The organism is Variovorax sp. LG9.2 (assembly GCF_035018885.1).
Taxonomy (GTDB): domain Bacteria; phylum Pseudomonadota; class Gammaproteobacteria; order Burkholderiales; family Burkholderiaceae_C; genus Variovorax.
On sequence record NZ_JASJXB010000029.1, the window covers coordinates 1 to 56,629 of the forward strand.

Here is a 56,629-nt window from a genome sequence, read left to right on the forward strand (position 1 = left end):
TCCATCGTGTCCGCATCATTCATGTGGACACGATGCCATCTGCACCTCCTGGCTTCAAGATGACTTGGCCGGCTGCTGCCGGACAGGCAGGCGATCTAGGCAAGCCAGGCGTGTCCCATGCCGTTGAAAGGCCGTTCGCGGTGGGCCCCTGGATACGGCCACTGGTCTCAATGGCGGCGTTAAGCGCCCGATTCCCGGGCGTCGGACAGTGCCTGTCGTGCCGGATGGACCAGCCCACTGGCCGCCCCCGGCAGCCGCTCGTGATGCAGCAGCCGGCCCATTTCTGTTTTCACAACTGCGTAGCACTCGCAGGTGCGTGCCGCCAAACCTGCCCGGTCCAGCACAGAGATATGACCACGACGGTAACGGATGTGGCCGTCCTGCTGTAGCCGGCCCGCCGCCTCTGTGATGCCTTCGCGGCGAACACCGAGCATCGAGCCGATGAGTTCCTGTGTCATCACCAGCTGGCCCGATGGGATACGGTCAAGGGTCATAAGGAGCCATCGGCACAGCTGCTGCTCCACCGAGTGGAACCGGTTGCAGGCAGCAGTTTGGGTGGTTTGCGTGATCAAGGCCTGCACGTAGCGCAGCAGGAGCCGGCGCAGTTTCGCGCTCTTCCCAAAAACTTGTTGCAGGCGGGCGCGCTCCAGCCTGAAGGCCCGGCCGGCCGTCTGGACTACGGCGCTGCCAGGCAGCATTCCTCCGCCCATGAACAGGCTGATCCCGACCACGCCTTCGCGTCCCACGCCAGATGTTTCCGATGACGCGCCCGATGCGGTGGCGTACTGGAGGGAAATGATGGACGTGCCAGGAAAATAGGCGTGCTGTAGAGATGTGCCGGGCCCATACAGATGGTCGCCAAGTCGCAAGGTGACCGGTTCCAGAAAGGCGGCAATGGCCGAAAAATCTTCCAGGGGTAGCGCGTCGAGCAGGAGGTTTTCTCGAGGGTCTTGGAACATGGCCATGTATTTACGCGCCGATGCCTGCGGCGTATCCCTGTTCGGCAAATTCAATGCCGATGCCGCGGTAGCCGATGAACAGGCTTGCCTGGTTGAAAATGGGTTCTCCGCTCACGCGAAAGTACTGTTGGACCCCGTCGGGGCCGGTCCGGGTGAACACGAAGTCCAGAAAAGGCTGTCTGGCCGCGATGAGTTGCTGCAGTGCCTGCCGTTGTGTTTCGTCCCATCCCGTGGAGCGACCTGGATTTGCGCATGGGTCACGCACGAGCGCATGGTCGAAGTTCAGGCCCAGCATCTCCATCGCGGAGCCCTGCACATTCAGCAGGTTTCCTTCGGCATCCTGTTCCCAGTGCCAGTCCGATGCCAGTTCGGTCAGGCGGCGGTAACGGGCCTCGCTGTCGCGAAGCTCTGCGGTGCGCTCCTTCACCGTCTGTTCGAGCAATTCGTTGTAACGTGCAAGTTCCCGATAGAGAAGGCGAACTTCGAGCATGTTGTGAATGCGCGTGCGCACCTCGATGAGATCGAACGGTTTACTGATGAAGTCCTTGGCACCTGCCTGGAGTGCGCGAAGCTTGTGGCCAGGCTGCGCTGTGAGCACGATCACGGGCAGGTAGGCATCCGACTCCACGGTCTTGAGCCTTTCCATGACCTCGAAACCGTCCATGACGGGCATCTGCAAGTCGAGCAGAATCAAGTCGAAGGCGTTCTTGCGATGCAGCGGTTCGACTTCCTGCGGCAACGTCGTGACCACTACCTGTGTGTAGCCTGCCTCGGCAAGAAATCTCACCAGCAGTTGCACGTTGGCGGGCTCGTCGTCGACGATGAGGATGCGGGCTTCGAGAATGTCAGGAATGTTGAGCATCATTGGATCTCCTTGGCCACTTAGGAGAGGGAGTGTCTCTCGCTTGCGTTTATCGCTGAGTCCAGCGTGACCATAAACGCCTGGACCCTGATCGGCTTGGTGAGGTAGGCGAAAAAGCCGGCTTGGAGCCCCTTCTCGATATCTCTCGCCATCGCGTTGGCGCTGAGGGCGACGACCGGCGTGTGCGCGGTCAGTGGATCCTCCGACAGCCGCTCCAGCGCTGTAAGTCCGCTCATGCCTGGAAGATTGATGTCCATGAGGATCACATCGGGCCGCGCGAGGCGCGCGAGCTCGACTCCGTGTTCCGCGCTGCGGGCGCTCAGGAGTCGAATGTCGGGGCGACGTTCGACCAGCTTTTCGATTAGCAGGAGGTTTGCCGGATTGTCCTCCACGCAAAGAAGCGTGCGGAGCGGAATGCACGAGGCCAGTGCAGTGGGTGACGCGTCAGCAAAATCGCCGTCGTCCGGCGCAAGGGCTGTAGCACTTGCTTCCCCCAGCTCTATCCAGAAAGTGCTTCCCACGCCGACGGTGCTGTCCGCACCAATGGCGCCGTCCATCAATTCCACCAGGCGCTTGCTCACCACCAGGCCAATGCCGGTTCCCTCCTCGCTGCCGATCTCCTGTCCCAGCCGGTTGAACGGCTGAAAGAGCTGGGACAGTTTCTCGGGCGGCAACCCCCTGCCCGTGTCCTGGAAGCTGATGCGGATGCGGCCTGCCTCTGCAGCGTGGTAGGCGATGTCCACGCGGCCATTAGGCCGGTTGTACTTGATGGCGTTGGACAGCAGGTTGACGATGACCTGTTTGAGGCGTGTCCTGTCCGCCTTGACAAATTGTGGGAACTCGGTCTCAGGAAACTGCAGCACGATGCTGCGCTTGGCAGCTTGCGGCTCGATCATGGCATGACAGTCGCTGAGCACATCGGAGAGCGCCATCGATTCGGGCGAAAGTGACAGCTTGCCGGATTCGATCAGTGAAAGGTCGAGGATCTCGTTGATCAACTGCAGCAGGTACCAGCCCGCCTGAAGAATCTGGTCAATGCTTTCCTTCTGCGAGACCGTGGGTGGCGGTGAGCCCGAATCCATCAGCTGCGCAAAGCCAAGGATCGCATTGAGCGGTGAGCGCAGTTCGTGGCTCATGCTGGACAAGAAATCCGATTTGGCAAGGTTGGCCTTCTCGGCCGCAGATTTGGCGCTTTCTAGTTTGATGTTGATTTCAAGCAGCGCCTCTTCGGCACGCTTGCGGGTGGTGATGTCCTGCACGATGCCGGACATACGAAGGCACTGTCCGTCCTCGTTACGCTGATGCATCCCGGTGCCCAAGATCCAGCGTATTTCGCCATCGACCCGACGAATGCGGCAGTCGAAACGCCACTCGGTCCGATGCTCGATAGCGTCGCGAAAACGCCTGTTTACATCAGCCCGGTCTTCTGGCAGCACATGGTCGAGGAACACTTCATAGCTCCAGCGCGGCACTAACGTGTCATACCCGAAGATGCGATCGTGCTCCAGCGTCTGGCGTGCTGAGAGGTCGACAAGATCGAGGTCCCAGCCGCCGGTATGGCTCATCTCCAGCGCAAAGTTAAGGCGCGATTCGCTGTCGTGCAGGGCTTTCTTGGCCTGCTGGCGCGCCGTGTTGTCGCTGCCGATCAGGAGATATCCGATGATGACATCGCGCGCATCGCGCAGGGCTGTGACGGAAACCACGGCGGGAAAGCGGCTTCCATCCTTGCGCACGTAGGTCAGCTCGTAGATGTCCTCGATGCCACGCGAAGCCTTGTAGACGAGCGCCTCGAAGCCTGGAGCGATTGGTGCGGACAGTTCCAGGCTGAGCGCCTTTGCCCGGGCAATCACCTCCCTCGGGTCCGAAATGTCGGCGGGGGTGATTTTGTTCACCACATCGCAGGCAAGGTAGCCCAACATTCGCTCGGCACCCACGTTGAAGATCTGGATGACACCCTTAGCGTCGGTGGCGATCTTCGAGAACATCACGCTGTTGAAAATGGCGGCTTGCAACGCATTGGCCTGGAGCAGAGCGTCGGCGCGCTGCGTTTCAGGGGCGACCCCGTGTCCGACGGATGCAAGTGAAGCGTACGGGTTGTGGTTGGAATCGCCGTGCATAAGGTTTTCTTTGGGGTGCGCCCCCGATCAGAGCGCCATAGCGCGCTAAGGATACTGATTGCTGCGGCGTTGTCGGTGCGTTGAGCAACATAGCGTGGCGCTAGGATGTGCAAGCGCTCCGGTGCGGGAGCACTGCGTGCGGTGGCAGACGGTCAGTGTCGCCGCTTTCGCTGAAACTCCATGCTGACTTCATCACGGCGTGGCAGCTACCGCCCGCAAGCCTCAATGACCCCTCGAAGCGCCGCCAATGCGATTCTGCTGCTTTGCACCACTATGTTTTTTGCGCTTTCTGCAGCCGGTGGGCAGGAAGCGGCAGACAGCCCGTCCGGATTGCAGGCGGCATACCAGCAGCGAGTGGTGCAGCGTCTTGAGCTGCCGCCGGACGAATTGGCCCGCTATGCGGCACTTACCCGCTCGGCCCTCACCCAGCAGGGGATTGACCTGGTGACTTCACAGTATGTGGCCGTGATCGACCGCAGCCCGTTGGTGCAGGCCATCATGATTTACTGGCTCCCGGTCGGTGCGCCTGCCTTGCTGATCGGGGCTTCGCCGGTGTCGACGGGGCGCGTCGGCCAGTTCGACCATTTCGAAACGCCGTTGGGCGCATTCGCCCACACGCCTTCCAACCCGGATTTCCGGGCCGAGGGAACAAAAAACGAGAAGGGTTTCCGGGGTTATGGGTCCAAGGGCCTGCGCATTTATGACCTGGGCTGGCAGCAGGCCTTACGTGGCTGGGGCAAGGGCGGGAGCAGCACCATGCGTCTGCAGATGCATGCTACCGATGTCGAGCTGGCACAGCCGCAACTGGGGAGCGTTCAGTCCAAGGGCTGCATCCGGATACCGGAATCGCTGAATCGGCTTCTCGACCACTTTGGTCTGCTCGACGCAGACTATGAGACGACGCAAACACAACAGCGCCCGCTCTGGATCCTGTCGACCGACCGGACGCCCGTGCAGGGTGCAGGGCGCTACGTGGTGGTCGTGGACAGCCTGCGCGCTGAACGACCGGTTTGGTCACCCGATCCGCTCAAGCCGGTCTAAGCCGCTGCGCTTGCGACGTGACCGGAACCGTCGGATCGGCCTGATTTAGTAGCTGTGTGCGCTGCCAGACAGTCGGCGCCCCGGGCAATGCCTCAATGTCAAAGGTTCTTCAAGGAGGCCAAACTTGCTTCGTGCCCAGAACTACCTGATTCAGAAAATGTCGCGTGCCGGGCGCACGTTGTTTCTTGCGGGTTGCGAACCCGTGGAACTCAAGCTCGGGCAGATCCTGTGTCAGCGCGGCGATGTCATGCGCCATGACTACTTTCCGGTGGACAGCTTCGTTTCCCTGCTTACCAACACCGACGGTCATTCGGGGCTGGAGGTCAGCATGGTGGGGCGTGAAGGCATGGTGGGAGCACATCTCGCACTCGGCGTGTCCCGCACCCCGCTGCAGGCTCTGGTGCAGGTTGCGGGCGCGGCGTGGCGTGTGGATGCAACTGCGTTCCGGCGCACCCTGCTGACGAACGATTTGCTAAGGCGCGCGATCGACCGTTACATCTATGTGTTGATGGCGCAGCTGGCTTCGTCGGCAGCATGCCTTCGGTTCCATCTGATCAAACCCCGGCTGGCGCGCTGGCTCCTGATGAGCCAGGACCGAGCCCATTCGGAGAAGTTTCGCGTAACGCAGGAATTCCTCGCCTACATGCTGGGCGTGCGCCGCGCCGGCGTCACCGGAGCGGCTAAGGCGCTGCAGGATGCCGGACTGATCGTGTACAGCCGTGGGGACATGACGGTGCTGGACCGGCCGGGCCTTGAAGCCGCCGCATGCAGCTGCTATGCCGCTGACCGGCGGGACTATGCACAGCAACTGTGACGCCTCATGTGTGCCTGATCCGTTGCTGACATTCGGCACGTCCGAGATGCGGTGCCGTGCACCGCGCTCGGGACAAATGGCCAAGCGCGCGACACGGCCCTGTCTGCGGTTCAGATGCCAAGTGCGACGCGTCCATCGATGATGGTCTACCTCGACACCGAATTTTCGGATCTGGCCGCAGAACCGAAGTTGCTGTCGCTGGCGATGGTCCGGGCAAGTCGCAACGACAAGGAGTTCTATGCCGAGGTCACTGACAGCCAGCGCCTTCGGGCTGCCTCGGACTTTGCCCTCGAGGCCGTGCTGTCCCAGTTCGGTCGGGTCGCCGGTGCGGCCTGCAGCTACGCCGAGCTCGGGGCACGTCTGTGGGTCTACCTGTACGACCTCACGACCACGCTCGGCCCGGGAGAGCGGATCGAGGTGGCGTTCGAGTCCGACCGGGATTGGCTGCTGGCGACGCGCGCCGTGCAGGACGCTGACCTCGCGGGCTGGATTTCGCTGCGCGGGCGTCTTACCCCCGTCAATGTCTACAACATCGACGGCTTCGCGGCGGGCGAGCGTGCGGCCCGGGCCTACTTCGTGACCCAGCGCGGGGCGCCGCTCTCGCGCCACCACGCGCTGTGCGATGCGCGCGCGCTTCGGATTGCTTACGCCGCGGCGGGAGACGCCGTGCGCTCAGGCTAGGCGCTGGGCGTGTGGTGCTGAGAGTCCGAGCACCGGCTTGAGCAGGATGCCGACCCAGTTGCCGGGCAGCGCGAAGAGTATCCACAACCAGCCATGCAGACTGCCCGAGGCGATGCCGCTGAAAAAGGCACCGATGTTGCAGCCGTAGGCAAGCCGTGCACCATATCCCAGCAACAGGCCGCCAAGGATCGACGCGCAGAGGTGACGGCCTGTGATACGCCAATGGGGTTTGAATTTGCCGGCAAGGCCTGCGCAAACCATGGCACCCAGCATGATGCCGAAGTCCATGACGGAGGTGATGTCGGCAAGCAGGTGCCCGCCGAGCGCGCCCCGCATGGCTGGATCGGCGTAGCCAGACCAGCCTTGCACCGGCACGCCAGCGGCTTGCAGCACCATGCCACCCCAGAGGCCGAACGCCGACGTGATGCCCCAGGGCCGGCCTGCAAGGCACAGCGTCGCGAAGTTCAGGGCGGCCAGGCAGAGGGCGCCGGCCAACAGTGGCCAGGGACCTTCTCGCCATGACCCGTTGCGGATGGTCACGATGGGTTCGACATCGCCATGGCGCCTGCTTTCCATGCGCGCCACGATGAGGTAGGCCGCCACAAAAAGGGCGATGTTGACGGTCAGTGCGCCCGGCCAGCCCAGGACGGTGATCAGCGACACCGGTGCAAGGGCCGGCCACGTTTGCCACCAAGCCAGGTGGGTAATGCCGATCACGGAGCCGATGACGAAAAAGAGCAATGTCACCAGCATGCGCGTGCTGCCGCCGCCCACCGAAAACAGGGTGCCGGAAGCGCAACCGCCGCCCATCTGCATGCCGATGCCGAAGAGGAAAGCGCCAACGGCCACCGAGACACCGGCCGGCGATACGAACCCGGCCACCGGCTGCCCGAACAACGAGCCAACCGACAGCGCCGGGAAAAACAGCATGCACGCCAGGCCGAGCATGGCCAGCTGGGCCCGAAAGCCCGCGCTGCGTCGTGCCGTCAAGAGCACGCGGAAAGCCGATGTAAATCCGAACAGGGACTGGTACAGCACGGCGCCGAGCGCCAGACCCGTGGCAAAGAGCAGCGTCAGCCGCGTGGAGGCGACGTGTTCGATGGCAACGCCCATCAGTGCGATGACGGCAAGCGCGGCCATCACGACGCCTGCCTGCGTCGCCGTGCGGGCGGGTCGCACAGTAGGCACTGCGAAGGAGGCGGTCACGACCGCTCCAAGGCAAGGCGAACCGTTGCTTCAAGGTGTTCGAGGCCGAACGACACATCCACGATCACGCCGCTAAGAAAGAAGGCCGGTGACGCCCGCACGCCAAGGCGTTCACCACTGGCGCGCTGGTCCATGACGCGCTGCCGGTAGCGGCGCTCGGCCATCTCCGCGTTGAAGCGGGGCATGTCGAGCCCCAACGTTTGTGCGCAATGCGCCGACATGGCCGCACTCAGATGCTGCCAATGCGTAAACAGAAGTTGGTGCATTTCCCAGAACTTGCCCTGTGCGGATGCTGCCTCCGCCGCTTCTGCTGCCTGCTCCGCGTGAGGATGGATCTGGCTCAGCGGAAAGTGCCGGTATGCGAAGGTCAGCCGGTCACCGTACGTGGCCAGCAACAGCCGGGTGACGGGCTCGGCCTCGCTGCAGGCCGGGCATTCGTAGTCGCCGTATTCCACAAGGAGCACACCGGAACCGCCAGCGCCCAGAAGATGGTCTGGCAGAAAAGCCTTTGGGTTCGAATCAGGAGGGCTGTAGGGCATCTGCTTTTTGTGGGCCATAAAGGAAGAAGAGACTTGCTTTGGAGTCGTCAGCTCCGAAGCCTGCGCCGGCCCCGCGATGGGGTCTGTGCGATGTCGCACGCAAGCGCGCAGGTCGGCGGTTGGCCACGGTCAATGAAAGCGTGCCACCGCACAGACCGGCAGGGCCACAAGGCGGAAGCTGGTGTATTAGCCTCCGCGATTGAAAGACACACTCCATGAAAACCGACAGCGACCTGCAGCAAGATGTCATCGCTGAACTGAAATGGGAGCCTTCCGTCCACGCCGCCGAGATTGGCGTGTCGGTCAAGGACGGCGTGGTGACACTGACCGGCGAGGTCAACAGCTTTCCCGAGAAGTGGATCGCCCAGAGCGCGGCGCAACGGGTCGTCGGCGTGCAGGCCCTGGTCATCGCGTTGAACGTCAAGCTGACCGAACTCGGCAAGCGAACCGACGCAGACATTGCGCGTTCGGCCGAGACGGCGCTCAGCTGGCGCGCGTCGCTTCCGAACGACGCGCTCAAGGTGATGGTGGAGCACGGCTGGATCACGCTGTCCGGAGAGATCGAGTGGCAGTTTCAGCGGCAGGCCGCCATTGATGCCGTCAGTCACTTGGTGGGCGTCCTTGGCGTGAACAATCAGATGACCCTCAAGGCCAAGGACATTCCGAGCACGATCGAGCAGGACATCGAGGCCGCCCTGCGGCGTGTGGTCGGGGCCGACGCGCGCGACATCTCGGTGGCGGTACACGGTGCCGATGTCACGCTGACCGGAACTGTCAACGGCTGGGCGGCACGCGATCTCGCAACGCGCTGCGCTTGGGGAGCCACTGGGGTGCGTGATGTCGTCGACAAGATGACGCTTACCTACGAGTAGAGCGCCCGCTGCGTAGTAGCCAGCCTTGCCCATCTCCAGTTCGCCGACCGGCAAAATTCATCGATCCATCTATCTACCAACGAAAGAATCTTCATGACCGCAGACACATCCCCCGCCTACATCTTCGACACGCGCGCTTTGGCCGAAGCCGCCATCAACTCGCTGAGCCAGTCGGGCTTCGACGTCAGGAAACTGTCGCTGATCGGCAAGGGGTACCACAGCGAGGAGCACCCCGTCGGCTTCTACACCGTCGCTGACAAGGTCAAGGCGTGGGGCAGTACCGGCGCGTTCTGGGGCGGCATCTGGGGATTGCTGCTCGCACCCGCGGTGTTCGTACTGCCGGGCGTCGGCCTGGTGGCGATGGCCGGTCCGGTGGTGGCCGCGCTCGTCGGCGCGCTCGAAGGCGCCGTCGTGGTCGGCGGTCTCTCCGCGCTCGGCGCTGCGCTCACGCAGGTCGGTGTGCCCAAGGACCAGGTGATCCGCTATGAAACCGCCCTCAAGGTGGACAAGTATGTGCTGCTGGTGCACGGCGACGCTCGGGACCAGGACAAGGTGCGGGCGGTGATCGGTAGTGCGACGACCGCGGCGCTGGCCTGAACCTCGGGCGCGCTGCCCCCCACAGGGCGCCAGTGACCGTGCGCAGTCTTTGTTTCACTTCAACCTTCAAGGTAGCGCTCGCCTGAAGGGTGCGCGCACGAAATCGATCCATGCGTCTTTTCGGTATCGAGCACAGCCGCCCGGGCTACGTTCTGGACTATGTTTTTTATGGAACGGGCATAGCTGTGCCGTCGTGTCTGCTCGTGCCGCACCTGCGAACCAGTGCCACAGTCATCGCCGCTTCGGCGGCGCTGGGAGGCCTGGGATGGACTTTGGTGGAGTACCTGCTGCACCGCTTGCAACCGTTCCGACGGTGGCACGAAGCACACCACATGCGTCCGCGCGCGCTGGTGGCCACGGCATTCACACTGGGTTTCTTGGTCGGCTACCTGTCGTATGCGGTACTGCACCATGGCACACCCCATTGGCGTGCCGACGCCGGCTGGATGCGATCGCGCAAGCGCTGGCACGCGTCACACCATCACCATCACCGCGCCGTGCTGGGCTGCTTCGGTGTCACAACCGGATTCTGGGACCGTGTTTTTGGAACCGGCGAGCGTCACGCGTTGCGATGACCGGAATCGGGTCCGGGAAACCAGGCACGCCTTGCGTGCCCACCTTAGTCGAGCCGCATGAGCTGGCCACGCGATTCCGCCAACGCCGCTTCGTCCAGCGACAGGGCCGTGCTGTTCTGCCCCTGCGCACCCCATACGATCTCGACGCGCGGACCCTCCATCTTTTCGACCAGACAGGGTCCTTTGGGGATGGCGCGGCGCGCACCATCGGGCGCCAGATAGCTGAATGGGGCGGTGATTCGGGCCCGGTGCACCGTCCAGTCGCGTGCCTGTGCGAGGGGCGGCTCGTCTGCGTCATCGTTCTGTGACAGTGCGGGTTCTTGCGGGGTAGGCATCTGCAGATGGTGGCCGCGTCCGGGCGCTCTTTCCGTACGCCAGCGCACAGACCCTGCCTGCGGCTGCCCACTAGCCTCGGGCCATGAAGAGCCCACCCCAAACCTTTGCTGCCGAGCCGGGCGTCGCCGCTCACAGTGCCACGGCCCGCCGTCTTCCTGCCGCGGACGCCCCAGCGCAGGCGACGGCCTAGGGGCATCCATGAAGACGGCAATCGGTGATGGGCCAGGCGCGTTGGCGAGTGGCGCGCCCGAGGGCGCCGCTTCCGGTGTCGACCGCCTGCCCTCCACTGACCACCGGCGCGCAGCGCACGATGCAGCGGGTCTGCTGGCGCGCCTGTTTCATCGCTTTGCTGGCGCGGGTGCCATCCGTCTGTGGGACGGAACGCCAGTGCCGCTGGGCGGCGCTGGCGGCGCCACTTCCGCGCCACAGTTCACGCTGGTGTTCCGTAATCCGCGCGTGATCGGCTCGATGGTGCTGGGCCGCGACAGCTTGCGCCTTGCAGAGGCTTACTTTCGCGGAGACATTGACATTGAAGGAGACTTCTTCGAGGCCTTGCGTCTGAAAGACCATCTGCAGCAGATTCGGCTTTCGTGGGGAGACCTGCTGCGTGTTCTGCCGCAGGCCATACGCCTTCTTTTCGCGGCCGACCCGGCGAGCCAGGCAGTGCATATCGCGCCTTTCAGGCCTGATCAGGTAAAGGCCCATTCGAGGTCCGAGAACCGTGCAGCCGTTCAGTTTCATTACGACCTTTCTAATGCGTTCTATGCCTTGTGGCTCGACCCCGCGATGGTGTACTCCTGCGCTTACTTTGGATCGCCAAGCGACAGTCTCGAAGCGGCCCAGGCAGCCAAGCTCGATCTTATCTGCCGCAAACTCAGGCTGCGGCCGGGGGAGCGGCTGCTGGACATCGGTTGCGGCTGGGGTGCGCTGGTGATACACGCGGCGAAGCACTATGGCGTCCACGCGCATGGAGTGACCCTGAGCCGCGAACAGCTGGTTCTGGCGCAAGAGCGCATCGACCGTGCCGGACTGCAGGACCGGGTCACCGTCGAGCTGCGTGACTACCGCGATCTGGACGGTGTGTCGAGCTACGACAAGGTGTCAAGCGTTGGCATGTTCGAACATGTGGGGCTGGATAACCTGCCCACTTATTTTGCTGCCGTGCACCGGTTGCTCAAACCTGCCGGGCTGTTTCTCAACCACGGCATCACCCACGACGTGGAGGGGTGGAAAGAAACGCTGTCGACCCAGTTCATCAACCGCTACATTTTTCCGGACGGCCAGCTTGACACGGTCAGCAATGTCCAGCGCGTGATGGAAGCGACCCGATTCGAGATCGAAGATGTCCAGTCGCTGCGCAGTCACTATGCAATGACGCTGCGGCACTGGGTGGGTCGCCTCCAGTCACACCACGTGCAGGCCTTGCAGCACGTCAACGAGCCGACCTACCGGGTTTGGCGCCTCTACATGGCGGCGTGTGCGCTGGAGTTCGAATCCGGTGAGATAGGCGTGTACCAGGTACTGGCGACCAAGCGCGACGGCCGCCTGAGTCCGTTGCCGCTCACGCGCCAAGACCTGTGCGCGCCACAGGCCGATCGTCTCTGTATGAATCACACCGAAAGAACCCCGTGACCTACTCGACATTGCTCGTGCATCTGCAACTCGGACAAACCAACAATGCGGTGCTGGAAATGACGCGGCCACCGGCACTGCTTGCGATCGGCGGCTCGAGACGGAGTTGACGCATTTGCAGCAGAAGTTCGTGATGGGGCCGAGCACGGTCCGGCTCACGCTGCGCGGTTACCTGCGCGACAACCCCACGAACCAGGTGCCGGCCACGCGCTTTTTCGACAAGATCGAACAGCCTGCGAGCGCCGATAACTGCGGCGGCGTGGTCGCTGCCGATCGGGTCGTGCAGCGGGTCACGGAGCAGATGTCCGCGTTCTGTGCCGGGGCCGCCGGCACGACCCAGGACCGCTGAGCGTCCCGGCATGGATGCCACGCGTCTCGTTCTGGTCCTGTTGCTGTCGGTCGTGGTCAGCCGAATGCTCGCGCGCGTCACGCGCTTGCCGGTGCCGCTGGTTCAGATCGCACTCGGCGGCGGGGTGTTTTACGCCGGACTTTCATCGGTTGCATTGGACCCCGATGTCTTTTTCCTGGTGCTCCTGCCGCCGCTGCTGTTTCTCGACGGTTGGCGCATTCCGAAGGACGACCTGCGGCGCGAGGCGCCCACCATCCTCACGCTGGCGCTGGGTCTGGTGGTCTTCACGGTACTCGGCCTGGGCCTGCTGATCCACTGGTTTGTGCCCGCTATGCCGCTGGCGGTGGGGTTCGCGTTGGCGGCGATCATTTCGCCCACCGACCCGATTGCCGTCGCCGCCATTGCCGGCCAGACGCCTCTTCCGCTGCGCATGCGGCGCATCCTCGAAGGCGAGGCTCTGTTCAACGATGCGTCCGGACTGGTGTGCATGCGCTTCGCGGTGGCGGCGGCACTGACCGGCTCGTTCCTGCTCTCGCAGGCGGTACTGGATTTTTTGTGGGTGGCCCTGGGCGGACTGTCGATCGGCTGTGCAGTGACATGGCTGTTGACCAAAGCGCGATCGGCGTCTTCGGTTCTGGTCGGCGACGACGGCGGCGCGCAGATTCTGGTGAGTGTGCTGATCCCGTTCGGGGTCTACCTACTCGCCGAGGCCATGCATTGTTCGGGCATCCTGGCCGCCGTGGCGGCGGGCATCACCATGGGCCACAGCCCGCACTCCCATTGGCAGGCCGTGACGCGGATTCGCCGGACGGCGGTATGGGACACGCTGCAGCTGGTGGCGAACGGCAGCGTCTTTGTTTTGCTGGGTGAACAGATTCCCGCCATATTGGCTGGCGCCGCACAGACCGTGCGCATCACTGGCCACCAGAACCCGTGGTGGCTCGCGGTCTACGTGTCGGGCATCGTGCTCGCGCTGGCGGCACTGCGGTTCGTCTGGGTCTGGACCTCGATGCAACTGGCTTTTCTTGGCATGCGATCGTTCAAGCAAGTCCCGCGGGCCGCGCAATGGCGGGTGGTCGCAGCCATGTCAGTCGCTGGCGTCCGGGGTGCCATCACCTTGGCCGGAGTTTTGACACTGCCGTTGGCAATGGCCGACGGATCACCATTCCCTGGTCGGGACCTTGCCATCTTGTTGGCAGCGGGCGTCATCGTTGTCTCGCTGACCGTGGCAACGGTGCTGCTGCCGCGCGTACTGCGAGGCCTGACGCTGCCCGAGCCTTCGCATGTCGCCGAGGAAGACCTTGCCCGGTCGGCAGCGGCCGGCGCGGCGATTCGCGCCATCGAGGCAGCGCAAAAGGCGAAGAGCTCCTCCGCGACATCGGCCCGACTGTCTCCGGACGCCGACCTGTACGCCGAAGCCGCAACCCGCATCGTGGCGCTGTATCGCCAGCGGATGGCGCTGCGTGACATCCAGGGTGGCGCGGCGCCCCGCCGCAAGGACGCCAGCGCGATCGACCAGCAGTTGCGACTGGCAGGCCTGCGCGCCGAGCGCGACGAGATCGTTCGACGGGGTCACAGCCACGCGATCGACGAAGCTACGCAGGGCAGGCTGGTACGGGAGATCGACCTCGAGGAGGCGCGATACAGCGCGCAACCGACGACCTAGGCCCCCGTCCTGAACGGCCAGTCTTGGGCGCCCGGCACGCTGTTTATTCGCGCGGCGCGGGTCCCGTGGCCGTCGATGTTGCTCGACGGTGGAGCCGCAATGCATTGAAGATGATCGAAATCGAACTCAGGCTCATGGCGGCCGCCGCCGACATCGGCGACAGCAACCATCCGGTGAACGGAGACAGCACACCCGCCGCGAGCGGCACGCCGAGTGCGCTGCAGACGAAGGCGGCAACGCGGCGGCGACCACGGCGCCGACGAAATGGCCGGCCACCCGGCCTGCAATGTGCTTCATCGGCGCGCGCGAGCGCTGCGCCTGGGCCCCTGTGCACGATGCCGGAGATCACCGTCTCGGCGCCCACGCGTTCGGCCCGAAAAACGAGTTCACTCGTCGTTGAAGGTGGCACCCATCAGCTTGTCGCCCACTCGCTTGAAGACCGAAACGGATTCGCCCGTGAGCATGAACTCGTCCACCGCACTGGCGGCTTCGATCACGACACCGTCGACCGAGACCTTTTCTCCGGGCCGTACCGGCAGGTTGTCGCCCACTCGTACCTGCGCCAGCAAGATTCCTTATTGAGAGCCATCCGCGTTAATGCGGCGTGCCGTCCGAGCGCCAGTCGAAGCAGCGACTGAATGGCCGCGGAGGTCCTAGAGCGCGCGCAGCCCGATGCATTGACCCAGCAACGCCGATCGGTTCGGGTCGAGCTTGAGGCCCGGGTCAATGCGTTCAAACAAAGCACGTCACCAGTGAACTGCGCTGCGCGCTTGTGACCATGCCGCGCAATCTGCCGCTCTGAAAGTCCTGCTGTGCGTCAACAAAGCCACGTACTGCGTTTTCATTCGTAGATGGCCGCCTGCGCGTTCGAGTTCGAGTCCGTGAGATCTGTATGACTGCTTGCGCCGTGCGATCTGTGTGTATCACCGCACAGACCGTGCGCAGCACGACACCTAGTCTCGATTCCCTGGCGTTTGCCGACTGTGTCGGTGAGCCGCGATACCTCCACCTGTGAAAGAACACCATGACCTATCAAAGCATCAATCCAAACACCGGCAAGCTGCTCAAGAGCTACGAGCACCTCACCTCTGTGCAGCTCGAAAAGTCGCTCTCTGCGGCACAGGGCTGCTTCGAGAAATGGAAGCACAAGAGCTACGCCGAGCGGGCCGCGATCATCAACAAGGCCGCCTCGCTGATGGCTGCTCACGTCGACGACTTCGCCAAACTGGCGACGCAGGACATGGGCAAGCGCATCGACGAAGCGCGCGGCGAAGTCAAGTTCAGCGCCGACATCCTGGCCTATTACGCCAAGCACGGCGAGGCCTTTCTTGCGCCCGTCAAGCTGCACCCCAAGCATGGGGACGCACACATGGAGAGCAGCCCCTTCGGCGTGCTGTTCTGCGTCGAACCGTGGAACTTCCCGTACTACCAATTGGCCCGCGTCGCCGGGCCGCATCTGATGGCGGGCAACACCGTGGTGGTCAAGCATGCCGGCTGCGTGCCGCAATGTGCCATCGCTTTCGAGAAGCTGCTGCTCGATGCCGGTGCGCCGGTTGGCGCCTACACCAACTTGCTGATCTCGCACGAGCAGTCCGACCAGGTCATCGACGACCCGCGGATCAAGGGCGTGGCTCTGACCGGCAGCGTGGCCGCGGGTCGGAGCATCGCCGCTCGGGCTGGCAAGAACCTCAAGAAGACCTCGATGGAACTCGGCGGCAGCGACGCCTTCATCGTGCTCGACGATGCCGATTTGGAGAAGGTTATTCCGTGGGCCGTATGGGGCCGTATGTACAACGCCGGGCAGACCTGCTGCGCGGCCAAGCGCTTCATCGCGGTCGAGTCGATTGCTGACAAGTTCCTGGCGAAGTTCAAGACTGCCCTGGAGGCCTTGAGGCCTGGCGACCCGATGGACGAGAAGACGACCCACGGTCCTCTGTCCACCGAAGACGCGCTTGTGCAGCTGCTCAAGCAGGTAGACGCCGCCGTGAAGGGCGGCGCCAAGCTGCTGATGGGTGGCAAGCGCATCGAACGTCCGGGCTCGTTCATGCAGACCACGATCCTGACCGACATCCGACCCGGCAACCCGGCTTTCCGCGACGAGTTCTTCGGCCCGGTGGTGTCGTTCTACCGTGTCAAGGACGAGGCAGCGGCCATCGCCCTGGCCAACGATTCCGACTTCGGCCTCGGAGGGTCGGTGTGGACCCAGGACGAGGCACGCGGCAAGCGTGTAGCCAGTGCAGTGGACACCGGAATGATGTTCGTCAACAACATCGACTGGTCGGATGCTGAGCTGCCCTTTGGCGGCATCAAGAACTCGGGCTATGGCCGTGAGTTGGGCAACATGGGAATCCAGGAATTCGTCAACAAGAAGCTCGTGCGCACGGGGCATTTTCCGGCACCGGTCTGAACAGCGACGGAGCCTGACCATGTACGTCAACGTCGCGGTTCTGACCGAGACCCAGCCCCACGAGCGCCGCGTGGCGCTGGTGCCGTCGGTGGTTCCCAAGCTGTTGAAACTCGGCGCCCGATTGCACATGCAGTCGGGCGCCGGCGCAGCCATCCATTTGGATGATGATGCCTTCAAGGACGTGGCCTTCACCACCGACCGCGCCGCGCTTGTCAAGGACGCCGATGTGGTGCTGTGCGTGCAACCGCCGGCACTCGAGGTGGTCGATGCAATGAAGGAAAGTTCGATCCTGGTCTGCTTCGTCTATGCCCACAACGAGCCGGCGTTGGTCAAGCGCCTGCTCGAACGCAAGATCACCTGCTTCGCCATGGAGCGCGTGCCGCGCATCTCGCGGGCGCAGGCAATGGACGCGCTGTCGAGCCAGTCGGCGCTGGCCGGTTACTACGCGGTGGCGCTCGGCATGTCGCACCTGGCGCGCGTGGTGCCGAAGATCACGTCGGCGGCCGGCTCGATCGGGCCCGCCCATGTGCTGGTCATGGGGCTCGGCGTGGCCGGCCTGGAGGCGGTCGCCACCGCGCACCGGCTGGGTGCCGTGGTCGAAGGCTACGACGTGCGCCCCGAGACGCAGGAGCAAGTCCTGTCGCTGGGTGCGACCTTCGTCGACACCGGCGTCGATGGGACCGGTGACGGCGGCTACGCCCGCGAACTGACGGCCGACGAGAAGACCAAGGTCGCGGACGTGCTGACCAAGCACATCCAGTCCGCCGATCTGGTCATCACGACGGCCGCCATCCCCGGCAAGGCCTCGCCCAAGCTAGTCAGCCGTGCGCAGGTCCGCGGGATGAAGGCCGGTGCGGTGATCGTCGACCTCTCCGCCGAGGGGGGCGGCAATTGCGAGGACACGCAGCCCGGCGTGACGGCCCAGGTCGGGCGCGTGTGCATCGTGGCGCCGCTCAACGTGCCGTCGCTTCTCGGCGAAGACGCGAGCGAGCTCTACGCGAAGAACCAATTCAACCTGCTGGCGCTGTTCGTGAAGGACAACGTCGTCACCATCGACTGGTCGGACGAGATCCTGGCCAAGACGGTGATGACGCACGCGGGCGAGAACAAGGGCGCGGCGACGGACGCTGCGGCAAAGGCGGCGAAGTCGGCAGCGGCCAAGCCCGACTCCAAGCCCGCCACACCCACCACTCCTCAGCACGCGCCGGCGTAACTCCTCAACCAGGACCCGTCCCATGGACTTCCATATCGCCATCGGCGGTTTCATCGCGCTCTACATCTTCATGCTCGCCGGCTTCGCGGGCTGGGTGATCATCGGCCGCGTGCCGGCGATCCTGCACACGCCCCTGATGTCGGGTTCCAACTTCGTGCACGGCATCGTCGTGGTCGGCGGCATCTACACCTTGCTCAACGCCAGCACCGTGCAGCAGCAGGTGATCGGCTTCTTCGCCGTGCTGCTCGGGGCGGGCAACGCCGCCGGCGGTTATGCGGTGACCGACCGCATGCTGGCGATGTTCAAGCCGAGCGCGCACAAGGCCGGCCACGCCAAGGCGGGCAAGTCCGCGACCGTCAAGCGACTGCACGCGAAGAAGGGCTGACATGGACATCTCCCTGCTCGCCTCCCTGCCGTCGCTCGGCATCGGCGCGGCCGACCTCGCGACGGCTTTGCTCTTCATGTACGGGCTGCACCGCATGTCGTCGCCCGCGACTGCGTCCTCGGGCATCTCCGTGGCCGGCATCGGCATGGCGGTCGCGGTGCTCGCGAGCTTCCTCTATGCCTTCGACGTGGACAGCGCGGCCCGCCCCGATCTGTGGATGAACCTGGGTCTTGCCGTCGTGGCACTCGCGCTCGGCGGCGGCATGGCCTGGTGGGCGGGGCGCACCGTGGCGATGACCGCCATGCCGCAGATGGTCGCGATCTACAACGGCATGGGCGGCGGCGCGGCCGGAGCCATCGCAGCGGTGGAGCTGTTCGGCGGAAAGACGCAGGGCATGACCGCGCTGATCGTCACCCTGCTCGGCGCCCTCATCGGTGCGGTGTCGTTGTCCGGCTCGCTGATCGCCTGGGCCAAGCTCGACGGCGTGATCAAGAACCCGTTGCGGTTCAAGGCGCAGCAGGTGGTCAACGGGGTAGTCTTGCTGGCAACGCTCGCGGTCGGCGCCTACCTCGTCGTGGCGAGTGTCGACAAATCGGTGCGGGTGCTGGGCGGGCTTGGCGTGCCGGCATCGATCTACCTCTTCTTCGGCTTCGCGCTGGTGCTCGGCATCCTGATGACGCTGCCCATCGGCGGGGCCGACATGCCGGTGGTGATCTCGATCTTCAATGCCTTCACGGGTCTTGCGGTCGGTCTCGAAGGCTTCGTGCTGCAGAACCCGGCGCTGATGATCGCCGGCATGGTGGTCGGTGCGGCGGGCCTGCTGCTGACGCTGCTGATGGCCCGCGCGATGAACCGCTCGGTGAGCAACGTGGTGTTCAGCAACTTCGGCGGAGCCTCCAAGCACAAGCCGGGCAAGATCAAGGGCGAGTTGAAGCCGATGCAGCCCGGCGATGCGGGCATCGCGATGCGCTACGCCAGCTCGGTGATCATCGTGCCGGGCTACGGCCTCGCCGCGGCGCAAGGGCAGGGCAAGCTGTTCGACTTCGTCAAGCTGTTGCAGGCCGGTGGCGTGAGCGTGAAGTTCGCGATCCATCCGGTCGCGGGCCGCATGCCGGGTCAGATGGACGTGCTGCTGGCCGAGGCCGGCGTGCCCTACGACATGATCTTCCAGCTCGAAGACATCAACGACGAGTTCAAGACCACCGACGTGGCACTCGTCATCGGTGCCAACGACGTGGTTAACCCCGCCGCGCGCACGGACAAGGGCTCACCGATCTTCGGCATGCCGATCCTGAACGCCGACCAGGCGAAGAAGGTGTTCGTCATCAAGCGAGGTGAGGGCAAGGGCTATGCAGGCATCGTCAACGCGCTCTTTTATGGCGACAACTGCCACATGGTTTATGGCGACGCACAAGCCGTGCTGGTCGAGATGATCGAAGCGGTGCGCGGGCTCGGGTTGAAAGCCGCGGCCTGAAAGATTTTCAACATAAGGATTCTCCATGACACCCAAGATGAAAGCCGCCCAGGTCGAACGATTCGGGCAGCCCCTGGTGATGAAAGAGCTCGATGTGCCGACGCCCGGACCGGGCCAGATCCTCGTCAAGACCGAGGCCTGCGGCGTGTGCCACACCGATCTGCACGCGCGCGATGGCGACTGGCCGTTGAAGCCGCCGCTGCCGTTCACGCCAGGCCATGAAGGCATCGGCATCGTCACCGCGCTCGGCACAGGGGTGACGGCGGTGAAGGAGGGCGACCGCGTCGGCGTGCCCTGGCTCTATTCCGCCTGCGGGCACTGCGAGTTCTGCTTGGCGGCACAGGAGCCGGTCTGCGCTGAGGCCCAGTTCGGTGGCTACACCCGAAACGGCGGCTTCGCCGAATTCATCATCGCCGACCCGAACTACGTCGCGCACATTCCGGCCGGGCTGTCGGCGGTCGACGCCGCACCGTTGATCTGCGCCGGCATCACCTCGTACAAGGGCATCAAGGAAACCCAGGCCCGACCGGGCGAGTGGGTCGTGATCTCGGGCATCGGCGGGCTCGGTCACCTCGGGGTGCAGTACGCCAGGGCGATGGGTCTGCACGTCTGCGCGGTCGACATCGACGACGGCAAGCTCGCACATGCGACGCGCCTGGGTGCGGATGCGGTGGTCAATGCCAAGCAGGGCGACCCGGTCGCGGCTGTGGTCAAGGCCACGAGCGGTGGCGCGCATGGCGTGCTGATCACTGCGCCCTCCTTGCCCGCCTTCGAGCAGGGCGTGCGCATGACGCGCAAGCACGGCACCTGCGTGCTGGTCGGCATTCCGCCGGGCGAATTCCCCACGCCGCTGTTCGACGTGGTGGCCAACTGCATCACCATCCGCGGCTCCTTCGTCGGCAACCGGCGAGACATGGCCGAGGCGCTGGCCTTCGCTGCCGCAGGCCAGGTCAAGGCCGACATCGAGTTGCAGCCGCTGTCGGCCATCAACGATGTGTTCGAGCGACTGTCCAGGGGCGAGGTGCCCTCGCGCGTGGTGCTCGATTTCTCGGCCCGGTGAGACCTCTGCGTCGACCAGGCTTTTCGGGGTAGATCCCTTTCACTGAAGGAGTTTGAAAAATGGCAGGCACCTATTGGAACGACTGGTACTCGGGCTGGGGCTGGTTCCTCTGGTTCGGGATGATGATCCTCATCTTCTCGAGCGCCGGGAACTGGGGCTACACCTACCGCGTCCATCGCAACTACGGCAGGCCCCTCGGCAAGGAAGCGCAGGACATCCTGAGCGAGCGTTATGCGCGGGGCGAGATCACCCACGACGACTACAGCCGCATGAAGGCGGCCATCCTGGCGTGAGGGTAAACGAATGAATACCCAAGTTCACAACGCCATCGCGACCGAGCCACCCGTCTGGTTCATCACCGGTTGCTCCACAGGCTTCGGTCTCGAACTCGCAAGACAGGCCATCGACCATGGCTACCGGACGGTAGTGACCTCGCGCAATCCCGCCGCCCTGGAGGGCTTCGGCGCAATCGACAACGTTCTGGTGCTCACGCTCGACGTGACCCGGCAGGACCAGGTTGTCGCAGCGGTCAAGGCGGCGCAGGACCGCTTCGGCGGCATCGACGTACTGGTGAACAACGCCGGCATCGGCTACTTCGCGGCCATCGAGGAAGGTGAAGAGGCCCAGGTGCGCAAGATGTTCGATGTCAACGTCTTCGGCTTGACCCGCATGATTCAGGCCGTGCTGCCCGACATGCGCAAGCGTCGGCGCGGCTGCATCGTCAACCTCTCTTCCTTGGCCGGCATCCGCGGCATGTCGGCGCTGGGCCAGTATTGCGCCACCAAGTTCGCCGTTGAGGGCTTGTCTGAGGCCTTGCGGCAGGAGGTCGCTGAACTGGGTCTTCAGGTGATGGTGGTCGAACCCAGCGGGTTTCGCACCGACTGGGCCGGCCGCTCCGCCAACGAGAGCAAGCACCAGATCGATGACTACATCGCCACGGCCGGCAATGTGCGGCGCCAGATCCGCGCCTCCTCCGGCCAGCAGCCGGGCGATCCCGTGCGTGCCGTCAATGCGCTCATCGACGCGGTGGTCTCAGGCCATCCGCCGGACCATCTGCTGCTGGGCAACGACGCCTTCGACGGTGCGATGACCAAGGTCCACGAATTGCGCACCGAGTTCGCGGCGGGCGAGGCTGTAGCGCGCGCCGCCGACTTTCCCCAGCCGGCGCATGCGACGGCTCTAGGTGCTGGCGTTTGACACCCCCCGGCAACCGAGATGCGATGAACTGCGACACGGCCCTGCTCACCGCCAAGCAGATGGCGCTTACGGACTGTTTGACGGTGGCCTGTGGCATCAGTGAGATGGCGCTGATGGAAAACGCCGGTCGTCCCGTGGCCCAGGCCATTCAACAGCGCTGGACCTCGCGCCCGGTGTTAGTCCTGTGCGGCCCCGGCAGCAATGGCGGCGATGGCTTCGTGGCGGCTCGCCAGCTGGCCGAGGCTGGTTGGCCGGTGCGTGTGGCGCTGCTGGTGCCACGCGAGAGCCTGCGCGGCGCAGCGGCCCACCACGCCGGGCTGTGGTGCGGGCCGATCGAGGCGCTGACACCCGCAGCGCTGGACGGCGCCGCGCTCATCGTCGATGCCATCTTCGGCGCAGGTCTGAGCCGCCCGCTCGAAGGGATGGCAGCTCGAACGTTGGCTGAGGTAGCCGCAAGGCAGATGACGCTCGTTGCGGTGGACATCCCCAGCGGCGTGATGGGCGATACCGGCGCCAGCGCGGGCGCAGTGCCCTGTGCGCTCACGGTGACGTGCTTTCGCAAGAAGCCCGGACATCTGCTGCAACCGGGCCGCAGCCTGTGCGGCGAATTGATCGTGGCCGATATTGGCACACCCGCCTCGGTGTTCGCACACTTCACGCCCGACACTTTCGAGAACGATCCGACGCTGTGGGTCGACGCGCTGCCGGTGGTGCAAGCCGATGGCAACAAATACACCCGCGGGCACGCCCTGGGCTGGGGCGGCTGGCCCACCACCGGCGCGGCACGCATGGCCGCAAGGGCGGCCGCCAGAATGGGCGCGGGCCTCATGACCGTCGCGGTGCCCGCCGCCGCGCTGCCGGTCTACGCTGCCGCGCTGACCAGCGTGATGGTGAGCGCCATCACTCGGCCCGAAGACCTCGAACACCTGCTGGCCGACAGCAGGTACACCGGACTGATGATCGGCCCCGGCGCGGGTGTGGGGCCGGACACGCGGGCACGCGTGCTGGCGATGCTCGGGACGGGACGGGCGACCGTGCTCGATGCCGACGCCCTGTCGGCATTCAAGGACGACCCGGTAACCTTGTTCAACGCCCTCACCGGCGCTTGCGTGCTGACCCCACACGAAGGCGAATTCAAACGCCTGTTCGAGGGTGTGATCGACATGGGCGCCGACAAGCTCACGCGTGCCCGCGCTGCCGCGCAGGCCAGCGGCTCCATCGTGGTTCTCAAGGGCAGCGACACGGTGATTGCCGCACCCGACGGGCGCGCCATCATCAACGCCAATGCGCCGCCGACGCTGGCCACCGCGGGCGCGGGTGACGTGCTGGCTGGCATGGTGCTCGGGCTGCTGGCCCAGGACATGGCGCCGTTCCTCGCGGCGGCCGCTTCGGTGTGGCTGCATGGCGCGGCGGCATCCGGTTTCGGGCCGGGGCTGATGGCGGAAGACCTGCCCGACCTGCTGCCCACCGTGTTGCGCAACCTCCAGGACAGGAGGCCCCGCCGCTCCAGCGTTTCTATCGCACAGGACTCTACATCCCCAAACCACCCGCACAACTCTGAACAGGATCAAGCATCATGACCCCCTCGGTCGAAAACCCGAATGCGGCCGCGCCGCCTGCATCGCCGCGAGGGACGACACCTCTGCCAGCGTTGTCCAGCACCGCGCCGCCATACGACTTGAAACCTCTTTTTTTCGTCGCCTGGCTGCTGTGCGCCGTCTTCTACTTTTTCCAGTACGCCGTGCGATCTGCGCCCGGCGTCATGCAGACTGAGCTGACCGCCGCATGGGGTGCCAACCACATCGGCGCGATGATCTCGGCCTACTACGTGGCCTACGCCGTGATGGCGCTGGTAGCCGGTGTCCTGCTTGACCGGTATGGACCTCGCCGCACCATTCCTTTCGGGATCGCTGTCGTGGGCGTCGGCTGCTTGGTCTTCGCGCAGGGCAGTGAAGCCGCCGGCATGGTGGGGTTCGTGCTGCAGGCCATCGGCGCGATCTTCGCGTTCATCGGGTCGTCCTATGTGGCGGCGCGCTACCTGCCCGCGCGCATGCTGGCGATGTTCATCGGGTTCACGCAATGCCTGGGCATGGCGGGCGCTGCGTTCGGCTCCAAGCCGGTGCACATGGCCATCGATCCGAGCGGAAGCTTCCATGTGCCCTGGCAGTCAGTATGGATTGCGTTCGCCTGCGTCGGAAGTGTGCTGGCCGTGGCGACCTGGTTCATCATGCCGGCTGACAAGGGCGACAGCCCCAGCCATCACGGTGCACTGTCGCTGGCCAGCGTCGTCAAGCCATTCAAGGTCGTTTTCGGCGACCCGCAAAGCTGGCTGGCAGGCGTCGTGGGCGGCCTGCTCTTTCTGCCGACTACGATCGGCGCGCTGGTCTGGGCGACCTCCTTCCTGCACGGCGGAGAGAACATGACGATGGCGGCTGCCGCGACCGATGCCTCAATGGTTCCGATCGGTTGGGTCATCGGCTGCCCGTTGCTTGGCTACGTTTCCGACAAGATCGGCCGCCGGAAACCCGTCTTGATCTGCGGTGCCTTGCTCATGCTCGCTGCGGGGCTCTCGGCGATCTACGTTCCGGTCGGAACTCTCCCTCGCTACAGCGTTGCCCTAGTACTCGGGATCGCATCCGGGGCGGCCATGATCCCCTTTGCGATGATGAAGGAGGTCAACCCGTCCGAGGTCAAGGGCACGGCGGCCGGCGCGATGAACTTTCTCGTCTTCGTCACGACCGGGATCATGTCGCCCTTCATCTCGCGGCTGATGCTGCCCGCGCAAGGCGCCACCATGACGCTGGCCGAATTCCAGACCGCGTTTCTGCCCCTCGTCGGTGGCGTGGTGCTGGCCATCGTGCTGAGTTTCTTTCTGCGCGAAACCGGCTCGTCCGCAACCGCGCCCAAGATCGACAAGGCATCCGGCAAGGTGCCGAAGCCTGCCATCGCCTAGCAGCCGCGGACCGTCCGAAGTCAAGACCGAATACCCCTGCCGCGACCTCTCGATGGCACGATGCAAAGGAACCCCATGGAAATCACCGTCTTCAGCACCAAGCCCTACGATCGCCAATTCATCAACGCAGCGTGCTCGGGTCGGCACAAGCTCCACTATCTCGACGCGCAGTTGACGGCCGATACCGCGGTCCTGGCACGTGGCGCGGGTGCCGTCTGCGCTTTCGTCAACGACAAGGTCGACAGCGCGGTACTGCAAACGTTCAAGTCGCTGGATGTGGGCCTCGTGGCCCTGCGGTCGGCGGGCTTCAACAACGTCGATCGGGCCGCGGCGAAGAAACTCGGGATCGTCATCGCGCGTGTTCCGGCCTACTCGCCCGAGGCCGTTTCCGAGCACGCGGTGGCGCTGATGCTCTCGCTAGACCGCAACATCCATCGTGCCTACGCCCGGGTGCGCGAAGGCAACTTTGCGCTGGAGGGGTTGCTCGGCTTCAACCTCCACGGCCGCACCGTGGGCATCGTGGGTACCGGCCGCATCGGGACCAGCGTCGCGAAGATCATGACCGGGTTCGGTTGCAAGGTGCTGGCCAGCGATATCGAGCCCAGCCCCGCGTGCACGGAAATCGGCGTGGCGTATGTATCGCTCGACACATTGCTTGCGCAGGCCGACATCGTCACGCTTCATTGCCCCCTGACGCCGCAGACGCGGCACCTGATCGACGCCGCCGCGATCGGCAAGATGAAACGCGGTGCCATGCTCATCAACACGAGCCGCGGCGGCATCGTCGATACAAAAGCGGTGGTCGATGGCATCAAGAGCGGCGCCATCGGTCACCTCGGCCTGGACGTCTACGAGGAAGAAGCCGCACTCTTCTTCGACGACAAGTCGGACCAAGTGATCCGCGACGACGTATTCGAGCGCCTGCTCACGTTCCCCAACGTGCTGGTGACGGGGCACCAGGCCTTCTTCACCGCGGATGCGATGAAAGCCATCGCAGACACCACGATGGCCAACGTCGACGCTTTCGCCAGGACCGGCAAGCCGGTCCACGAAGTCACCGAAGCCACTTGACTGCAAAGGGTTCTCTCATGCACGCCATGGTCCTCAACGCATTGCACGCGCCCCTGGTCTGGACCGAGCTGCCCGACCCGCAGCCCGGTCCGGGCCAGATACGCGTGCAGGTTTCAGCTTGCGGCGTGTGCCGCACCGACCTGCATGTAGTGGATGGCGAGTTGCCGCACCCGCAAGTGCCGATCATCCCGGGCCACGAGATCGTAGGCCGCATCGATGTGCTCGGCGCGGGCGTCTCCGGCCTGGCGATCGGCCAGCGCGTGGGCATCCCGTGGCTGGGTCACACCTGCGGCATTTGTCCCTATTGCAGGATGCAGCGCGAGAACCTGTGCGACCACCCTGTGTTCACCGGCTTCACGCGCAATGGCGGATTCGCCACCGCCACGGTGGCCGATGCGCGCTTTGCCTTTCCGCTGGCCGAGGAGGGAAGCGATGCCTCGCTCGCTCCCTTGCTCTGCGCCGGCTTGATCGGCTGGCGCGCGCTCACCATCGCGGGCGAGGGCAGGAGCCTCGGCCTCTACGGCTTCGGCGCGGCGGCGCACATCCTGGCCCAGGTTGCCCGCTGGCAGGGGCGTTCGGTGCACGCGTTCACCCGCCCGGGCGACGAGAAGACCCAGGCCTTCGCGCGCAGCTTGGGTGCCACCTGGGCCGGCGGGTCCGACGAGATGCCACCGCAGGCACTCGATGCCGCGATCATCTTCGCCACGGTCGGTGAGCTGGTGCCGCTGGCGCTGAAGGCGGTGCGCAAGGGTGGCCGCGTCGTCTGCGCCGGCATCCACATGAGCGACATTCCGCGCTTCCCGTACAGCCTCCTGTGGGAAGAGCGGGAGTTGCTCTCGGTGGCCAACCTCACACGTCAGGACGGGCTCGATTTTCTGAGCCAAGTGCCCGACATGGGCATCGTGGCGAAGACCACCTGCTATCCGCTGCAAAAGGCCAACGAGGCACTGGCCGACCTGCGCGCGGGCCGCTTCGAGGGGGCGGCGGTGCTGGTGCCCTGACGGGCCCGTGTGCGCCGAGACTCAGGTCGGCACGCGAGTGCCGACCATGCGGTCGTGGTTCACGAAGAAGCTGCGTGCCAGCGCGACGAGCTGGTTGTCGGTCGGGTGGTCCACCACTTCGTAGCCGGCGATGCGGGGCATCGTCTGCGGCCGGTGCTTCCCCACATAACTCTGGAAGTCGGCGACGCTCGTGTGCCCGCCCACGACCAGCACTTCGGCGATGCCGTCGAACGCATCGCAGACGGCTCCGAAGAACTCGTGTTCGGTGCGCACGCCGCTGTGATGCTGGCGTGTGAACTTCAGCTGCTCGTGTACATGCTGCTCTACCCTCTCGTCGGGTGCGAACTGCAGCAGGTGGGCGGATTGATGGTCGACGAATGCGACCGCGTGAAAGAGGCTCATGGCTTTGGTTTCCGTTCGTGAAGGGTTTGACAGGTAATACAGCGCAAGGTCTGGGGTTCGATCTGCAGGCGGTCGAACGGAATCTCGACGTGGCAATCGACGCACAGACCGTAGGCGGCACCATGAATGCGTTCCAACGCAGCGCGGATCGCCGTGTACTCGCCGCTGTCGATGTCCGCAACGATGCCTTCGACCTCGTGGGTGCCCTCGCGCTGCCGTGCGTCGTCGGCGTCCTGCAGCAAGACGCGGCGGGCCGCTTCGACCTGCGACTGGCCCTCCAGCTGCAAGGTGCTCAGGCGCTCGAAAGCGACGCGCCGGGACTCGAGCAGCGCCGTGAGAACGAGGCGCTGCGCATGCGAAAGGTGGGACGGTGTGTTCGCGTTCATCGCTTGTCTTCCTGTGTCGGGGCACCCCATTTCCATTCGAGGATCTCCGGCATGTCCTGGCCATGCGCGTCGATGTAGAGCTTGTGCGCGACCAGCTTGTCGCGGCACATCTGCTTGAGGTAGTCGGCCCTGCTGCCCGGGTGGGGCAGGCAGTCCAGCACCTTTTGCACAAGGTGAAAGCGATCCAGCTCGTTCTGCACGCGCATGTCGAAGGCCGTGGTAATGGTTCCCTCTTCCTTGTAGCCGTGCACGTGCAGGTTTCGGTTGGTGCGGCGGTAGGTCAGGCGGTGTACCAGCGAGGGGTAGCCGTGGAAGCCGAAGATCACGGGTTTGTCACGGGTGAAGAGCGAATCGAAGTCGGCCTCATCGAGTCCGTGCGGATGCTCGCTGGCCGATTGCAGCTTCATCAGGTCGACAACGTTGACCACGCGGATCTTCAGGCCCGGCAGGTGCTCGCGCAGGATGGACGTAGCCGCCATGATCTCCAGCGTCGGCGTGTCGCCGCAGCAGGCCATCACCACGTCGGGTTCTGTGCCCCGGTCGTTGCTGGCCCATGTCCAGATGCCGATACCCTCGGTGCAGTGCACCACAGCGGCCTCCATCGTGAGCCACTGCGGCAGGGCGTGCTTGCCGGCCACCACCACGTTGACGTAGTTGCGGCTGCGCAGACAATGGTCGAAGACCGACAGCAGGCAATTCGCATCGGGTGGCAGGTAAACGCGCACGATGTCGGCCTTCTTGTTGATGACGTGGTCAAGAAAGCCCGGGTCCTGGTGCGTGAAGCCGTTGTGGTCCTGCTGCCAGACGTGCGAGGCGAGCAGGTAGTTCAGCGAAGCGATGGGCCGTCGCCACGGCAGCTCGCGCGTTACCTTGAGCCACTTGGCGTGCTGGCTGAACATCGAGTCGACGATGCGGATGAAGGCCTCGTAGCTGTTGAACAGGCCATGCCGGCCGGTCAGCAGGTAGCCTTCGAGCCAGCCTTCGCACTGGTGCTCGCTCAGCATCGAGTCGACGACCCGGCCGGCCGGCGCGAGAAACTCGTCGTTCGGCACGGTCGTCGCGTCCCATTGCCGGTTTGTCACATCGAAGACCGCGCCGAGCAGGTTCGACAAGGTCTCGTCAGGGCCGAAGACGCGGAAATTGCGCTGGCCCTCGTTCAGCCGCACCACATCGCCGAGGAACCGGCCAAGCACCATCGTGTCCTGCCTTTGCAGCGCACCGGGCGACGGCACTGTCACCGCGTGGTCGCGGAAGTCCGGCATGTGCAGGTCGTGCAGCAGCAAGCCGCCGTTGGCATGTGGATTCATGCCCATGCGCCTGTTGCCATCTGGTGCCAGTGCAGCCAGTTCAGGGAGCAGGCGCCCATTCGCGTCGAACAGCTCTTCGGCCCGATAGCTCTTCATCCACTGCTCGAGCTGGGCGACATGCTCGGGGTGTTGGGCATTGACCAGCAGCGGAACCTGGTGCGAACGAAAAGTCCCCTCGACGGGCAGTCCGTCGACGGTCTTCGGCCCGGTCCAACCCTTGGGGGACCGCAGCACGATCATCGGCCAGCGCGGTCGCGTCGCGCTTTTGCGCTCGCGCGCATCGCGCTGCGCCTGGTGGATCATCTCGAGGGCTTCGTCCATCGCGCGGGCCATTAGCTGGTGCATCGTCGCCGGATCGTCGCCTTCGACGAACAGGGGTGTCCAACCGCAGCCGCTAAAGAACTGCTCGAGTTCGTCGTGCTCGATGCGCGCCAGCAATGTCGGGTTGCTGATCTTGTAGCCGTTGAGGTGCAGGATCGGCAGGACCGCGCCATCGGTCACCGCGTCGAGCATCTTGGTCGACTGCCATGCAGTGGCGAGCGGACCTGTCTCCGCTTCGCCGTCGCCGACCACGCAGGCCACGATCAGTTCGGGGTTGTCGAAGACAGCACCGAAGGCATGGCTGAGCGAATAGCCAAGCTCGCCACCTTCGTGGATCGAGCCCGGGGTGGTCGGTGCCACATGGCTGGAGATCCCGCCAGGAAACGAGAACTGCTTGAATAGCTTCTTGAGACCCGCCTCGTCCTGTGTCACGTCGGGATAGACCTCGCTCCAGGAGCCTTCGAGGTACACGTTGCCGACGATCGCGGGTCCTCCGTGCCCGGGCCCGGCGATATAGAACATGTCGAGGTCGTGGGCCTTGATCAACCGGTTCAGGTGAACGTAGATGAAGTTCTGGCCCGGTGTCGTGCCCCAGTGTCCGACGACCAGCGGTTTCACATGCGACAGCTTCAACGGCTCCTTGAGGAGGGGGTTGTCGTAGAGGTAGATCTGACCGACGGACAGATAGTTGGCGGCCCGCCAGTAGGCGTTCATCTGGTGCAGCAGGTCCGGGCTGAGCGGATCGTTCTTCATGGGCAGGGGTTCCGGGAGTGCGGTGTCCGGTTTTAGAAGGCAGGCGCGAAGCCGTCTGTGCGTCAACGAACAGACTTGTCCGGCGGGCCGATTCAGACTCTTTTTCTTTGACGGGTAGCGCTCATATTCCGGACGCCGTCGCCTAATCAAGGAGTCGGCATGAACTCATTTCGCGAAGCGACGCCAGATCCGCATGCGTTGCGCTGCCGCGCCAAGGGCAATGCCGATGCGTGAGTCGACATCACCGCGCGTACAGCTGTTGTCGAATGGGCATTACCACGTCATGGTCACCGACGCTGGCGGTGGGTACAGCCGCTGGAACGACCTTGCGCTCACTCGGTGGCGAGAGGGCGCCACGTGCGAAGCCTACGGTGCGTTCTGCTACATCAAGGACATGGACGGTGGCGAGGTGTGGTCGACGACCCGAAACCCCGTCGCGGCCCGGGCTGGCGTGTACAAGGCGCAGTTCTCCCGGGGCCTCGCGGCATTCCGTGTGCGAGCGCACGACATTGAGATTCAGACCGCGGTCGCCGTGTCGGCTGACGATGATGTCGAACTGCGGCGCCTTTGCATCACCAACCATTCGCCGATCCGCCGGAGGCTGGCATTGACGAGCTATGCGGAGCTCGTGCTGGGACCTGCCGCTGCCGATGCGGCGCATCCGGCGTTCGAAAAGCTCTTTGTCGAGACCGACGTGCTGCACGAGTTGCAGGCGGTCGTGTGCAGGCGGCGTGCACGCTCCCCAGATGAGCAAACGCCGACCTGGTTCCATCAGGTCGTCACCGAACAGCCGCCTTCGGAGCCCCTGTCTTTCGAGACGGATCGCGCGCGATTCGTAGGCCGCGGTCGCGATCCGACCGATCCGCAGGCCATGGAGGACTGGGCACCGTTGTCAGGCAGCGCCGGTCCGGTGCTGGACCCAATGGCCGGCATCCGTTGCGCAGTGTCGCTGGCCCCCGGCGAATCGACGACGGTCGATTGGATCAGCGGCGTCGGCGCCACCCTTAAGGCCTGCGTGGACTTGATGCGCAAGTACCGGGACCGCACGACGGCCGACGGTGTGGACGGCGGCGCGAGGGCTGCCGCGCAGGCCGTTCTCGATCGACTGCATGCCAGTGCCGACGATGCGCGGCTTTATACCGAACTGGCCGGGGCGCTTCTGATGCCCGATGCCGCGATGCGGGCCGACCCCGCTGTGCTGGCGAGAAACCGGCAAGGTCAGGCGGGCCTGTGGCGCTATGCGGTCTCCGGCGATCTGCCGATCGTGCTGCTGCTGGCGGCCGATTCGGTCCGGCTCGATCTGACGTGTCAACTGATCCGGGCCCACGCCTATTGGCGCCTGTCGGGTCTCGCCGTCGACCTCGTGGTGCTCGTCGACGACAGCGGTGATTCCGGGGCGTCGTTGCAACAGCGACTCACCGCGCTGGTCGATGTCGAGCGGCTCGGCAAGCCGGGCGGCGTCTTCGTGCTCGCGCTGGCGCAGGTGCCGGCTGCCGATCGCGATCTGTTGCAGGCCGTGGCCCGTGTCGTGCTCGACGATCGCGATGGGCTGCTGCCGCAGCAGCTCGCGCAACGTCGGCCGGTGGGCGACCGTGTCTCGCCACCGGACAGCGCCGTGGCCGCGGCCGAGTCCGAAGGCTCTGCCGAGCCGTCGCCACCGCTTGCGCAGCGTGACCTGATCTTTCGCAACGGCATCGGCGGCTTCACGCCGAATGGGCGCGAGTACGTGGTCACGGTCACACCAAATCACATGACGCCGATGCCCTGGGTCAATGTCCTGGCGAATCCGTCATTCGGCACGCTGGTGTCCGAGAGCGGCAGTGCCGCGACCTGGAGTGAGAACGCGCAAGCTTTCCGGCTCACGCCCTGGTCGAACGACCCGGTGTCGGATCCCAACACCGAGGCGTTCTACCTGCGCGACGAAGACAGTGGGCGCTACGCCTCGGCCACCTTGCTGCCGTGCCCCGGCGCGACGCCCTACGTCACGCGCCATGGCTTCGGCTATAGCGTCTTCGAGCACCGCGAGGATGGCCTCGAAACCGCACTGACGATCTTCGTGGCCATCGATGCGCCGATCAAGTTCTCGGTTTTGAAGGTGCTCAACCGGTCGGACCGGATGCGACACCTCAGCGTCACCGGCTACCTCGAATGGGTCCTCGGCGACGAGAGACGCAAAACAGCGATGCATGTGAGCACGCGCGTCGACGCCAGCGACGGCACCGTGTACGCCACCAATGCGTACACCACGGATTTTTCGGGGCGGACTGCCTTATTCGATGCCGACGAAGCGACTGCGGCTGGCACGAGTGTGTGTTGCGACCGCCGCGCTTTCATCGGGCACGACGGCAGCCTGCGCCATCCCGCAGCGATGGCGTCGCAACACCTTTGCGGCGCGGCGGGTGCGGCGCTCGATCCGTGCGCCGCACTCCGCGTCCCGTTCAAGCTGGCGGCGGGGGAGACGCGCGAAATTGTGTTTCGCCTTGGCGCCGGCACCACGCCGCAGGCGGCGCAAGCGCTCGCGACGCGCTGGCGCGGGGCGAGCGCGACGCGCGAGGCTCTGGCCGCCGTGCACCGGCATTGGGGCGACACTCTCGGCGCAGTACAGGTCGAGACGCCCGAGCCGTCGCTCGACCTGCTGGTCAACGGTTGGCTGCCGTACCAGACCCTGGCGTGCAGGCTGTGGGCGCGCAACGCGTTCTATCAGTCGAGCGGCGCCTTCGGCTTCCGCGATCAGCTGCAGGATGTGATGGCCCTGGTGCACGCGGCACCCGGGCTCGTGCGCGAGCACCTGCTGCGCAGCGCGGGCCGCCAGTTCCCCGAAGGCGACGTGCAGCACTGGTGGCACCCGCCATCGGGCCGCGGCGTGCGCACGCGCTGTTCGGACGACTACCTGTGGCTGCCGCTCGCGACCTGTCGCTACGCCCTCGTCACCGGCGACATGGCGGTGCTCGATGCGCCCGTGCCCTTCCTGTCGGGCAGGGCGCTCGAGGACGGCGAGGTTTCCTGCTACGACCTGCCTGGCGAGTCGCCCGAATCAGCCAGCCTGTATGGGCACTGCGTGCGGGCCATCACGCACGGCCTGCGCTTTGGCGCACACGGCCTGCCGTTGATCGGCGGCGGCGACTGGAACGATGGCATGAACCTCGTCGGCGTGCGTGGCAAGGGCGAAAGCGTCTGGCTCGCCTTCTTCCTCGACACGGTGCTCGTGCAGTTTGGACGACTGGCCGATCGACGGGGCGATATGCCTTTCGCACAGCGTTGTGCCGCCGAATCGGTGCGGCTGCGCGCTGCGATCGAGCGGAGCGCCTGGGACGGTGGCTGGTATCGACGGGGCTGGTTCGACGACGGCTCGCCGCTGGGCAGTTCCGATGACGCCGAATGCCGCATCGATGCGATCGCGCAGAGCTGGGCCGTGCTGTCGAGCGCGGTGGATGCGGGTCGCGCGCGCGAGGCGATGGAAGCGCTCGACAGTCGTCTCGTAGACCGCGACGCGGCCCTCATTCGACTGCTTGCCCCGCCATTCGACCATTCCGATCCGAGCCCCGGCTACATCCAGGGCTACCCGCCCGGCGTGCGCGAGAACGGCGGGCAGTACACGCATGCGGCCGTGTGGTCGGCGATGGCGTTCGCGGCGCTCGACGATGCGCCGCGCGCGTGGGAACTCGCCCGCATGCTCGACCCGGTCCGCCACGCCGACTCGACCGATGCGCTCGCAACGTACCAGACCGAGCCCTATGTGATGGCGTCGGATGTCTATGCGTTGCCCCCGCACGCGGGCCGTGGCGGATGGACCTGGTACACCGGGTCGGCCGGATGGATGCTGCGCTTCGTGCTGGAGTCGCTGCTGGGCTTGCAGGTCGAGTCGGATGCGCTGCGGATCGTTCCCTGCGTGCCGGAACATTGGGTTTCGTTTCGAGTGAACTATCGCTATCGAGAGACCGTCTATCGAATAAAGGTACTGACCAAGTCGTCGGAGGGTGAAGGCCCTGCGCTAATGCTGGACGGCATGGCTCTGTCCGGCTCGGTCATTCCCTTGATCGACGATCGCTGCGAGCACGCGGTGGTCATTCGCATCCACCACACAGGAGGCAAGGAATGCAGATCGGCATGATCGGACTCGGGCGCATGGGCGCCAGCATGACATCCCGCTTGATGCGCGTGAACCACGCCTGCGTGGTTCACGACGCGCACGCCGATGCGATGGCACCGAGCCACCCTGCGTGCCTTGATCCGCGAGTACCTCTTCGTCTCCATCTTTCGCGCCTGTGCCGAGTCGCTCGCGAGCGAGAACGCGAGCCGACTGGCTGCCATGGACCGTGCCGACCGCAACATCGACGAGATGCTGGGCACGCTCGAAGACGCCTTGCATCGCTTGCGGCAAGCCAAGATCGACGAAGAACTATCGGACGTCATCTCGGGATTCAAGGCTCTGCGCGACCAGGTTGACACCTGAACCGGCGTCGCCGCTGACGCGCCGCGTGCGGTGGCGAACAGACGGCCGGGGCGGTTGCGATGACATTGGTCTCTTGAACCCCCGCGACGACGCATTCCGTCGATCGATCCGATTCGGCATTCTGAAAGGACATTCCCATGTTGCGAAGCACACATGAACTCGAGAAGTACGTGATCCAGGCCACCGACGGCGAGATCGGCGAGGTCAAGGATTTCTTTTTCGACGATGACACGTGGGTCGTCCGCTACCTGGTGGTGGATGCGGGTTCCTGGCTCACGAGCCGCAAGGTCCTGATTTCCCCCGTTGCGATCCACAATCCCAACTGGGTGGGCCAGACGTTCCCGGTGTCGATCACCAAGGAGCAGGTCAAGAACAGTCCGGACGTCGACACCGAAAAGCCCATTTCGCGGCAGAACGAAGCGCAGTACATGGGGTACTACGGCTACGGCAACTATTGGGGCGGGGCCGGCCTGTGGGGCGGCGGTCTCTATCCCTACGGCATGGTTCCCGGCTACATGGGCTACGGCATCGATCGCGCCGAGCGGGAACGCGAGATGGAAACCTATCTGCGCACCGAGCGGCAGCGCCACCGCAACGACGATCCGCACCTGCGCAGTTGCAAGGCCGTCACCGGCTATCACCTTCGGGCGAACGACGGTGAGATCGGGCATGTCTCCGGCTTTCTGGTGGACCAGAAAACCTGGGCCATCCGCTACCTCGTGGTCGACACGAGCAACTGGTGGATGGGCCACCAAGTGCTGGTGGCACCGGAGTGGATCACCGGCGTGCACTGGTCGGACAAAACCGTGTCGGTCGACCTGAGCCGTGATGCAGTGAAGTCCTCGCCCGTCTATGACCCGAGCGAGACCTGGAGGATGCAGTCGGACATCGACCTGCGCGGCCACTATGGACGTGCGGGCTACTGGTCTGACTCGTTCGCCACCGAAGACAAAGTCTGAAGCCCTATCCAAGGTTACGAATCATGAAAAAACTATCTCTCTCTCGGTCGGACATCGCGTCGCTCGCCGCATCGGTTTGCCTCGGAGTCTTCTCGCCCGGGGCACTCGCCCAGCCCGCAGCCGCGAAACCGGCGCAGCAGTGCCTCACCGACCTGAAGGCATTCGACGGCCAGTTGCAAAAGGAAGGCTATTGGCTGCACAGCTACGGCTACGGGTATGGCTATCCGATGTACGGCTATGGGTACGGCTATGTCGCGGAACCAAACGTCGCAGGCGTGGGCTATTCCAACGTCCGCCCGGGCTACGAGGTCCGCACGCTCATCGCTTCGGCCAACATCCTGGCGCAGCGCGGTGACCAGCAGGCCTGCGAGAGTTCGCTGAGCGCCGCGCGCACCGTGTATGTCGCCTATGCGGCGGACCTGAGCAGTGGCAAGGTTCCGCGCCTGGACGTGTCGGCCTGGCGCCGCCAGCAGATCGCTGCTGCCGTGTCCGTCTCCGGCGGTGACATGGCGTTTCGCTCGGACCAGTTGCTCGGTGCGGGCGTGGTGAATCCGAAGGGGGAAGACCTCGGCAGCGTCGACGACATCGTAATGAGCCCGCAGACCGGCAAGGTCGCCTACCTTGTCATCGGGAGGGGAGGCATTTTCGGCATCGACGAGAAGTACGTGCCCGTGCCGTGGGAGAGCTTCAAGGCAGCGCCCGGCAACAAGCTACTCGTGCTGGCCACCGTGAAGTCGACGCTGGAGGCCGCACCGCACGTGAAGAAGGACCAGAACTTCCAAAAGGACAACTTTGTGGCCGAGAGCGTCAAGGTCAACGCCTTCTGGGCTGCGCACGCGGGACAGTGAACTACCGGCAGACCGTGTGATGGCACGCACCCTGATGGCATGTGGCCGCCTTGCGGCCACATGCCTCATTCGTACGCCAGCTGCACGATCAGCTTGCCGAAGTTCCGGCCCTGTAACAGACCCATGAAGGCGTCGGGTGCGTTCTCCAGACCGAACACGATGTCTTCGCGGACCTTTACGCTCCCTTCGCGCACCCACTCTCGCATCGCGCCGGCGAACTCGTTCCAGCGCGACCCGTAATCGGCCATTGTGATGAAGCCCTGCATGCGGATGCGCTTCTTCAGCAGCGTGGCCTCCAGCAGGCCCAGCCTGTCGGGACCTGCCGGCAACGCGGAGGCGTTATAGCTGGCGATCAGGCCGCACACCGGAATGCGAGAGCGGGTGTTCAGCAGCGGCAGTACGGCGTCGAACACCGCGCCGCCAACGTTCTCGAAGTACACGTCGATGCCTGCCGGGCAGGCGGCCGCGAGCGCGTCTGCCATATTGTCGGCAAGGTGATCGATGCAGTCGTCGAAACCTAGCTGGTCGACAACGTAGCGACACTTCTCGTCCCCGCCGGCGAGGCCCACGACACGGCAACCTTTGAGCCTGGCGATCTGTCCGACCACCGATCCAACGGCGCCGCTGGCGGCCGCGACCACGACGGTTTCTCCCGCCACCGGCTGACCGATGTCCAGCAGTCCCATGTAGGCGGTGAAGCCCGGCATACCGAGCACGCCCAACGCGCGAGACGGGTGCGGATCCTCCGGGTACAACGCGTTCAGTCCCTCGGCGTCCGCGAGCGAATAGTCCTGCCAGCCGGCTGCACCCACCACCAGGGCGCCGGCATTGAGGCTGGCGTGTCCGGAAGACTCAACGCGCGAGACGGTGGCGCCCACCATCACGTCGCCGAGGGCCGTGGGCAACGCGTACGACGCTTCGTCATTCATGCGCCCGCGCATGTACGGATCCAGCGACAGGTACAGCGTGCGCAGCAGCACCTGGCCCGGCCCGGCCTGTGGCATCGGGAGGTGCTCCATGCGGAAGTCTTGCGCGGTCGGCGCGCCGTCCGGTCGAGCGTTCAGGACGATGCGGCGATTGCGGGTGCGGGTTTGCGTCATGGGTTCGGCTTTCGTTCCGGATCGGGAAAGAGAGAGTTGAGCGTGCAGCGGCGGCTCTCGCGGGGTGGGGCAGATGCGAGCGTTGGGTGCAGCATCAGAACCACCAGTTCAGGTGCCGGGTCCGCTCGTTGATCCAGAGCATGGCGGTCTGCTGTCCGCGCAGGATCGCAGCGGAAATCGTTGCGCAGCTCGCCTCGATCACCGGCACGATCGTGGTCCCGAGTTCGGGCAGACCGGATCGATAGATCACGACGGGGCGATAAGCGGCAGGCGCAACGAACTCCGCGGTGCAAACCATCGAGCAGCCTCGGTAGACGAAGGCGAAGCGTTCTGGCGGGGGAAGTTGCGTCGTCACGCAAACCGCCTCGCGAGCGCCCTGGGGTCCTTGCGCCGGGGGCAGCAAGTGGCATCGACTGCTTCTGCAATGGGTTCCATGGCAATGCTTTCAGGCGGGTGGGTAGGGGTGTCGCGCCTCTGCACAAGGTGAGCGCACTCGTTGCCGTGACTTTGCGCAACTCCTGCAAGGAGGTCTGTTCGTTGGCGCACACGCGTGCACGGCTCGCGCGCCGCGCCGTCGGCTGTCGCCAATGGGTGCCGTGGGTACGGCAGCGAACAGACGCCGCACCCGGGCCCCTCCACAGTGAGGCCATGTGTCAAGTCATGCATTTTTCTTTCGATGACGGCCAATGGGTCGTCCGTGGCCTGGTGGTCGATTCGAGCGGTTGGCTCGAATGCCACGCGATGCCGGTCTTCGCAAGCCCGTTCCCCCAGGCCGACGGACCCGGCGTGTCGACGCGCGACCGACCGCTGTGCGGCGAGGCTTCGCACTGGCGCAGCTGCAAGGCACTGAAGGGCTATCGCGTCCATGCGCTCGACGGCGAAGCCGGGCATGTCCAGGACCTGCTGGTCGACGCGGAGACACGGGCCGTGCACGCCATCGTGATCGACACGAGCCACTGGTGGATGGGCCACAGCGTTCTCATCGCACCCCAGTGGGTTACCGACGTGCGATCGCCCGATCTCAGCATCTCTGTCGGCCTGACGCGCGAAGCGATCCAACGGTCGCTTCCTTACGAACTCAACCGCTGGCGCGTCGCCGCCACACGCATGGGCGAGGAGGGCGGTCCGCCGATCGAAGACGAGGTCCAGCGAGGCACGCGGCCCTCCGCCGAAGAGGCCGCGCAGATTCTCATCCACAAATCATGGCTGCAGGGTGAGTCGGTTCCTGCCGGACTCGCCGGCGAGACCGACGTTCAACGGCTGCGCCAATTCGGATTCGAGGTCACGACGGTCGCGCGTGCGAGTTGAAGCGGCCCCTGCGCCGGGACGGTCTCACGGCTCCTGGAGCGTGAGCACCTCGTTCCACAGTTCGATCACCCGCCGGTGGGGATGGGCTGACTCGTGGCCCAGTATGCTGAGGGAAGCCGGGTGCAAGGCGAAGTGCGCTCCGGCAATTAGCGGCAGACCGATCCATCTTGCAGCCAGCGCGGCGCCGAACTGGCCGTGCGAGAACAGCGCGACGTTGCCCTCCAGCTTGGACAGATGGCCGATGAGCCGGTCCGCGCGGATCGCCAGTTCGTTGGGGGTCTCGCCATTCGGACACCCGTCGCGCCAGAGGTCCCACCCGTGTCGCGCCTTGCGAATCTCGACGCTTCGCAGTCCCTCGTCATCGCCGTAGTCCCATTCCGCCAAGTCGGGCTCGATCCGGCTCGATGCCTCCAGGCCCGCCAGCTCGCACGTCTGCCGAGCCCTTCGCGCGGGGCTCACCAGAACCCCGGAGAAGGCGATGTCGCGCAGCCGCGGTGCGAGCTCGCGCGCCTGCGCTTCGCCGTGCGCGGTCAGGCCCAGGTCGGTGCGACCCGTGTGCTGGCCGGTGATCGTCCATGCGGTTTCTCCGTGCCGCACGAGGTACAACTGCAGCAGCGTGCTCATGGGGTCTCCATCACGGCGCCGTACCGGCCTAGCACGGCGGCGCCGTTGCAAGCCGCGCGATGCAGCAGCGCCTGCTGGGCAGCTACCCGGTTGGCGTCGTTTCCCGCCCACGCCGCGAGCGCGGGTTGCTGGAGTGCCCGGCCGAACGAGAAGGTCAGCGGCCAGGGGTTGCTCATCGGCGCGGTGTCGCGGGGGCGGTGCATCGCGTTGAGCCGGACCGTGGCCAGCTCGGCCGGCTGACCCCCCGAGAGAAACGCAATGCCTGCCACGGCGGCGGGCACAGCCCGCAGCAGGCACGCCAGCGTGGCATCTGCCACGGCATCGATGTCGTCCTGTACGGGGCATTCGGTGCCCGGCAGGACCATGTTGGGCTTGAGGAGCATCGCCTCGAGCACAACGCCCTGCTGGTCGAGCTGCTCGAAGACCTGGTGCAGGACGCGGTGCGTGGCTTCGCCGCACTCGGCCAGGGTGTGCGCGCCGTCCATCAGAACTTCCGGCTCGACGATCGGCACCAGCGAGGCTTCCTGGCACAGGGCTGCGTAGCGCGCCAGTGCATGCGCATTGGCCGCGATGCACGCCGGGCCGGGCGTGCCGGTCTCGATGCTGAACACCGCGCGCCACTTGGCGAATCGCGCACCCTTTTCAAAATATGCCTTCAGCCGTGCGCGAAGACCGTCCAGCCCCTCGGTCACACGCTCCCCGGGGTGGCCTGCAAGCAGCTTGGCGCCCAGGTCGACCTTGATGCCTGGGACGATGCCGGCGTCTTCGAGCACCTGCGTGAAAAGCACGTCGTCCCTCGTTCGCTGATGCAAAGTCTCTTCGAAGAGGATGGCGCCGCTGATCGTGCGGCCGAGCCCGGGGGTGCTCACCAGCAGCTCACGGTACGCGCGCCGGAACGCTTCGGTCTGCGGGATGCCTGCGGCGCCGAAGCGCCGGTTGCAGGTGCCGGTGCTTTCGTCCATCGCCAGCAGGCCCTTGCCGTCTGCCATCAGGCGGCGGGCGGTGTCTGCGAGCAGCGGCATGTCGATCGTCTTCATGGTTCGGCGTTCCTGTTTTCCAGTGCCCTGACCTTGTCCAGGCGACGTTGGTGGCGCGCAGCGCCCGAGAAGCGCGCGTTGAGGAACACGTGCACGAGGTCGAGCGCGTAGCGCGTGCCGATCACCGCGCCGCCTAGGCACGCAACGTTCATGTCGTCGTCCTCGACGCCCTGATGTGCGGTGAAGACATCGTGGACCAGTGCGGCACGGACACCGTCGAACTTGTTCGCGGCAATGGCCACGCCCACGCCGCTGCCGCAAAGTGCGATGCCGCGCGCGATGTAGCGCTTGGCAACGGCGCTGGCCAGAGGAGCGACGAAGTCCGGGTAGTCGTCCGAGGGGTCGAGCTCAAAGGCGCCGAAGTCCTCGACCTGGCAGCCCCATCCTCGCAGTGCCCGCACGAGTTCCGTCTTGAGTGCGTAGCCGCCGTGGTCGGCCGCGATGCCCACGCGCAGATTCATGGCGCAGCCGCTCGCACGATGGCTTCGAATTCTTCGGGCTCCAGGCTCGCCCCGCCGACCAGCACGCCGCCGACATCGGACAGCGCAAGGACGCTGCGCGCGTTGGCAGGTGTCACCGAGCCGCCATAGACGATACGCACGGCATTCCCGGATGTGCCCAGCCGATTGATCAGGCACTGCCTGATATGCCGATGCATCTCGGTGATCTGATCGGCAGTCGGTACCTGTCCACTGCCAATCGCCCAAAGCGGTTCATAACCAACGGCGAACGCCCCAGCGCGGATGTCCTTCGGCACGCTAAGGGCCAACTGCGCAGCACAGGCGTCCAGGGCGCTACCACCTTCACGCTGCGCTCGCGTTTCGCCGATGCAGATGATGGCGAGCAGACCGGCGGCGACTGCAGCGTTCGCCTTCGCAGCCACCCGCTCGCTGGTTTCGCCTTGCTGTTGACGGCGCTCGGAGTGGCCGACGATGACCGCCGATGCTCCCGAATCCCTCAGCATCCGCGCACTGATCTCACCCGTCCAGGAGCCAGAGGTCTCGTGATGGCAGTTCTGTGCGCCGATGGACACCAGGGAGCCTGCTGCGCGCGCCGCACGCTCGATCAAGGTGAACGGCGGACAAATCAGGACATCTACCTGCGCGGGACGGTCAGTCATCGCCACGCCAAGCGCCTCGATGTCTGCCAGTTGCGCTGTCAGTCCATGCATCTTCCAGTTTCCGACAATTAGCGGCCGGGTCACGTCGACCGGACCTGCACGTGGGAGTTTGGTTTCGTCAAGCTGTGCTCCTTTGGAAATGAAGAATGGGCTTTCCGGGTCGGCGCGTCTGTGCGTTTGAGAACAGACCGTGGCCGCAAGCGTGGCTGCACGTACGCCAGCGAACAGACGTTGTGAGCGAACGCGTGGACAGTGGGTCTTTCTTTGACTTGGAGGCCACGCGCCATGAGCCCGTTTCGCACCACTGCCGACATGCCGGGCTTCGAGGACAGGACGAACCCTGAACCTGAGGCAGCGCGCATCTCAATCCCGGCTTTCAACGGATTGCTTGACGCCGTGCCGCCGTCGGCCCCTTGGTGGCAGCGCTGGGGCCGCAAGATCAGCCCAGCGATGCGAACCCGGTGACTGCTCTGGGTGCGCCGACACGTGCCGACGAGCAAATGATAGACGGCGTGCAGCGCACGGCATTCGATTACTTTCTTACCCATACGCATGCGCGCACTGGATTGGTGGCCGACACATCCCGGCCGGACGCACCGGCGAGCATCGCCGTCGTGGGCTTCGCGCTGTCTGCCTATCCGGTAGCGGTCGAGCGCGGATGGATCGCCAGGGAAGACGCAGTCGGTCGATGTCTTGACGCGTTGCGTTTCTTCGCCGGGAGCGACCAATCCGGCGCGGCTGACGCGACGGGCTGGCGCGGCTTCTACTTCCATTTCCTGGACGGCGATACAGGCCGACGTGCGTGGGCCTCGGAGCTGTCGTCCATCGACACCGCGCTGCTGGTGGTCGGCATGCTGACGGCCGCCGCTTATTTCGATGCCCCGACCCCTGCCGAGGACGAGCTGAGAAGGCTCGCGAACCTCCTTTATGACCGAGTGAACTGGAACTGGTCCGAGCACGACGACGATGCGGTCGCGCTCGGCTGGAAGACGGAATGCGGCTTCCTCAATTACGGCTGGCAAGGCTACAACGAGGCCATCGTCCTGTATGCGCTCGGCCTGGGCTCGGACACGCACCGGCTGACAAGGTCCAGCTTCGAAACATGGACCGAGACCTACCAGTGGGAGAATCTCTACGGCATCGACTTCCTGTACGCCGGACCGCTGTTCATGCATCAGTTCTCGCATGCGTGGATCGACTTCCGCGGCATCCGTGACAGCTTCATGCGCGAGAAGGACTGCGACTATTTCGAGAACAGCCGGCGCGCCACTGAAGTGCAGCGGCAGTACGCGATCCGCAATCCGCGTGGCTTCGGCGGCTACGGGCAGGACAGCTGGGGCCTGACGGCCAGCGACGGCCCCAGCGTCGACCCGAAGACAGTGGCGGGTCGCCGCCAGGCGTTCTACGGGTATGCCGCGCGCGGGGTCCCGTGGGGCCCTGACGACGGAACGCTCAACAGCGCCTGCGTGGCCGCCTCGCTGGTGTTCGCGCCCGAGATTGCGCTGCCCGCACTGCGCCGGCTGGTCGTCGAAGCGGGCGCTACGGGTGGGAACGCGTTGTACGCCAGCGGCGTCAACGTCACGGCAGGCGGCGACACGCCCTGGATCTCGGAAGGCGTATTCGGCCTCGACCAAGGGCTGACAGTCCTCATGATCGAAAACTTCCGTACCGGCCTGTATTGGCGTCTGACCCGCAGCATTCCTTGTCTGCGTGCCGGTCTGAGGCGAGCGGGATTCACCGGCGGTTGGCTCTAGCCGCAGCGCCGCCGATTCCTTATGCCCGCGTTCTCCCAAGCCGCCGAGCCCGCCGACGCGCGTCTGGCTAACACCCGGCCCGCCGGCTGGCGCAGCCCGATGCCGCTGCAGCGCTACGACTTGCTGATCATCGGCGCGGGGCCGGCAGGGCTGGCGGCTGCCCACGCCGCCGCGGCCCTGGGAGCCCATGTGGCGCTGGTCGAGCGTCATGAGCTCGGTGGCAATTCGTTGAGCGCCGGCTGTATTCCCTCTAAGTCCCTGATCCGCACGGCGCGGTTGTTGGCGGAGATGCGCAATGCGGAGAACTTCGGCGTGACTTCACCGGCCGAGGTGGCATTCGACTTCGCTGCGGCGATGCGGCGCATGCGGCGCGTCACGGCGCGCATCAGCCGCCGGGATTCGGCGATGAACCTCGCGCGCGCCGGCGTTCACCTGTTCTTCGGCGTGGCGCGCTTCACCGGACCTGACACGGTCGAGGTCGGCGGCATGCCGCTGCGCTTCAAGAAGGCGCTCATCGCCACCGGGTCGCATTCCCTGTTGCCCGACATTCCGGGCCTCGACGAAGCCGGCTACCTCACCAACGAGACGGTGTTCGACCTCGACGTCCTGCCGCCCAGCCTGATGGTGATCGGCGGCGGCCCGCTCGGCTGCGAGCTGGCCCAGGTGTTCGCGCGCTTCGGATCACGCACGCTGATCTCGCACAGCGAGCCGCTCTTCCTGCCGCAGGAGGAACGCGACGCGGCGCAGATGGTGTCCGACGCTCTGGCGCGCGACGGCGTGGAGATCCACCTGAACAGCACAGTCACACGCGTGCGCATGGAAGACGGCCGCAAGGTGGTCGACCTGATGAACGACGGCAACACGGCCACCACGCGCGTCGATACCCTCCTGACCGGCATCGGCCGAGTGCCCGCCGTGCAGGGTCTGCGCCTGGAATCCGCGGGCGTAGCCTACGACGCAGAACGCGGCATTCATGTCGACGACTTGCTGCGCACCAGCAACCGCTGCATCTTCGCCGCGGGCGATGTGTGCCTGACGCGCAAGTTCACCAACACCGCCGAGGCCTCAGCCCGCATCGTGGTCCGCAATGCGTTGCTGCTGGGGCATGAGCGCATGAGCGCGCTCACGGTCCCGTGGTGTACCTACACAGACCCCGAGGTCGCGCACGTCGGCCTCTACGTGAGGGAGGCCAGACAACAACGCATTCCGGTCAAGACCTTCACGATCCCGATGCACGACGTGGACCGCGCCATCGCCGATGGCGAGGAAGATGGCTTCGTGAAAATCCATGTGCGCGAGGGCACCGACACGATCCTGGGCGCGACCATCGTGGCCCGGCATGCCGGAGAGATGATCAACAGTATCTCTCTCGCGATGGTGACGGGTATCGGGCTGCAGGCACTGTCCAGGGTCATCCATGCCTATCCGACGCAGGGCGCAGCCATCCGGCAAGCGGCGGATGCCTATGCGAAGACGCGCTTTACGGCAGCGCGCTTCACGCGGTTGCGTAGGTGGTGGGCGCGTTGATGGCCAAGTGCGATCAGTTCACCCATCGCGGTCGTTGCAAAGCTAACCAATATCAGCAAGACCGCGTTCATGGCGTCAAAAATCTTGCAGTCATCACCACGTTCAACTTTCAGCGTCTGAACGTGGCGGAGGATCGGTATTCGGTCGTCTGCGATTTCCACATTTAACTCCCTGCCGTCGTCCGCCACCAAGCCGATCGAGAGCAATTTCGGGGCGTTCAGCGAACTGAATTCGGTGTCGATGAAGAGGTTCATCGCGTTACCAGTCGGCGTGATGTCATGGTGGTTTGACATTTCAGATCGACCAAGCTTCCTGGCCCCGGGGTGGCGGTGACCCGAGCTTCACGGTGACACGCGCTTTGGCGGTTCGTTGCCGCACAACGGCGTGCCAACGAGCCCATGCGACCCGAATGCATCGTGCGGTGGCCCACAGACGGTTGCCGTGCATCCGCGCAGACTAGTTGAAGTTCGCGACGACCCATTCATCCCACTGAAGGAGCAATCACATCATGTCCAGAATCATCGGCATCGACCTCGGCACTACCAACTCATGCGTGTCGATCATGGAAGGCAACACTGCGCGTGTGATCGAGAACTCGGAAGGTGCGCGCACCACTCCCTCGATCGTCGCGTACCAGGAAGACGGTGAAGTCCTAGTCGGTGCCTCAGCCAAGCGCCAGGCGGTCACCAATGCCAAGAACACGATCTACGCCGTCAAGCGTCTCATCGGACGCAAGTTCGAGGAGAAGGAAGTGCAGAAGGACATCGACCTGATGCCCTACAGCATCTGCAAGGCCGACAACGGCGACGCCTGGGTCGACGTGCGGGGCAAGAAGCTGGCGCCCCAGCAGGTCAGTGCCGAGATTCTGCGCAAGATGAAGAAGACCGCCGAGGACTACCTGGGTGAGCCGGTAACCGAGGCCGTCATCACGGTGCCCGCGTACTTCAACGACGCGCAGCGCCAGGCGACCAAGGACGCCGGCCGCATCGCGGGTCTCGATGTCAAACGCATCATCAACGAGCCCACCGCTGCAGCGTTGGCCTTCGGCCTGGACAAACACGACAAGGGCGACCGCAAGATCGCCGTCTACGACCTGGGCGGCGGCACCTTCGACGTGTCGATCATCGAGATCTCGAGCGCCGATAGCGAAAAGCAGTTCGAAGTGCTGTCGACCAACGGCGACACTTTCTTGGGCGGCGAAGATTTCGACCAGCGCATCATCGACTTCCTGGTGACCGAATTCAAGAAGGAGCAGGGTGTCGATCTGACCAAGGACGTGCTCGCCCTGCAGCGCCTGAAGGACGCGGCGGAAAAAGCCAAGATAGAACTGTCTGGCAGCGCCTCGACAGACATCAACCTGCCTTACGTGACAGCCGACGCAGGGGGTCCGAAGCACCTGAACATCAAGCTCACCCGCGCCAAGCTCGAAAGCCTGGTCGAGGCACTGATCGAGCGCACCATCGCGCCATGCCGGGCTGCCATCAAGGATGCCGGCGTGAGTGTGGGCGATATCAACGACGTCATCCTGGTCGGCGGCATGACCCGCATGCCCAAGGTGCAGGAGAAGGTCAAGGAGTTCTTCGGCAAGGAGCCACGCAAGGACGTGAACCCGGATGAAGCCGTGGCCGTCGGCGCCGCCATCCAGGGCCAGGTGCTCTCGGGCGACCGCAAGGACGTGCTGCTGCTCGACGTGACCCCGCTGTCGCTGGGCATCGAGACGATGGGCGGCGTGATGAGCAAGATGATCGCCAAGAACACTACGATCCCGACGAAGTTCGCGCAGACTTTTTCCACGGCAGACGACAACCAGCCGGCCGTGACCGTCAAGGTTTTCCAGGGCGAGCGTGAGATCGCCTCGGGCAACAAGGCGCTGGGGGAATTCAGCCTCGAGGGCATTCCGCCGGCGGCGCGTGGCACGCCGCAGATCGAGGTGAGCTTCGACATCGATGCCAACGGCATCCTGCACGTCGGCGCCAAGGACAAGGGCACCGGCAAGGAAAACAAGATCACCATCAAGGCCAACTCAGGCCTCTCGGAAGCCGAGATCCAGAAGATGGTGAAGGACGCGGAACTGAACGCAATGGACGACAGGAAAAAGGTCGAACTCGCCCAGGCTCGCAACCAGGCCGAGGCCACCGTCCACAGCGCGAAGAAGACGCTCGCCGAGCAGGGCGCTCACCTCGAAGCCGCCGAGAAGCAATCGATGGAAAGCACGATCAAAAAGCTGGAAGAAGCCCTAGAGGGAGAAGACAGGGCTGCGATCGAGGAAGAGACCCGGAAACTGACTGCGGCGAGCCAGAAGCTCGGCGAGAAGATATACGCGAAAGCGCAGTCCGAGCAGGCAGCGTCGGCGGCTTCGACGGGCAGCGGCCCCGAAAGCCCTGAAGCTGCGACGCATGCCACCGCCGATGACAGCGTGGTCGACGCCGAGGTGAAAGAGGTCAGGAGCGCCTGAATCCGGCGAGCGGCATCCGGACTGAGCAAGTGATTGCGATGTGGGTCAACGCATCGCCTTGACCAGCGCGTCGAACTTCGCATGCAACGATGCATCGTGCGGCGTCACCGGCGGGATGGCCTTGGCGATGTGCAGCAACTCGTACACCGCCATCTGCGCCGCACGCACGGAGAACTCGACGGTGAACACGGTGTCCAGCGGAATCTCGACGAACTGGCTGACGAAGGCGAAGTTTTTCGTGCCCGGCGGCACCGGCAGCGGTCGGTCTGTGGGCGCGCGCGGCATGAACATGCTGGTGATGTAGGGCATGCGACAGGGGATGCAGTTGGCCGTGGCCATGGTTTCCAGGTCGAAGCGCAGGTGGCCGCAGAGCTCTAGCAGCAGCTCCGCACCGGTGCAGTCAGCCATCGCCTTGGCTACGAAGTTGCCAATGCGATCGGGGAACAGCCCGTAGCCCCAGAACACCTGCACGCCGGCCGGCTGGTTGGCGAAATGCGGCTGGTGCGCCAGCACGATGGACATCAACCAGTTCGAGTCCTTGAAAGTGACCAACCCGCCAGTACCGGCCTCGTTACCGGAAAAGCGCTGCATCCGATCGAAGAAGGCCGGGTCCTTCAGCGTGACCGTGAACGAGGCCCAGTCGGACTGGGCGACGCAGCTGTTGAAAACTGATGGCTTGCCGAAGGCCGGCCGGCCCTCGGCCAGCTTCTCCCACAAGGCCCAGCTGCCGTTGCGCGCCTTCTTCAGCTTGGCAGGTGCCGCCGTCATCGAGCCCAGGCTGGATGCGTCCGTCATCGAGCCGTTCTGGACGAAGACGAGGTCACCGTCTTCCAGCTGCAGGATTTCGGGCTGTCCATTCATTGTGCAGTGCAGCGCAATGGCCTCGAACAGGCCATCTTCGGTCTTGTGGTCCAGGTCTGTCACGGTGCAGTCCGTGACCAAACGCACGCCCTGCTTTTGCAACCAGCGCTGCAGCGGAACGACCATCGAGTCGTACTGGTTGAACACGGTGCGCTTCACGCCGGCGAGCGTCTCGATGCGGGAGAACTCCAGCATAAAGCGGTGCAGGTATCGACGCAACTCGACTGCGCTGTGCCAGGGCTGGAAGGCGAACGTGGTGACCCACATTAACCAGAACGGCGTCTCGAAAAAGCCGGGCGACAGGTGGTCCGTGATGCAGCTGCTGCCGAGCGAGGATTCCTCGGCATTGACTAGCTTCAGCAGGTCCACTCGGTCTTGCATCGAGAAGCCCATGGACGACACCGGCACTTTGGCGCGGCGGCGGTCGACCAGGCGCGCCATTGCGTGCGAGACATGCTTCTCGTTGAATTCCAGCGTTTCTTCGAAGACGCTGCGACCCGGCTGCGTGAGCGAGGGGATGCACTTGAACAGGTCCCAGGTGCATTCGTAGTTGTCGGTGGTCAGCATGCGACCGCCGCGCATCGAGTAGCCGCGATCGGCATCGCCCGCAGCGTCCAGGCTGCCGCCCAGCAAGCTGCCGGTCTCCAGGATCGAGATCTGGCTGCCGGGCATGCCGCCGTCGCGTATTAGGAAGGCGGCGCCGGCCAGAGAGCCGATGCCACCACCGACGAAATAGGCCTTGCGCGTCGAGGTCATGTTGAAAGCTTCCTCGTGAGTGTGTTTGGGGCACCCAACTTAAGCGCGGCACGCCCGCCGGTCTGTGCGCTCGGCAACGCAGGGCGCCGGACGCATCTCGGAACTGAGTGCGGTGACACACAGACGAGGGCTGCTGGATGCCCGAGGCTGCAGCAAGCCATCGATTCAAGAACCGATTCAAGGACATCACATGAAGACACCAGACGCCAAAAAAGTGCGGGACCTCATGAAACGACAGGAGGCGCCGCTGGTCACGCCCACGGACCTCAAGGGCGACGCGACCCGGGACATCGCCGCCGCTATGAATGGCATCCTTGCCGATGTGTTCGCGATCTACCTCAAGACCAAGAACTTCCACTGGCACATGAGCGGGCCGCACTTCCGCGATTACCACCTGTTGCTCGACGACCAGGGCGACCAGCTCTACGCGATGACCGACGCTATCGCCGAGCGCATCCGCAAGGTGGGAGGAACCACGCTGCGCTCGATCGGCCACATCGCCCGCACGCAGCGGGTGCTCGACAACGATGCCGATTACGTCGAGCCGCTGGACATGCTGGCGGAGCTGCGCGAGGACAACAAGACTCTGACAGCGAGCCTTCGCGAGGCGCACGGGGTCTGCGAGCAGCACCGCGACATCGCGACCATCAGCCTGATCGAAAGCTGGATCGACGAGACGGAGCGGCGCACCTGGTTCCTATTCGAGGCCAGCCGCAACGGCGCGACCACCGAACATTGAAGCCGGTCAGGTCGAGCGCTATGGAACCGCAAACCGCTGATCCGACGTCGCAGTACGTCTGCCCCATGCACGCGCAAATCGTTCGTGCATCACCGGGCGCTTGTCCGATCTGCGGCATGGCGCTGGAGCGCCGGGTGGCCGCCGCCGACGAGGCGCCGAACACGGAACTCGTGGCCATGACGCATCGGTTCCGGTGGACGGTGGGGCCAGCCGTTGCCGTGTTCCTGCTCGCCATGTCGGACATGCTGCCCGGGGCACCGATGCGTGCCTTGATCGGTGCAAGAGCCGAGGCCTGGGCCGAATTCGCACTCGCCACGCCCGTGGTGTTGTGGGGCGCCTGGCCTTTCTTCGTGCGCGCATGGCAGTCGCTTGTCAGCCGCAACCTGAACATGTTCACCCTGTTCGGCCTGGGCATCGGTGTGGCCTATGGCTACAGCGTCGTCGCGTTGTTTCTTCCGGCCATTTTTCCCCCGACGTTCCGCGACCATGACGGTGCGGTGGCCGTCTACTTCGAGGCCTCCGCCGTGATCGTCGTCTTGGTGTTGCTGGGTCAGATGCTGGAGCTTGGCGCCCGCAGCCAGACCAACGATGCCATCCGCGCGCTGCTGCACTTGGCACCCAAGACCGCGCGCCGCGTTGCAGCCGACGGTGGCGAGGCCGATGTTCAGCTGGACGCCGTGGCGGTGGGTGACCGGCTGCGCGTGCGCCCTGGCGAGAAGGTGCCCATCGATGGCGTGGTGCTCGAAGGCACCAGTTCCGTCGACGAGTCGCTGGTCACTGGGGAATCCATGCCCGTCGAAAAGAAGGCCGGAGACCCCTTGATCGGTGCCACGCTCAATGGCACCGGGGCGATGCTGATGCGCGCCGACCGGGTCGGGGAGGGCACCTTGCTGGCGCAGATCGTGCGCATGGTGGGCGAAGCTCAGCGCAGCCGCGCGCCGATCCAGAAACTGGCGGATCAGGTGGCCGGCTACTTTGTCCCCGCTGTCTTGGGCATCGCCGTCCTCACGCTGGTGGTCTGGGCATTCTTTGGCCCCGAGCCACGGATGGCGCACGGTATCGTCAATGCGGTGGCGGTGCTCATTATCGCCTGCCCCTGCGCGCTCGGCTTGGCCACGCCGATGTCGATCATGGTGGCCACGGGCAAGGCGGCGGCTGCCGGGGTGCTCTTTAAGAATGCCGAGGCCATCGAGATGATGCGCAAGGTCGATACCCTGGTAGTCGATAAAACCGGCACGCTGACCGACGGCCGTCCAAAGGTGGTGGCCGTCGTGCTCGCGCAGGCTGGCTCCGGCCCTTCTGCCGGGCTGGACGAGGACGCACTCGTCAGGCTGGCTGCGAGCCTGGAGCAGGGCAGCGAACACCCGCTGGCGGCCGCCATCGTCGCCGACGCGCAGGGGCGCAAGCTGGCACTCGCGAGCGCCACGGAGTTTTCGGCCAAGACAGGAAAGGGCGTGAGCGGCCGCGTCGACGACCGGCCGGTCGCGTTGGGCAATGCGGCGCTACTGACCGACCTGCAGGTGGACCCAGGCGCCTTGGCTGCGCGCGCCGAGACGATGCGCCAGCTCGGCCAGACGGTCATGTTCGTGGTGGTGGATGGCCAACTCGCCGGACTGATCGGTGTGGCCGACACCGTAAAGGCGAACGCGGCCCGGGCCATCCAGGAACTGCGCATGGAAGGCTTGCGTATCGTCATGCTCACGGGCGATGCCAAGACCACGGCCGACGCCGTGGGCAAGGCCCTGGGCATCGACGACGTCGTCGCCGGTGTTCTGCCCGATCAGAAGGCGGCCAGCATCAAGAAGCTGCAGGCGGAGGGCCGCGTGGTGGCAATGGCCGGCGACGGCGTCAACGACGCGCCAGCGCTGGCCCAGGCGCAAGTCGGCATTGCCATGGGGACCGGTGCCGATGTGGCGATGAAGAGTGCCGGCGTCACCTTGTTGAAAGGCGACCTGGGCGGCATCGTGCGTGCACGTCGTGTCAGCGAAGCGACGCTGCGCAACATAAAGGTCGGGCTCTTCTTCGCCTTCGTCTACAACCTGCTAGGCGTGCCGCTGGCGGCCGGCATTCTCTACCCGTGGTACGGTATCCTGCTGAGCCCGATGCTGGCCGCGGTGGCCATGAGCCTGAGTTCGCTTTCAGTCATCGGCAACGCGCTTCGGCTGCAACGGTTGAAGTTGGAATGAGCGGTCGCCATGCGACAGCAGCGCGACGTGGCGCTGCAAGCACCGCAGTCGCGCCTCAGTACTCGCTTCTTACGGGTTAGCCAGTGGCGGTTGCGCTGGCGGGCGCGGTAGCCGCCAGCCGTGCATGCGGTGCATCCGGATAGTCGGTGTAGCCCTTTGCGCCCTTCGAATACCAGCCGGCCATATCCCCGATCGCAAGGGTAAGGTGTTCGGCGAAACGCCTCGGCAGATCCGGGTTGGCAATAAACGCGCGTCCGAAGGCGATGGCATCGGCCTGACCAGCATCCAGCGCCGCCTGAGCTTCTGACAGGGTGAAGTCCGAGTTCAGGATCAGCGGGCCGCGGAACACCTTGCGAATCGCCGGGTGCACCGGCGGCGAATCGGCATGTCCGAAGGTGCCGTTGCGCTGCGGTTCGCGCAACGCGATGTAGGCGACGTCGAGCGCATCGAGCGCCGCGGCCGCGGCAGGGAACAGGATCTCGGGATGGCTGTCGTTGACGCCCTGCACCTCGCCGTTAGGTGACAGGCGCACGCCGGTGCGTTCGGCACCCACCGTGTACACGACGCGCTGCGTGACCTCGACGAGCAGGCGGATGCGGTTGGCCACGGAGCCGCCATAGGCATCGTCACGGAAGTTGCAGTTGTCGCGCAGGAACTGGTCGATCAGGTAGCCATTGGCAGCATGGATCTGCACGCCGTCGAAACCCGCGGAGATCGCATTGCGGGCCGCCAGTGCGTATTCGTCCAGCAAGCGCCGGATGTCGTCGGGTGTCATGGGCCGCGCCTGCGCATAGGGCTGCTTGCCGTGGTCGTATGTGTAGGCGTCGCCCGGTGCGGTGGTGGCCGATGCCGAGACGGGTTGCGTGCCGCCGATGAAGCTCGGATGCACCAGCCGGCCCATGTGCCAAAGCTGCAGCGCGATACGGCCGCCGGCCGCGTGCACCGCCGCCGTGACCGGCTTCCAGCCCTGGACCTGCGCATCGGTCCAGATGCCCGGCGCGCACGGGAAGCCGCTGCCCTCGCGGCTGATGCCCGTGGCCTCGCTGATGATCAGGCCAGCGCCGGCGCGCTGTGCGTAGTAGTCCGCCATGAGCGGCGTCGGCACATGGTCGCGCGTGGCGCGGCCCCGCGTCAGCGGTGCCATGAAGATGCGGTTGGCTGCCGTGACGCTGCCGATGCGAATCGGGTCGAACAATGAAGGCATGTCGGGTTCCTTAGAATGAGATGCCAGCTTCTGCGTGCCGCTCCCTGGTGTCTGTACGCCGCCGAACGCCCGGCCCCCGGGGGTCTCAGGGTGCGGTGGCACGCGGATGCGCAGCGGCCACCGTCGCGCAGTAGCGGGCGAGCTGTGCCATCACGCGCTGCACCGCGAGATTGGCCGCGACCACGCCGCCGTACGGGTCGTCACTTGCCGCGGGCATGGTCTCATCGAAGGTTTGCCACGAGATGGCCTGGCGCGTGCCGTTGTCCGACAGCGTGGCCCGCAAGGTGAAGCGCACGTGGCTGGGCGTGTCGCCAAATTGCTGCTGCAGTCGCAGCACTTCCGTGTCGAGCCGCAAGTCCGCAGCGATTCCGCTGGTCGACGCTCCGGCGGCGCGAAAGCTCCCGGTGCGCTCGATGGCCGACACGATGAGGGGTGTGAGCATGCGCGCAGGGGTGTCGGCCCACTCGCTGTGGGCGAAATGTTCGAGCTGGTGGGCGACCCGCACATACATGATGTGCTGGCTGTCGAAGCCCGGTGCGGCACGCGTCGGGTTGACGACCAGCGCCGGCGCCGCGGCGGCAGCGGACACTGCGGCTGCATTTGCCTCAAGCGCCGTGTGACCGCCGTCGAGCACGTAGACCGCCGGTGGTGTGGCTTCTTTCGGAAAGAGCGCGGCACAACCGCCGACCAGCGTCATGCCCAACGTGGCGGCGATACCGATGAGGGTCCTGCGTGTGCCCGAAAAGGGGGGGTAGTTCATGGTGTGCTCGTTGGCTGTGGGTCGGTTTCGCCGGGGCCGTTCGGTACCGGGCTGCGTCCGCGAATGAGGCCCGCGGGGTCGCGCGCGGTCTGTTCGCTCAGGCGCCGCAACGAGTTCGACAGGTCGCTCAATTCGCCAACAAGGCGTTGGATCTCGGGCAGCGTGTCGGGGGGGGAGGCCGGGGGGTGGCCCCCCCCGACGGCGTTCACCGTCTTGGAGGTGGCCGTGCCCGCGAGCGCGACTTCGTTGCCCATCTTCTCGACCGCATTGGCGGCACGTCCCATGCGTTCGACGATCGGGCCCAGCTGCGCTGTCACGCGCGCGCTGTGGTCCGCGGTCTTCGCCGCGTTCACAATGCCGGCGTCGATGTCGTCCTTGCGCGCGGCGATCGTGCGGGTCACGGTGGCGATGTCGGCCAGCGCGTTCGTCAGCGCGGCCCGGTTCGCGGGACTGAGCAGGGCGTCGATGTTGCTCGACGTGCGGTCCAGCTTCGTCAGGACGGTGGTGAGGACGTTCTCCAGCCTGGCGCTCAGCGAAGGCTTGGTGCGGATCACCGGATACGGCGCCCCGGCGCTCGGCGGGAGCAGCGGCGCATCGCGGCTGCCGCCGCCCAGCTCGACATAGGCGATGCCGGTAAGCCCCTGCGTCTTGAGCACGGCCACGGTGTCGGTCTTGATCGGCGTCCCGCGCTCGATCGCAAAGCTCAAGTGCACCCGCTCCGGGTTTGCCGCGTCGAGCTGGATGGCGCCGACCTTGCCGACCTCGACGCCGTTGTACTTGACCGGGGCGTTGAGGTTGAGCCCTGCGACCGACTCGTCCTCGATCGCGAGGTAGGTGTCGTACTTCTTCTGCAGCGTGCCGCCCGTGGCGATCCACAGCACGCCGGCAATCATCACCGCGCCCAGAAGCAGCACGAAGGCGCCGACGACCGTGTAGTTCACCTTGGTTTCGATGGGGTGCTCCCGTTCTCGTGGGCCGGCGCCTTCGCGGCCACGCGCTGTTCCTGTGCCTGCGCGGCGCGTCCGCGCGCACTGTCGAAAAACTGGCGGATCGACGGTTCGTCCCGTCGTGAGAGCTCCGTCATCGAGCCCACGCCCTGCACCTTGCCGTCTGCTAGCACTGCCACCCTGTCGGCCACCTGCCACAGCAGGTCGAGGTCGTGCGTGATCAAGAAGATCGTGAGTCCGAACAGGTCGCGCAATTTGAGCACGAGGTTGTCCACGCCCTCGGCGCTGACCGGGTCGAGGCCCGACGTAGGCTCGTCGAGGAAGAGCAATTCGGGGTCGAGTGCCAGCGCCCGTGCGAGCGACGCGCGTTTGAGCATGCCGCCGCTGAGCTCGGACGGGTGCTGCGCGCCGACCTCGGCCGTGAGCCCGGCCATGGCCAGCTTGGCCATCGCGAGTTCGTCGATCAGGTCGTCATCGAGCTGCGTGTGCTCGCGCAGCGGCAGGCCGACGTTCTCCTTGACGGTCAGGGCGTCGAACAGCCCGCCATGTTGGAACATCACGCCCCAGCGCTGGCGCAGTGCCGCAGCATCGTCCTCGCCGATGCCGGTCAGTTCTTGGCCGAGCACGCGGATCGAACCGGCGTCGGGTTTGTGCAGCAGGATGATCTCGCGCAGCAGGGTCGACTTGCCCGAGCCGCTGCCACCGATCAGCGCGAAGATCTCCGAACGGTCGACGGTGAACGTCACGTCGGAGTGCACCACATGGCTACCGAAGCGCGTGACGACCTTGTCGACCTCGATGGCCGCTTCGCGTGCGCGAAGGGGGCTGGTCATTTCATAGATCCAGTGCGCTGAACACGATCGAGAACAAGGCATCCGCCACGATCACGAGAAAGATCGACTGCACTACGCTGCGCGTGGTCTGCCGTCCCACGCTGTCCGCACCGCCCTTGGTGCGAAAGCCCTGGTAGCAACCGACGACCGCGATGATCCCTGCGAAGACCGGCGCTTTGCCGATGCCGGTGAGCGCGGTGGACGTGACGACCGCCTTCACGAAGCGGTCCAGGAAGTCGACGAAGCCGACGTCAAGTTGTTGCCGTGCCATGACCATCCCGCCCAGCACGCCGAGTGCATCGGCGAACACCGTGAGCAGCGGCAGCGCGACCATCAGCGCGATGACCTTAGGCAGCACCAGCATCTCCTGCGGGTCGATGCCGAGCGTGCGCATCGCATCGATCTCCTCGGTGACGGCCATCGTGCCGATCTGTGCCGCGTAGGCCGAGCCCGAACGGCCGGCCACGATGATCGCGGTGATCAGCGGCGCAAACTCCCGCAGCATCGAAATGCCCACCAGATCGGCCACGAAGATGTTGGCGCCGTACTGCCGCAACTGGCTCGAGCCTTGATAGGCCACGACTACGCCCAGCAGGAACGAAAGCAGGCCGACGATGGGCAAAGCATCGAACCCCGCAGTTCGGATATTGAATAGCACCGGCCGCCAGCGCCAGCGCGAGGGGTGCACGATGCAGTGCGCGATCGACACCGCGATTTCGCCGACGAAGCCGAGTATGTTGTGCGCTTCGCGGAGCTCCGACATGGCGCCCCGGCCCACTAACGCGAGGGCACCCGGTACTGGCGGCGCCACGATGGCAGGTCGCGCCGCCTTCGTGGCTAACTGGCGGCTCGCCAGGTCCATCAGTGCCTCGAACCGTTGCGGCAGGCCTCTGAGGGTGGCTTCGCTGCCGGACGTGCGGGCGTGCTCAAGCAGGCGTTGGATGACCCAGGCGCCGGCGGTATCGAGCGCGGCGACGCCGCT

At 65.1% G+C, this 56,629-nt stretch carries 52 protein-coding genes and 1 pseudogene (1 of these 53 cut by a window edge); 30 read left to right on the forward strand and 23 right to left on the reverse strand.

Going from position 1 to position 56,629, the window contains the following annotated elements; genetic code table 11:
* Window positions 1–179: 179 nt before the first annotated feature.
* The 3 genes from QN413_RS21765 to QN413_RS21775 are packed head-to-tail and all read right to left on the reverse strand — an operon-like array spanning window position 180 to window position 3,938.
* Window positions 180–965, reverse strand: coding sequence for a Crp/Fnr family transcriptional regulator (locus QN413_RS21765; RefSeq protein ID WP_323498681.1), 786 nt, complete (start codon window positions 963–965; stop codon window positions 180–182).
* A 4-nt stretch (window positions 966–969) separates the two neighbouring features.
* Complete coding sequence (locus QN413_RS21770; RefSeq protein ID WP_323498682.1) at window positions 970–1,821, reverse strand: response regulator; 852 nt, start codon at window positions 1,819–1,821, stop codon at window positions 970–972.
* A 20-nt stretch (window positions 1,822–1,841) separates the two neighbouring features.
* Window positions 1,842–3,938 (reverse strand): ATP-binding protein, encoded by a 2,097-nt coding sequence (locus tag QN413_RS21775; RefSeq protein ID WP_323498683.1) that lies wholly within the window; start codon window positions 3,936–3,938, stop codon window positions 1,842–1,844.
* Between the two features lie 180 nt (window positions 3,939–4,118).
* Between QN413_RS21775 and QN413_RS21780 the strand changes: the two genes are divergently transcribed.
* From QN413_RS21780 to QN413_RS21790, 3 genes are all read left to right on the forward strand, one after another.
* Window positions 4,119–4,979 (forward strand): L,D-transpeptidase, encoded by an 861-nt coding sequence (locus tag QN413_RS21780; RefSeq protein WP_323498684.1) that lies wholly within the window; start codon window positions 4,119–4,121, stop codon window positions 4,977–4,979.
* Between the two features lie 124 nt (window positions 4,980–5,103).
* A complete protein-coding gene (locus QN413_RS21785; protein WP_323498686.1) occupies window positions 5,104–5,793 on the forward strand; it encodes a Crp/Fnr family transcriptional regulator in 690 nt (229 codons plus the stop codon).
* A 114-nt stretch (window positions 5,794–5,907) separates the two neighbouring features.
* A complete protein-coding gene (locus tag QN413_RS21790; protein ID WP_323498687.1) occupies window positions 5,908–6,474 on the forward strand; it encodes a hypothetical protein in 567 nt (188 codons plus the stop codon).
* On the opposite strand, the gene QN413_RS21795 is transcribed toward QN413_RS21790, so the two are convergent.
* Window positions 6,466–7,680, reverse strand: a complete 1,215-nt coding sequence (locus QN413_RS21795; RefSeq protein WP_323498688.1) for a YeeE/YedE family protein — start codon at window positions 7,678–7,680, stop codon at window positions 6,466–6,468. The genes QN413_RS21790 and QN413_RS21795 overlap by 9 nt on opposite strands.
* Window positions 7,677–8,219 carry a DsbA family protein gene (locus tag QN413_RS21800; RefSeq protein WP_323498690.1) on the reverse strand — a complete coding sequence of 181 codons (543 nt, stop codon included), beginning with the start codon at window positions 8,217–8,219 and terminating at the stop codon, window positions 7,677–7,679. The genes QN413_RS21795 and QN413_RS21800 overlap by 4 nt, the downstream gene beginning before the upstream one ends.
* A gap of 215 nt (window positions 8,220–8,434) precedes the next feature.
* Here QN413_RS21800 and QN413_RS21805 point away from each other — a divergent pair, with 215 nt between their 5' ends.
* The 3 genes from QN413_RS21805 (at window position 8,435) to QN413_RS21815 (ending at window position 10,263) form a co-directional block, all read left to right on the forward strand.
* Entirely contained in the window at window positions 8,435–9,091 is a 657-nt protein-coding gene (locus QN413_RS21805) for a BON domain-containing protein (protein WP_323498691.1), read from the forward strand.
* A gap of 93 nt (window positions 9,092–9,184) precedes the next feature.
* Window positions 9,185–9,688: a DUF1269 domain-containing protein gene (locus tag QN413_RS21810; RefSeq protein ID WP_323498693.1), complete on the forward strand. Its 504-nt coding sequence runs from the start codon at window positions 9,185–9,187 to the stop codon at window positions 9,686–9,688.
* Window positions 9,689–9,798: 110 nt separating this feature from the next.
* Window positions 9,799–10,263 carry a sterol desaturase family protein gene (locus QN413_RS21815; RefSeq protein WP_323498694.1) on the forward strand — a complete coding sequence of 155 codons (465 nt, stop codon included), beginning with the start codon at window positions 9,799–9,801 and terminating at the stop codon, window positions 10,261–10,263.
* 44 nt (window positions 10,264–10,307) lie between these two features.
* Here the strand turns inward: QN413_RS21815 and QN413_RS21820 are convergent, their stop codons facing one another.
* Window positions 10,308–10,598, reverse strand: a complete 291-nt coding sequence (locus QN413_RS21820; RefSeq protein WP_323498695.1) for a hypothetical protein — start codon at window positions 10,596–10,598, stop codon at window positions 10,308–10,310.
* A gap of 388 nt (window positions 10,599–10,986) precedes the next feature.
* On the opposite strand from QN413_RS21820, the gene QN413_RS21825 reads away from it, so the two are divergent.
* The 3 genes from QN413_RS21825 to QN413_RS21835 all read left to right on the forward strand — a co-directional run bounded on the left by QN413_RS21825 (window position 10,987) and on the right by QN413_RS21835 (window position 14,246).
* Window positions 10,987–12,231: a class I SAM-dependent methyltransferase gene (locus QN413_RS21825; protein WP_323498697.1), complete on the forward strand. Its 1,245-nt coding sequence runs from the start codon at window positions 10,987–10,989 to the stop codon at window positions 12,229–12,231.
* A gap of 106 nt (window positions 12,232–12,337) precedes the next feature.
* Window positions 12,338–12,580 carry a hypothetical protein gene (locus QN413_RS21830; protein WP_323498698.1) on the forward strand — a complete coding sequence of 81 codons (243 nt, stop codon included), beginning with the start codon at window positions 12,338–12,340 and terminating at the stop codon, window positions 12,578–12,580.
* Window positions 12,581–12,590: 10 nt separating this feature from the next.
* Entirely contained in the window at window positions 12,591–14,246 is a 1,656-nt protein-coding gene (locus QN413_RS21835; RefSeq protein ID WP_323498699.1) for a Na+/H+ antiporter, read from the forward strand.
* A 234-nt stretch (window positions 14,247–14,480) separates the two neighbouring features.
* Here QN413_RS21835 and QN413_RS21840 read toward each other — a convergent pair.
* A pseudogene (locus QN413_RS21840) lies at window positions 14,481–14,910 on the reverse strand (hypothetical protein); the annotation flags it as partial.
* Between the two features lie 360 nt (window positions 14,911–15,270).
* On the opposite strand from QN413_RS21840, the gene QN413_RS21845 reads away from it, so the two are divergent.
* The 11 genes from QN413_RS21845 to QN413_RS21895 all read left to right on the forward strand — a co-directional run bounded on the left by QN413_RS21845 (window position 15,271) and on the right by QN413_RS21895 (window position 27,007).
* Window positions 15,271–16,653 carry an NAD-dependent succinate-semialdehyde dehydrogenase gene (locus QN413_RS21845; RefSeq protein ID WP_323498701.1) on the forward strand — a complete coding sequence of 461 codons (1,383 nt, stop codon included), beginning with the start codon at window positions 15,271–15,273 and terminating at the stop codon, window positions 16,651–16,653.
* 19 nt (window positions 16,654–16,672) lie between these two features.
* Entirely contained in the window at window positions 16,673–17,866 is a 1,194-nt protein-coding gene (locus tag QN413_RS21850; protein ID WP_323498702.1) for an NAD(P) transhydrogenase subunit alpha, read from the forward strand.
* A gap of 22 nt (window positions 17,867–17,888) precedes the next feature.
* Window positions 17,889–18,251 (forward strand): NAD(P) transhydrogenase subunit alpha, encoded by a 363-nt coding sequence (locus QN413_RS21855; protein ID WP_323498704.1) that lies wholly within the window; start codon window positions 17,889–17,891, stop codon window positions 18,249–18,251.
* 1 nt (window position 18,252) lies between these two features.
* Window positions 18,253–19,725: an NAD(P)(+) transhydrogenase (Re/Si-specific) subunit beta gene (locus tag QN413_RS21860; RefSeq protein ID WP_323498706.1), complete on the forward strand. Its 1,473-nt coding sequence runs from the start codon at window positions 18,253–18,255 to the stop codon at window positions 19,723–19,725.
* Window positions 19,726–19,750: 25 nt separating this feature from the next.
* A complete protein-coding gene (locus tag QN413_RS21865) occupies window positions 19,751–20,785 on the forward strand; it encodes a zinc-dependent alcohol dehydrogenase (protein ID WP_323498707.1) in 1,035 nt (344 codons plus the stop codon).
* A gap of 59 nt (window positions 20,786–20,844) precedes the next feature.
* Window positions 20,845–21,078, forward strand: coding sequence for an SHOCT domain-containing protein (locus QN413_RS21870; RefSeq protein ID WP_323498708.1), 234 nt, complete (start codon window positions 20,845–20,847; stop codon window positions 21,076–21,078).
* A 10-nt stretch (window positions 21,079–21,088) separates the two neighbouring features.
* The gene (locus tag QN413_RS21875) at window positions 21,089–21,982 is read left to right on the forward strand and encodes an oxidoreductase (RefSeq protein WP_323498709.1); all 894 of its coding nucleotides are present in this window, start codon (window positions 21,089–21,091) and stop codon (window positions 21,980–21,982) included.
* A 23-nt stretch (window positions 21,983–22,005) separates the two neighbouring features.
* On the forward strand, window positions 22,006–23,562 hold the full coding sequence (locus tag QN413_RS21880) for an NAD(P)H-hydrate dehydratase (RefSeq protein ID WP_323498711.1): 1,557 nt from the start codon (window positions 22,006–22,008) through the stop codon (window positions 23,560–23,562).
* Window positions 23,559–24,935 (forward strand): MFS transporter, encoded by a 1,377-nt coding sequence (locus tag QN413_RS21885; protein WP_323498712.1) that lies wholly within the window; start codon window positions 23,559–23,561, stop codon window positions 24,933–24,935. The genes QN413_RS21880 and QN413_RS21885 overlap by 4 nt, the downstream gene beginning before the upstream one ends.
* Before the next feature lie 75 nt (window positions 24,936–25,010).
* Window positions 25,011–26,006 carry a 2-hydroxyacid dehydrogenase gene (locus tag QN413_RS21890; protein ID WP_323498713.1) on the forward strand — a complete coding sequence of 332 codons (996 nt, stop codon included), beginning with the start codon at window positions 25,011–25,013 and terminating at the stop codon, window positions 26,004–26,006.
* A 17-nt stretch (window positions 26,007–26,023) separates the two neighbouring features.
* A complete protein-coding gene (locus QN413_RS21895) occupies window positions 26,024–27,007 on the forward strand; it encodes a zinc-dependent alcohol dehydrogenase family protein (RefSeq protein ID WP_323498714.1) in 984 nt (327 codons plus the stop codon).
* 21 nt (window positions 27,008–27,028) lie between these two features.
* Here QN413_RS21895 and QN413_RS21900 read toward each other — a convergent pair whose 3' ends face one another.
* Genes QN413_RS21900 through QN413_RS21910 form a run of 3 tightly spaced genes read right to left on the reverse strand, consistent with a single transcriptional unit; the run spans window position 27,029 to window position 30,176 of the window.
* A complete protein-coding gene (locus tag QN413_RS21900; RefSeq protein WP_323498716.1) occupies window positions 27,029–27,409 on the reverse strand; it encodes a hypothetical protein in 381 nt (126 codons plus the stop codon).
* Window positions 27,406–27,795, reverse strand: a complete 390-nt coding sequence (locus tag QN413_RS21905) for a TraR/DksA family transcriptional regulator (protein ID WP_323498717.1) — start codon at window positions 27,793–27,795, stop codon at window positions 27,406–27,408. Before QN413_RS21905 ends, QN413_RS21900 begins: the two co-directional genes overlap by 4 nt.
* Window positions 27,792–30,176, reverse strand: a complete 2,385-nt coding sequence (locus tag QN413_RS21910; RefSeq protein WP_323498718.1) for a phosphoketolase family protein — start codon at window positions 30,174–30,176, stop codon at window positions 27,792–27,794. The genes QN413_RS21905 and QN413_RS21910 overlap by 4 nt, the downstream gene beginning before the upstream one ends.
* A 226-nt stretch (window positions 30,177–30,402) precedes the next feature.
* Between QN413_RS21910 and QN413_RS21915 the strand changes: the two genes are divergently transcribed.
* From QN413_RS21915 to QN413_RS21930, 4 genes are all read left to right on the forward strand, one after another.
* Entirely contained in the window at window positions 30,403–34,287 is a 3,885-nt protein-coding gene (locus QN413_RS21915; RefSeq protein WP_323498719.1) for a GH36-type glycosyl hydrolase domain-containing protein, read from the forward strand.
* A gap of 84 nt (window positions 34,288–34,371) precedes the next feature.
* Window positions 34,372–34,629 carry a F0F1 ATP synthase subunit gamma gene (locus QN413_RS21920; protein ID WP_323498720.1) on the forward strand — a complete coding sequence of 86 codons (258 nt, stop codon included), beginning with the start codon at window positions 34,372–34,374 and terminating at the stop codon, window positions 34,627–34,629.
* Between the two features lie 137 nt (window positions 34,630–34,766).
* Window positions 34,767–35,588: a PRC-barrel domain-containing protein gene (locus tag QN413_RS21925; protein ID WP_323498721.1), complete on the forward strand. Its 822-nt coding sequence runs from the start codon at window positions 34,767–34,769 to the stop codon at window positions 35,586–35,588.
* Between the two features lie 23 nt (window positions 35,589–35,611).
* On the forward strand, window positions 35,612–36,436 hold the full coding sequence (locus QN413_RS21930) for a PRC-barrel domain-containing protein (RefSeq protein ID WP_323498723.1): 825 nt from the start codon (window positions 35,612–35,614) through the stop codon (window positions 36,434–36,436).
* A 65-nt stretch (window positions 36,437–36,501) separates the two neighbouring features.
* Here the strand turns inward: QN413_RS21930 and QN413_RS21935 are convergent, their stop codons facing one another.
* Window positions 36,502–37,536: an NADP-dependent oxidoreductase gene (locus QN413_RS21935; RefSeq protein WP_323498724.1), complete on the reverse strand. Its 1,035-nt coding sequence runs from the start codon at window positions 37,534–37,536 to the stop codon at window positions 36,502–36,504.
* 94 nt (window positions 37,537–37,630) lie between these two features.
* Window positions 37,631–37,891 carry a hypothetical protein gene (locus QN413_RS21940; protein WP_323498725.1) on the reverse strand — a complete coding sequence of 87 codons (261 nt, stop codon included), beginning with the start codon at window positions 37,889–37,891 and terminating at the stop codon, window positions 37,631–37,633.
* A gap of 305 nt (window positions 37,892–38,196) precedes the next feature.
* Here QN413_RS21940 and QN413_RS21945 point away from each other — a divergent pair, with 305 nt between their 5' ends.
* Window positions 38,197–38,844, forward strand: a complete 648-nt coding sequence (locus tag QN413_RS21945) for a PRC-barrel domain-containing protein (RefSeq protein WP_323498726.1) — start codon at window positions 38,197–38,199, stop codon at window positions 38,842–38,844.
* 24 nt (window positions 38,845–38,868) lie between these two features.
* Here the strand turns inward: QN413_RS21945 and QN413_RS21950 are convergent, their stop codons facing one another.
* Genes QN413_RS21950 through tpiA form a run of 4 tightly spaced genes read right to left on the reverse strand, consistent with a single transcriptional unit; the run spans window position 38,869 to window position 41,709 of the window.
* Window positions 38,869–39,468, reverse strand: coding sequence for a histidine phosphatase family protein (locus QN413_RS21950; protein ID WP_323498727.1), 600 nt, complete (start codon window positions 39,466–39,468; stop codon window positions 38,869–38,871).
* Window positions 39,465–40,496, reverse strand: a complete 1,032-nt coding sequence (locus QN413_RS21955) for a class I fructose-bisphosphate aldolase (protein WP_416352220.1) — start codon at window positions 40,494–40,496, stop codon at window positions 39,465–39,467. Before QN413_RS21955 ends, QN413_RS21950 begins: the two co-directional genes overlap by 4 nt.
* A gap of 5 nt (window positions 40,497–40,501) precedes the next feature.
* Window positions 40,502–40,966, reverse strand: a complete 465-nt coding sequence (locus tag QN413_RS21960; protein ID WP_323498729.1) for an RpiB/LacA/LacB family sugar-phosphate isomerase — start codon at window positions 40,964–40,966, stop codon at window positions 40,502–40,504.
* Window positions 40,963–41,709, reverse strand: a complete 747-nt coding sequence (gene tpiA / locus QN413_RS21965) for a triose-phosphate isomerase (RefSeq protein WP_323498730.1) — start codon at window positions 41,707–41,709, stop codon at window positions 40,963–40,965. Before tpiA ends, QN413_RS21960 begins: the two co-directional genes overlap by 4 nt.
* Window positions 41,710–42,086: 377 nt before the next feature.
* Here tpiA and QN413_RS21970 point away from each other — a divergent pair, with 377 nt between their 5' ends.
* Both QN413_RS21970 and QN413_RS21975 read left to right on the forward strand, forming a co-directional pair.
* A complete protein-coding gene (locus QN413_RS21970) occupies window positions 42,087–43,379 on the forward strand; it encodes a glucoamylase family protein (protein ID WP_323498731.1) in 1,293 nt (430 codons plus the stop codon).
* 21 nt (window positions 43,380–43,400) lie between these two features.
* Complete coding sequence (locus tag QN413_RS21975; RefSeq protein WP_323498733.1) at window positions 43,401–44,906, forward strand: mercuric reductase; 1,506 nt, start codon at window positions 43,401–43,403, stop codon at window positions 44,904–44,906.
* Here QN413_RS21975 and QN413_RS21980 read toward each other — a convergent pair.
* Window positions 44,843–45,160, reverse strand: coding sequence for a hypothetical protein (locus QN413_RS21980; RefSeq protein ID WP_323498734.1), 318 nt, complete (start codon window positions 45,158–45,160; stop codon window positions 44,843–44,845). The genes QN413_RS21975 and QN413_RS21980 overlap by 64 nt on opposite strands.
* 254 nt (window positions 45,161–45,414) lie before the next feature.
* Between QN413_RS21980 and dnaK the strand changes: the two genes are divergently transcribed.
* Entirely contained in the window at window positions 45,415–47,361 is a 1,947-nt protein-coding gene (dnaK, locus tag QN413_RS21985; protein WP_323498735.1) for a molecular chaperone DnaK, read from the forward strand.
* A gap of 45 nt (window positions 47,362–47,406) precedes the next feature.
* On the opposite strand, the gene QN413_RS21990 is transcribed toward dnaK, so the two are convergent.
* Entirely contained in the window at window positions 47,407–48,978 is a 1,572-nt protein-coding gene (locus QN413_RS21990; RefSeq protein ID WP_323498736.1) for an oleate hydratase, read from the reverse strand.
* 190 nt (window positions 48,979–49,168) lie between these two features.
* Here QN413_RS21990 and QN413_RS21995 point away from each other — a divergent pair, with 190 nt between their 5' ends.
* Together QN413_RS21995 and QN413_RS22000 are read left to right on the forward strand one after the other, a co-directional pair.
* Window positions 49,169–49,717: a DNA starvation/stationary phase protection protein gene (locus QN413_RS21995; RefSeq protein ID WP_323498737.1), complete on the forward strand. Its 549-nt coding sequence runs from the start codon at window positions 49,169–49,171 to the stop codon at window positions 49,715–49,717.
* A gap of 20 nt (window positions 49,718–49,737) precedes the next feature.
* Window positions 49,738–51,903: a copper-translocating P-type ATPase gene (locus QN413_RS22000; RefSeq protein ID WP_323498738.1), complete on the forward strand. Its 2,166-nt coding sequence runs from the start codon at window positions 49,738–49,740 to the stop codon at window positions 51,901–51,903.
* A gap of 76 nt (window positions 51,904–51,979) precedes the next feature.
* Here the strand turns inward: QN413_RS22000 and QN413_RS22005 are convergent, their stop codons facing one another.
* From QN413_RS22005 to QN413_RS22025, 5 genes are all read right to left on the reverse strand, one after another.
* Window positions 51,980–53,107: an alkene reductase gene (locus QN413_RS22005; protein ID WP_323498739.1), complete on the reverse strand. Its 1,128-nt coding sequence runs from the start codon at window positions 53,105–53,107 to the stop codon at window positions 51,980–51,982.
* An 85-nt stretch (window positions 53,108–53,192) separates the two neighbouring features.
* The gene (locus tag QN413_RS22010) at window positions 53,193–53,867 is read right to left on the reverse strand and encodes an ABC-type transport auxiliary lipoprotein family protein (RefSeq protein WP_323498740.1); all 675 of its coding nucleotides are present in this window, start codon (window positions 53,865–53,867) and stop codon (window positions 53,193–53,195) included.
* Entirely contained in the window at window positions 53,864–54,808 is a 945-nt protein-coding gene (locus QN413_RS22015) for an MlaD family protein (protein ID WP_323498742.1), read from the reverse strand. Before QN413_RS22015 ends, QN413_RS22010 begins: the two co-directional genes overlap by 4 nt.
* Window positions 54,805–55,647, reverse strand: coding sequence for an ABC transporter ATP-binding protein (locus QN413_RS22020; RefSeq protein WP_323498743.1), 843 nt, complete (start codon window positions 55,645–55,647; stop codon window positions 54,805–54,807). Before QN413_RS22020 ends, QN413_RS22015 begins: the two co-directional genes overlap by 4 nt.
* A gap of 1 nt (window position 55,648) precedes the next feature.
* Window positions 55,649–56,629, reverse strand: partial view of an MlaE family lipid ABC transporter permease subunit gene (locus QN413_RS22025; RefSeq protein ID WP_323498744.1) — the 3' portion only. It continues 108 nt past the right edge of the window; the window shows 981 of its 1,089 coding nt (coding positions 109–1,089); the start codon falls outside the window, past its right edge; the stop codon is at window positions 55,649–55,651.

Excerpts from the sequence above, each read along its gene's own strand:
- QN413_RS21765 (WP_323498681.1), bottom strand. The coding sequence starts at position 965 with ATGGCCATGTTCCAAGACCCTCGAGAAAACCTCCTGCTCGACGCGCTA.
- QN413_RS21770 (WP_323498682.1), bottom strand. The coding sequence starts at position 1,821 with ATGCTCAACATTCCTGACATTCTCGAAGCCCGCATCCTCATCGTCGAC.
- QN413_RS21775 (WP_323498683.1), bottom strand. The coding sequence starts at position 3,938 with ATGCACGGCGATTCCAACCACAACCCGTACGCTTCACTTGCATCCGTC.
- QN413_RS21780 (WP_323498684.1), top strand. The coding sequence starts at position 4,119 with ATGCTGACTTCATCACGGCGTGGCAGCTACCGCCCGCAAGCCTCAATG.
- QN413_RS21790 (WP_323498687.1), top strand. The coding sequence starts at position 5,908 with ATGCCAAGTGCGACGCGTCCATCGATGATGGTCTACCTCGACACCGAA.
- QN413_RS21800 (WP_323498690.1), bottom strand. The coding sequence starts at position 8,219 with ATGCCCTACAGCCCTCCTGATTCGAACCCAAAGGCTTTTCTGCCAGAC.
- QN413_RS21805 (WP_323498691.1), top strand. The coding sequence starts at position 8,435 with ATGAAAACCGACAGCGACCTGCAGCAAGATGTCATCGCTGAACTGAAA.
- QN413_RS21810 (WP_323498693.1), top strand. The coding sequence starts at position 9,185 with ATGACCGCAGACACATCCCCCGCCTACATCTTCGACACGCGCGCTTTG.
- QN413_RS21815 (WP_323498694.1), top strand. The coding sequence starts at position 9,799 with ATGCGTCTTTTCGGTATCGAGCACAGCCGCCCGGGCTACGTTCTGGAC.
- QN413_RS21820 (WP_323498695.1), bottom strand. The coding sequence starts at position 10,598 with ATGCCTACCCCGCAAGAACCCGCACTGTCACAGAACGATGACGCAGAC.
- QN413_RS21835 (WP_323498699.1), top strand. The coding sequence starts at position 12,591 with ATGGATGCCACGCGTCTCGTTCTGGTCCTGTTGCTGTCGGTCGTGGTC.
- QN413_RS21845 (WP_323498701.1), top strand. The coding sequence starts at position 15,271 with ATGACCTATCAAAGCATCAATCCAAACACCGGCAAGCTGCTCAAGAGC.
- QN413_RS21850 (WP_323498702.1), top strand. The coding sequence starts at position 16,673 with ATGTACGTCAACGTCGCGGTTCTGACCGAGACCCAGCCCCACGAGCGC.
- QN413_RS21855 (WP_323498704.1), top strand. The coding sequence starts at position 17,889 with ATGGACTTCCATATCGCCATCGGCGGTTTCATCGCGCTCTACATCTTC.
- QN413_RS21860 (WP_323498706.1), top strand. The coding sequence starts at position 18,253 with ATGGACATCTCCCTGCTCGCCTCCCTGCCGTCGCTCGGCATCGGCGCG.
- QN413_RS21865 (WP_323498707.1), top strand. The coding sequence starts at position 19,751 with ATGACACCCAAGATGAAAGCCGCCCAGGTCGAACGATTCGGGCAGCCC.
- QN413_RS21870 (WP_323498708.1), top strand. The coding sequence starts at position 20,845 with ATGGCAGGCACCTATTGGAACGACTGGTACTCGGGCTGGGGCTGGTTC.
- QN413_RS21875 (WP_323498709.1), top strand. The coding sequence starts at position 21,089 with ATGAATACCCAAGTTCACAACGCCATCGCGACCGAGCCACCCGTCTGG.
- QN413_RS21880 (WP_323498711.1), top strand. The coding sequence starts at position 22,006 with ATGAACTGCGACACGGCCCTGCTCACCGCCAAGCAGATGGCGCTTACG.
- QN413_RS21885 (WP_323498712.1), top strand. The coding sequence starts at position 23,559 with ATGACCCCCTCGGTCGAAAACCCGAATGCGGCCGCGCCGCCTGCATCG.
- QN413_RS21890 (WP_323498713.1), top strand. The coding sequence starts at position 25,011 with ATGGAAATCACCGTCTTCAGCACCAAGCCCTACGATCGCCAATTCATC.
- QN413_RS21895 (WP_323498714.1), top strand. The coding sequence starts at position 26,024 with ATGCACGCCATGGTCCTCAACGCATTGCACGCGCCCCTGGTCTGGACC.
- QN413_RS21900 (WP_323498716.1), bottom strand. The coding sequence starts at position 27,409 with ATGAGCCTCTTTCACGCGGTCGCATTCGTCGACCATCAATCCGCCCAC.
- QN413_RS21905 (WP_323498717.1), bottom strand. The coding sequence starts at position 27,795 with ATGAACGCGAACACACCGTCCCACCTTTCGCATGCGCAGCGCCTCGTT.
- QN413_RS21910 (WP_323498718.1), bottom strand. The coding sequence starts at position 30,176 with ATGAAGAACGATCCGCTCAGCCCGGACCTGCTGCACCAGATGAACGCC.
- QN413_RS21915 (WP_323498719.1), top strand. The coding sequence starts at position 30,403 with ATGCGTGAGTCGACATCACCGCGCGTACAGCTGTTGTCGAATGGGCAT.
- QN413_RS21920 (WP_323498720.1), top strand. The coding sequence starts at position 34,372 with ATGCGATGGCACCGAGCCACCCTGCGTGCCTTGATCCGCGAGTACCTC.
- QN413_RS21925 (WP_323498721.1), top strand. The coding sequence starts at position 34,767 with ATGTTGCGAAGCACACATGAACTCGAGAAGTACGTGATCCAGGCCACC.
- QN413_RS21930 (WP_323498723.1), top strand. The coding sequence starts at position 35,612 with ATGAAAAAACTATCTCTCTCTCGGTCGGACATCGCGTCGCTCGCCGCA.
- QN413_RS21935 (WP_323498724.1), bottom strand. The coding sequence starts at position 37,536 with ATGACGCAAACCCGCACCCGCAATCGCCGCATCGTCCTGAACGCTCGA.
- QN413_RS21945 (WP_323498726.1), top strand. The coding sequence starts at position 38,197 with ATGCATTTTTCTTTCGATGACGGCCAATGGGTCGTCCGTGGCCTGGTG.
- QN413_RS21950 (WP_323498727.1), bottom strand. The coding sequence starts at position 39,468 with ATGAGCACGCTGCTGCAGTTGTACCTCGTGCGGCACGGAGAAACCGCA.
- QN413_RS21960 (WP_323498729.1), bottom strand. The coding sequence starts at position 40,966 with ATGAATCTGCGCGTGGGCATCGCGGCCGACCACGGCGGCTACGCACTC.
- QN413_RS21975 (WP_323498733.1), top strand. The coding sequence starts at position 43,401 with ATGCCCGCGTTCTCCCAAGCCGCCGAGCCCGCCGACGCGCGTCTGGCT.
- QN413_RS21980 (WP_323498734.1), bottom strand. The coding sequence starts at position 45,160 with ATGAACCTCTTCATCGACACCGAATTCAGTTCGCTGAACGCCCCGAAA.
- dnaK (WP_323498735.1), top strand. The coding sequence starts at position 45,415 with ATGTCCAGAATCATCGGCATCGACCTCGGCACTACCAACTCATGCGTG.
- QN413_RS21990 (WP_323498736.1), bottom strand. The coding sequence starts at position 48,978 with ATGACCTCGACGCGCAAGGCCTATTTCGTCGGTGGTGGCATCGGCTCT.
- QN413_RS21995 (WP_323498737.1), top strand. The coding sequence starts at position 49,169 with ATGAAGACACCAGACGCCAAAAAAGTGCGGGACCTCATGAAACGACAG.
- QN413_RS22000 (WP_323498738.1), top strand. The coding sequence starts at position 49,738 with ATGGAACCGCAAACCGCTGATCCGACGTCGCAGTACGTCTGCCCCATG.
- QN413_RS22005 (WP_323498739.1), bottom strand. The coding sequence starts at position 53,107 with ATGCCTTCATTGTTCGACCCGATTCGCATCGGCAGCGTCACGGCAGCC.
- QN413_RS22010 (WP_323498740.1), bottom strand. The coding sequence starts at position 53,867 with ATGAACTACCCCCCCTTTTCGGGCACACGCAGGACCCTCATCGGTATC.
- QN413_RS22020 (WP_323498743.1), bottom strand. The coding sequence starts at position 55,647 with ATGACCAGCCCCCTTCGCGCACGCGAAGCGGCCATCGAGGTCGACAAG.